Here is a 57,671-nt window from a genome sequence, read left to right as displayed (position 1 = left end):
GTAAGCAAAATTTTACAATAAAATATTTTTTGAAAGTCAACACTGTATTTTTAATTATATGTCTAAGTGTATGCGTATTTCGTTTAAACGCACAGGGACAACCTGGTGGAGTAGAAAAAAACATACAAAAAAAGTTTTCTGCTAAGAGCAAAAAGACGTATTTACAAGTAAATGATGTCAACTTAGTTCAGTTCGATCACCAGTTAACCCCGGCAGAAATCCGGAAATTGCGACCAAAAAAGCGACTTGCAGCCGGCTATTTTATCGCAGATAAGGCAAATATTTCTGCTTTCTCCCAGCGTGTTATTTATCAGACTGAAGCAAACGGCTTGTGGAAAGCAAGCGATGGCTTAGCCCAGCTGCTAAATAAAAGCAAAACGAATGATTCGCTAACGGTTAGACTGGCAGTAAAAAATAGTCTTCAGCAACCAGAATTTTTCAGGCAGTTAAAAATTAAGTCAATTGATCAGCAAAATGCTATTTATACTATTTACATTACTGCTGATGATTTAATTTCATTGCTTAGCGCAGATGAAATCCTTTATGCTGACATTATTCCCGTTGCTAAACAAGAGGTTGTTATTAACGGATTGGATCTTGGCTTGAATCAGATCACGAATGCGCGGAATTTATTTCCTGGCATCAACGGGGCAGGAATTAATATTTCTTTAAAAGAAGAAATGTACGATATCACTGATCTTGATCTTTTAGGAAGAACCATTCCCGGAGCAATTACCACAGGTGCGGCAACCAGCCATGCCACCAGTATGGCTACATTGGCATTAGGAAATGGTAACTCTTTTATCCGTGGACTCGGCGCTGCGCCGAATGCGAAGCTGGCCTTTTCTAGTTTTGATAATTTAATGCCAGATCAGCCTGCCGCTTTAAACCGCCTTCAAATCCGCGTGCAAAATCATTCTTATGGAACAGGAATAGATAATAACTATGGTATTGAAGCTGCAGCTTACGATAAACAGGTTTTTGAAACAGATACCTTAATTCATGTCTTCTCTGCAGGTAACAGTGGTTCATTAACACCCGCCAGCGGCTTTTATCAAGGCATAACTGCACGGGCCAATTTAACCGGAAACTTTAAACAGGCCAAGAACCTGCTGGTAATAGGTGGGATTAACCGCGAAAATATTTCAGAAAATCAAAGCAGTAAAGGGCCGGCTTATGACGGGCGTGTAAAACCTGAACTTGTAGCCATAGGCGAAGATGGTACATCAGGTTCTGCTGCAATTAGCAGTGGAGCCATTGCTCTGCTCGAACAATTTTATCTTCAAAAGTTTGCGAAAGCACCATCCGCTGCATTAATTCGGGCTACTTTAATTAATTCAGCAGATGATTTGGGAACCCCACAGGTAGATTACGTATTTGGTTATGGGAAACTAAACGTGGCCCAATCTTTGAAAACCCTCGATGAAAATCGGGTTGCATTATATCCTGCAACAAAGGGGCAAGATCTAACTATTCCGCTAACTATTCCTTCAAATGTTGCCGAAGTTAAACTCACTATCACCTGGAATGATCCCGCGGCAGCGGTAAATGCTGCACAAAGCCTCGTTAATGGTTTAGATTTAAGCCTTGAAAGTCCTTCGGGAGAAATTATGCTGCCTTGGGTGTTAAGCAACGCATCAAATTTGGATTCGATTGCTCAACCAGCCACAAGAAAGGCAGATTTGATTAATAATATTCAACAGATAAGTATTGAAAATCCGGTGGCTGGGAATTTTCGCGTCCATGTTAACGGGCAACGCATTACGCAAGGTAGTCAACAGAATTTTGCCTTAGCCTATCGTTTCAAGTATAAAAATACCTTTTCGTTTATCACTCCTGGAAAAGATGTATACTTTTTTGCGAGCGAGGATAACTATATCAGGTGGGAAAATACCTATCCGGAAAAGACAGGTAAACTCTCTGTTAGCTATGATGAAGGCCTGAGCTGGAAAGTAATTGATGCCAATGTAGATTTAGCAAAAGGGTTTTACAACTGGGGTGCACCAAATTTATTTTCGAAAGCCATTGTAAAAATGGAGGTAGGTACTGCAATAATAACCAGTCAAAGTTTTACCATTTCATCTCCCAGAACATTAACGGTAGGCTATGTGTGTAATGACGGGCTGGTTTTAAGCTGGAATCCGCAAGTTGGAGCAAAGGATTACACTATTTACAGCATTATCAATAACGTGTTATCGCCGGTTTCGACTGTTGCAGACACACTGGTGAAATTGAATTTGAGTAATACCGCCAGTAAATACTTTGCTGTTGCAGCAAATGGTGCGGGTTTTTCCGGTTTAAAAAGTTATACAATTGATTATACCCAGCAAGGTGTTGCCTGTTATGTAAGGAGTTTGATCGCTTCTGCCACAGCCGATAAAATAAAGCTCGACCTCAATATTGGAACTACTTTGGATATCAAAAATATTATCTGGGAGAAACAGACTGGCGTAAATACCTACACGGTTTTGCAACAAACCAAGCCAGATAATAACGTACTCGATTATACCATTTTCGATGATAAACCTAAACCGGGAATCCAGTTTTATCGGGTAACTTTTGAAACGGCAAATGGAAATGTAGTCAGTGATCTTGCTTCTGCAACCTTCCTTAAAGAGAATGACTTTTCTTTCTATCCCAATCCGGTAACCGATTATCTGACCATTTTAAGTGGATCTTTCGAAGATTACAACCTTTCTATATTTAATATATTGGGTCAAAAAGTTTTTGAAGAGAAAGCTACCAGCTCCAACCGATTTGGTTTAATGGCACTTGCCACTGGTGTTTATGTAGGGGTGATTGTTAAAAGCGGTGCACAGGTTAAGAAATTCAAGCTAATTAAAAACTAATCAACTTAATATTCGAGTTGCTATCCTCATGAGGATTTAAGGTAATCTTGACATTGAAGTCTTTCCATAATTTTAAAGAAATAGGGTGGTTGGCGCCTTTATTATTTGAAGGAAATTAATATCTTGTGGCAACTAAATTAACAGCCATGCTCTACTGAATATCTCGATTGCAGTTGCTACACTTTTTTGGATTCAATTATATTCTTCACAATGTGTGCTGCTCAAGATTGTTTACTACTCATGTTGTTGTTTCATTATTTTAAGAACGTTATTGAAATAAGTTAATGAAAAAAGGCGCAATTTTAACTGCTATCATTCTATTCACCATTGGCTCGCTTTACGCCCTAATCCGTTACATTAGCATGCAAGGCTTTGCGTTTGCCTGGGCACTAAACTGTTTGTTAATGTTCAGCGGACTTCTTTTTTTTGAAGCACTTAAGAGTCCGCTGAATGGCTCATATTTCAAGGAGCAACCCTGGGAAGGAAAAGGCAAAATATATGAATCAGTTGGTGTAAATCTTTTTAGAAAACTATTGGTTTTGATTGGTTGGGAAAAATTGATTAGGAAAGGTAACCCGGTAGAGAAGAATATCAAAACTTTAAAGCATCTCCATCATCAAACAAAACAATCTGAATTATCACATTTAATCCTCTTAATTATAGTTTTTGGTTTCAATATTTTTGTGGCTTTAAAATTTGGGTTTTTAGCCTCTATATGGCTGTTGATTCTCAATATTTTAATGCACCTGTATCCAATCTTTCTTCAGCGGTACAATCGCCCACGAATAGAAAGAGCTATAAATGTCAGTCAGTGGAGATCGGCAAGCCAGTAAAATATTTGTAAATCAATTTAATATATACTATTCGCTAAGCTATTCTACGATACCCTTCAAAGTCGTTTAATCAGTTCGATTGCTTATTGGTGCTGAGCATTTTTGAGGCACTTAAATTCGTAGCTTGGGTTTGAAGATATTATCTCGGCTAAGCAGGGCACCACAGGTTTAAAAGTACAGAGCTTTTAAACTAGCCAGTCATCCAGGGAGAACAGTTTGTAAGCTGTTCTCTAATTTTTTCGCCTGCTTAAGGCTCCGCCTTTGCCAATTTCTTTGTATTTTCAAAAAATGATTATGATGAAAAAAATAATACTCTTTTCTGGTTGTGCATTGCTTTCGCTGGCCTCTTGCAGACAGGCAAGCGAACAAAATACTACCTCACCAGATTCTTTGGCTGTAAAAGCGATTAACGACTCCAGTCTCACCCGATACCTTTCTGTTATTGCGGCCGATAGTTTGGAAGGTAGAAAGCCTTTTACCAATGGCGAAACCAAAACCATTAACTACCTGAAAAACGAATTTGAAAAATTAGGCCTTGAGCCAGGGAATGGTAAAAGTTATTTTCAGGAAGTGCCCATGGTAGAAATTAAATCGGTGCCAGAAAATCAAATGGTTATTAAAGGGAAGTCTTCATTACTCAATTTAACTTATTTAACAGATTTCGTAGCCGGATCAAGAAGGTTACAAGAGCAGGTGAGCATTTCAAATTCTCCTTTGGTTTTTGCAGGCTTTGGCATTGTTGCACCAGAATATGGCTGGGATGATTATAAAGATTTGAATGTGAAAGGGAAAACCGTAGTAGTGATGATCAACGATCCCGGCTTTGCTGATTCTACCTTATTTAAAGGTAAAAACATGACTTATTATGGCCGATGGACTTATAAATTTGAAGAAGCATCCCGGCAGGGCGCAGCAGGTATATTGATTATTCATGATACCGAACCTGCCGCTTACCCCTGGAGTGTGGTACGAAGTGGCTGGTCTAAATCCAAACTTAACCTTCAATCTGAAGATAACGGAATGAACAGAACCGTGGTAGAAGGCTGGCTTAGTTTAGATAAGGCAAAAGCACTTTTTAAACTTGCGGGGCAAAACGATGGCTTAATGGAAACTGCCAAAAAGAAAGGATTTAAAGCGGTTGATTTGGAATTAACTACATCATTGACCATTAAAAATAAAATCAAAAAATCATTATCTTATAACGTGCTGGCGAAGGTTTCTGGTACTAAACATAAAGACGAAGCCATTATTTATTCTGCTCACTGGGATCATTTAGGTATAGGAGAGAAAGTGCAGGGAGATTCGATTTACAACGGCGCGGTAGATAATGCTACTGGTGTGGCATCTTTACTGGAACTGGCCACTGCCTTTAAAAAGTTGCCAAAACAGCCGGAGCGCACCATCTTATTTGTTTCTTACACAGCAGAAGAGCAGGGGTTGCTTGGGTCTGAGTATTATGCCAAACATCCGGTATTTCCATTGGCTAAAACGGTTGCCAACATTAATATGGATATGATGGGAATTGCCGGCAAAACGAAAGATATTGTGGTATATGGTTTTGGCCAGTCAGCGTTAGAAGATTACGCCGCAACATCTGCCAAAAAACAGGGGAGGGTTATCGTTCCGGATCCCGTTCCATCTTCCGGTCTTTATTATCGGTCTGATCATTTTAACCTGGCGAAGGTTGGCGTACCTTCTTTATTTACAGGTTCTGGCGTAGATAACGTAAAAAACGGCAGAGATTGGGGCTTAAAGCAGGTAGCAGATTTTACCAAATTCAGGTATCATTCTCCTCAGGATAATTTCGATGCCAACACCTGGGATTTATCTGGTATTGTGGAAGATGTAAGACTGGTTTTTGATTTAGGCTATCGTTTAAGTAATGAAGCATCTTTCCCTAAATGGAAAGAAGGCTCTGAATTTAAAGCAATTAGAGAAAAGAAATAAATAAGCGCGTCCCGGCTTTACAGTCGGGACGCGCTTATAAAAAAAGTTGAAGTATTTTAACGCGGAGCGCTAAGACTAGAAGTGAAATTGTACGCCTAATTTTGGAGCTAAAGTACTTGCTTCTAAACCAAATGAGTTAATGGTAGTTTCATTACCGGTAATCTCGTTAGTTACTTTACGGTTATTGTAACCTAAACCATTAACAGAAACTTCGATACCAATTTTCTTTGTTGGGAAGAAAGCAAAACCTGGTGCTAAATTAACACCGATATCTGTAGTTTTTGCAATTTTAGCACCTGTATCGCCATTGTTATCTACAAATTTATCGTTTCCAAATTCCATTGGTACAGATAACTGACCGAAGAATTTAAACTGATCTGATAAGTTAACATAGTAACGACCGAAAGGTGCCACTCTGAAAGCCTGATTTAAGTTGTTATCACTAACTTCTTTGTTTGATGTATAACCAACACCTGTACCAATTGCAAAGTTATCACTCACGAAATAACCAACATTTGGTACGATGTTAAAACTAACATCAGATTTTGCTGCACCTTCTACTTTAGTAGAATTGAAACCAACACTACCACCTAACATAATTTTTCCTTTTTCAGTTTGTGCATTTGCACTATAAACTAAACCCGCAACTGCTACTAATGATAATAATAATTTTTTCATCGTTATATTATTTATTTGTTTAAAAATATAGCCGGTTTTACTTTTTTAATGTCTGACTATATTTGCTTAAAAGTCAATATCGATGCCAATAAAATATTATATCGTCATCAAAAAATCAGTTTCAAACCAACTGCTTAATTGATAACGAGATATGAAATTGGTGTTAATTCATTATTATTTTTGTGTGACTAAAAGTTAATCGATTGATTAATTTTTGAGTTGCTAATAGTTGACAATCTGACTTTTTTGGCATAAATGTCAGATTTTTCAACTGTTAATATGTCAGCGCTAATGGGAATATTATCTAAACTCTGCTGGCAGAAACCAGCTTATCAATTTTCTTTTTAATAATGCTTATTGTCATTTCATCATTCAGATTTCCAGATTCGTCAAATTTATTTTGAGCTTGTGCAACCAAAACTTCTGGCTGTAAAACAGGATTCATATTTAAAAACGTAAAAACCGGAAGAAACGCAGTTTGCATTCTTACTGTACCCCAAAGGCCCTGTGTAGCACCTAAAACGGCAACAGGTTTATGCATTAACGGGCTATCTTTACCACGGCTGGCCCAGTCTATTGCATTTTTTAATCCGCCAGGAATAGAATAGTTATATTCAGGTGAAGCAATTATAAAGGCATCAGCAGTAGCTAATAATTCTCTAAATTTCGTAACACTTGCAGGCCGTTCTGTTACCGTTGGTGTATCATGATCTTCGTTATAAACAGGAATATCATCATACCTTACAATTTCGAAATGAACATCATCCGGTAGTAAACTGCCGGCAACTTTTAACAACATTTCGTTATAAGAACCTTTTCGAAGACTTCCGCAGAGGCCGATAATTGTTTTATTCTTTTCCATATTTGATAAACGGATGGTTAGCATAAAAGTTTTTCTTTATTGGCTATAGGGTCGGGGCATAAAATCTATAATGGCTACCTTTGCTTTAGAAAATTAATTCCTTATGACTAAAAACACAATCGTTTCTCCTATTATTGAAAAAACCGTTTTCCCAATTCTTTTTGCGCTCAGTTTTTCACATTTGTTAAATGATACCATTCAATCATTAATTCCGGCCATCTATCCCATTATTAAAACGAATTACCGTTTAAGCTTTTCGCAAATAGGATTAATTACGCTCACCTTTCAAATGGCCGCATCTTTACTGCAACCATTTGTAGGTTTATATACCGATAAGAAGCCACAACCATATTCTCTGGCTATAGGAATGGCGTTTACGCTTACCGGCTTAATTACATTATCGCAGTCTGCCCATTTCTATACCATGTTAATTTCTGTTGCTTTTATTGGCATCGGCTCTTCCATATTCCACCCTGAAGCATCAAGAATGGCACATGCTGCATCTGGCGGAAAGCGTGGTTTAGCACAATCGGTCTTCCAATTGGGAGGAAACGCAGGGAGTTCACTAGGTCCGTTATTAGCCGCCTGGATTATTGTACCTTATGGGCAATTTAGTGTAATCTGGTTTTCTGCAATTGCATTGCTGGCCATTGTAATTCTAACTTATGTAGGCAACTGGTATAAACGGTTTGTACTTGCCAGAAGTAAGAAAGAAGCTATTCAAAGTGAGGTAAGCCCATTTTCAAAAAATAAGGTTATTTTCTCTGTAGTGATTTTACTGCTTTTAATTTTTTCGAAATATTTTTACATGGCAAGTTTAACCAATTACTTTACATTTTATCTGATCAATAAATTTCAGGTTTCGGTTCAAACCTCGCAAATTTATCTATTTGTGTTTTTGTTTTCGGTGGCTGCGGGAACTTTGCTGGGTGGGCCAATTGGCGATAAAATTGGGAGGAAATACGTAATCTGGACATCTATTTTAGGAACAGCACCCTTTGCTTTGCTGCTGCCTCACGCTAATTTATTCTGGATAGGGGTATTAATCGTTCCTATCGGGATGATTTTAGCTTCAGCATTTTCTGCTATCTTAGTTTACGCGCAGGAGTTGATTCCAGGTAAAGTTGGTCTGGTGGCCGGTTTATTCTTCGGCTTCGCTTTTGGAATGGGAGGGATAGGATCTGCCCTGTTAGGGAAACTTGCCGATTCTAAAGGGATTGAATATGTCTTTAGTATTTGTGCCTTTCTTCCTTTAATTGGTTTGCTTACTGGTTTTCTGCCAAATATAGAAACCAAGAAAAAATAGGTATTTAAATGAAGGTGAATGTTGTTCGTTGTTCGATTATCGTTTCTCGAAGTCCGTTTGCCGCATATGAGCAAATCCATCTATCTTTTTTAGGTGTCTCACGAACCATAAAATGCAAAAGGCCTGCTCATGATTTATGAACAGGCCTTTTGCATTTTTTATCATGAAGAGTTTTTCGTTTCCAGTCTTTTAACTTTTAACCTTTAACTTTCAACCTCCTTACGCTTGTTCAGCCAATACTTTAGTAACTAAATCTGCAGCTTCCTTTAACGCAATTGCAGAGTAAACTTTAAGTCCGGACTCATCGATTAATTTCTTGGCTTCTTCTGCGTTTGTACCTTGTAAACGGCAGATGATTGGCACAGGGATATTTCCGATTTCCTGGTAAGCATCAATTACACCTTGAGCAACACGATCGCAACGAACAATACCACCAAAAATGTTAATTAAAATAGCTTTAACGTTAGGGTCTTTCAAAATGATATTGAAAGCCGCTTTAACCGTTGTTGCATTTGCTGTTCCACCAACATCTAAGAAGTTAGCGGGTTCACCACCAGCTAATTTAATAATATCCATAGTAGCCATTGCTAAACCAGCACCATTAACCATACAACCTACGTTACCATCAAGGTTCACAAAGTTAAGGTTAGAAGCACTAGCTTCAACTTCTGTTGGATCTTCTTCTGCAGTATCACGCATTGCTGCATAATCCGGGTGACGGTATAATGCATTCTCGTCGATATCTACTTTAGCATCTACAGCAATCACTTTATCATCAGATGTTTTTAATACCGGGTTAATTTCAAACATAGAAGAATCGGTAGTATCGTAAGCTTTATATAAAGCAGTTACAAATTTAACCATCTCTTTGTGTGCACCACCACTTAAACCTAATTTAAATGCAATTTTGCGTGCCTGAAAACCTTGTAAACCAACTTTAGGATCAATTTCTTCTTTGAAAATTAAGTGTGGCGTATGTTCAGCAACTTCTTCGATATCCATACCACCTTCAGTACTGTACATGATAATATTGCGACCTTTTGCACGATCTAACAATACTGAAATGTAGAATTCTTTGGTTTCTGAAGCACCTGGATAATAAACATCCTGAGCAACTAAAATCTTGCTTACCAATTTACCTTCTGGTCCGGTTTGAGGGGTAACCAATTGCATACCAATAATATCGGTAGCACGTTGCTTAACTTCTTCCAGGTTTTTAGCTAATTTAACACCGCCACCTTTACCGCGACCACCAGCGTGGATTTGCGCCTTAATTACCACCCAATCAGAGTTATAATCGATCTTTAATTGCTTGGCAGCTTCAACAGCTTGCTCCGGAGTATCGGCAACAATTCCTTCTTGAACGTTAACACCGAAACTTTTTAATATTTGTTTACCCTGGTATTCGTGAATATTCATTTGCTACAAAATTTGCCCAAAGCTACAATTCTAAAGCCTTTAAACAAATAGTATTTGCCGATTTTTTACAGAAAATGAACGTTTTATGTGAATAGGGGAAAAGAGAATTGTAGCAGCGATGATTATTTTACTGAAACATAAATTATACTTCATTTAGTTTTAAAACAAATGAATGTATAACTGGCGCCTTACAACACTTTCTCCGCTAACTTTTGAATGTCATTTTTAAATTTCTGATCGAAAACAGCTTTTAGCTTTTCGGTTTTTAAATCATAAATAAAATATTCAATTTCATTTTTGCTTTCGGATTCTTCATTAGGAAAACCTTTTATCAAATTGATCAATATCAGATTATGTTTGCTGTCTAACTTCCAGCTCATTAGCCTGTAATTTTTAGGGATTATGCTCTTGAAAGATTTTCCATATAATGATGAAAGATAAAGCTTTCGAGAGTCTTTTGGTGTTAATTTTTTATCTCCATCATCATCCAAATCAGTTACATCGTAGTAAATAAATTGATCAGATAACGAAGGCGGGTTGTCCGGACCTTTTTCTGAATCACCAATTTGATAATTATTAATCAAAACCTTTTCGCTTGTTAACAAATCCCTGGTGCCTGAGATCACGTTATAAAATACTAAGTTCCAGTAATTGCTTTCTACCTCCCTTTTATAACTTTCTAAATCTTGCGCTAATCGCAAAGGATACAATAGCACATCCGTATTTTTTACAGGGGTTGGCGACTCATATTGTACTTTCGCATACTTATTATTACTTGTGGCGCTTTTAAAGGTTTCTTTAGTATTTGAATTTGTTTTTTCGTCCTTTATACAGGAGGATGCTGTGATTAAAAAGAGGCCGAATAATGCTATTGTATTTTTCATTTTGTTAGTTTAATTTTTTAATTGCGTTTTAAAAGGCATTCCTGGCATTACATCCACCTGGAATGCATAAATTGATGTCTTAACTTCCGGCGAAAGGAGTGCCGAAAATGCCAACGGCCAGCTCTGCCCAGGTTAAAAATAATAGCAGTAAAATTACCACCAGAAGTATGGTTCTTGATAAGCCGGTTTTCACATACCTGATCACCAATTCTATCGCTAAGCCAGTGCCTAGCAGCAGCACTGCGGCTATTACGAAATCTGAAAGTGTCCAGTTTACTTCTTTTGTAAACTGCATGGCAATCAAAGGGATGCTTAAAATGAAAGCAGTGGTAATCAGAATAATCCTGATTCTTAGTTTTGATGAATTAAGTGTTTGTTGATTTGTCATGATGTATTAAATTTAATAATTTTTAGTAAGTATTCACTTGAACGGATTATTTTGATTGTTTAATTTTGAAGTACGCGGCTGCTTTCCAATCCTGAAGATTCCAGGATGCCCAGCCTGCTTCCTCATAGCGTTCTTTAAAATAGCCGATGCGTTTATCCAGTTGATTGCCATAAAAATCTGCAGTTTGAGGCTTTGCAGTCTCCCTATCATCATTTATTTTCGGGGAAGTATAGTGGAGTTTCGACCTGTGTTTATCCAGCACAGGTAGTGTTTTATCAGACAGAGAAAGCAGGTAATCGGCATCTAACGAAATTTCTTCACTCTTTGACAGGTTATATTTTGCGATTGCTACATCCCAGTTGATCACACTGAAAGCCAGAAGCAAAATAAACCATACACTTCCATTAATTTTAAAGAGATAAAACAGTGTTTTTTGTTTAGCCACTTTTGCGTAAACCGTAGCTAAACCGATTATGCAAAGCAGTGAAAATACTAAAACGCCGATTCGCTTGTGGGTAAGGCCGTAAAACTCGATATAATATCCATCTTTGATTAAAACGGAGATAATGAGAATAACATTCTGAATCATCCAGGTAAAGGCAAGTGTTTTGAGTGTTTTGCTTTTGCTGTAAAAATTTAAGTTCCCACGGAAGAAATAGAGGATAACCGCCATTGCCATAATGATGCTGAAGATCAGTGAGTTGGTGCCTTCATGTAGCGCGCCCGAAAAACCGCCCGCTGGTTTATAGCCAAACCAAAGCGTTGAAATGTCAATCACGTTTAATAACAAGAGCAGGAGATTAAGCGCCACAAATGAAATGACGCCGGTAATATATTCGGTTTTGAGTGCCATTTTTCTCGTCAGCAAACTCCCGGCAAAGGTTTCTATTACCAGGTACCACAGCGTTTTCTGCTTTGCTCCCAATTTCACTCTGTTTAATTGTTCAGTCGCTTTTAATTCTGCGTTTTGAACAGTTTTATTGAGAAATGCTAACAACAAACCACTGGTTAACACTATGCCAAGGCAAAAGTGGAAGAAACGCGCAACATCTAAATCTTTAAAAAAGAAGTGAAGAACACCTTCAAAGAAATTGAAAATGCTGGTTAAAATGGTTTCAACGTAGTGCGCAAACAATGCGTTGGCAGCAGCGTAAAGAACAGTGAAAAAGATTACGGCAATAACCGGAATAAAAATGTATTTGATTAACCTGAAAACGGGTTTCATGTTAAAGTTGCCTACGCTTATTTTACTGAGGTTCGTTATGGCATTAAAGGGCGTGGTGATCATTTGGAGAATTGCGGCCAGCAAGGCCGCAAAAACCGATCTGATTTGCTGGTTATGACTAATCCCGATAAATACCAGCAGGCTAATATAATAGGCAGCGATTGATAAATCAGTATTGTTAACGACCACCAAAACAGCCGAAAAAAGATGTGCTAAGCCGTAAATTTTAAATTTTTTGCTTTTTGATACTTCAGGATTTAGATAAGTTACTGTTAAAATAAAGATGCTGTAAATCAATAAGTTAATCGCCAGTCTTTCTTCCCAAAACAGAAAGCTGAACAGCAAGCCGCCAAATAGGCTGGCTAGAAGTAAGTGGTTAGATTTATTTTTCATAACTGTTTAATTATTTTTTAATGAATGACGATGGATAGGTAAAAGATGCTTAGCGGAATATTGAGTAATACACAAATGATGGTTGCAACGATCTTTTTCCAGTGTAAGGTTTGAGTGAAAAGTGCTATAATCAATGCCAGTAGAATAAGGACATTCGCAAAAACGGCGAACAGGATATAACTGATGCCTATCGAAATCAAAGAATCTTGTTTGCTTATGAGGTAAGCAAGCAAAAGAAATGTTCCGGCGGCAGCCGAATAAATCGCTGCCTTTTTACCAATTTGGATAATTTGTGGTTCCATATTTTTGATTTTGAAAGTGCTTTGAATTTCAAAGTAAATAGATAAAAAAAATTGTTTATAGTTTCTTAATCATTTTTTCCAGCGCATCTAAATGCGCTTTAAAGGCTTGTTTTCCAATAGGAGTGATGGCATAAGTGGTACTGGTTTTACGACCAATAAAACCTTTATGAACTTTAATAAACGCTGCTTGTTCGAGGGTGTTCAGGTGCGAAGCCAGGTTGCCATCGGTAAGTTCCAGCATCTGTTTCAAATCGTTGAAGCCAATTTCGGTGTTCACTACAAGCATAGACATTACGCCTAACCTAATTCTGCTATCAAAAATTTTATTTAAATCTGCTATCGGGTTCTTCATCTTACTCGCCTCTCTCGTATTTAAAATACATTACTAACCCGTAAATAATATGAAGTACACCAAAGCCAAATGCCCAGAACCATAAGTCATAGCCTGCGTAAAACATGCAGATTACGCCAAGTATCACCTCCAGATAACCCAAATAACGGATGTCGCTAAAGGTAAATTTACTGGCATTAATTAGCGCCAGACCATAAAAAATTAAACAGGTTGGTGCAATAATGCTGTAAGTGTTTGGATGATTGATCAGCAATGCAATAATAAATAAGCCACCGGCGATTAATGGTGTCATCAAATTCACAAACAGGGCCTTAGATGTTTTATCCCAGATGGGAAGATTATCCTGCTGACTTTTTCTGTACGAAAAAAGCACGCCTCCTGCTAAAGCAACAAACAATACAATTAAACCAAGTTTAATCAGGTTAAACTCCAGATCAATTTCGCCTTGTACACCATAGGCATACCCTCTTTTGCCAATAAATTTTTCAATTTCTTGATTTGCAAAATAAGCACCAATTAATGCTATACCACCAGCGAAAACGCCAGATAGGCCACTCAAAGAAATAAACCTGGTTGATCTATCCATCATTTGTCTGATGTCTTTTAAGGCGTTCAATTGTTCTTCTGATGTAGTCATTTTGAAAGTGCTTTGTTTTTCAAAGTTAAATAAGAAAATGAGATTAGCAAATTTTATTTTATAAAAAAGGAAAGGGAGATAGGAGTTTTTAGTTTAGGGTTGGGAGTGCTGGGTACAGAATCAGGCGTGCGTAAAGGAGTTTTTTAGTATTAAGAGTTGAGTAGCAAGTAGCAAGTATCTGGTTTCGGGACAGGCGGCCAATTAGGGTAAAAGGGCTTTTAAATAAATTATGGGGCTAGGCTATTTGGTTTTGATTTCTATTGTATCCAGGGCTGATGACTTAAGACTCATGACTTTTGACTCGCAACTCAAAACGCCCAACTCTGCATCCCAGACTAAAGACTCACGACTTATGACTCGCAACTCAGAATGCCCAACTCTGCATCCCGGACTAAAGACTCACGACTCAAATGACTCACGACTCAAAACGCCCACTCAAAACTTTATCCCCTTCAATAATGTCTTTTTTATTAAATTTGGAACATGCTAAAAGCCACTGGAGTAAAAAAATCGTACGGAAATCTGCAGATCCTTAAGGGGGTGAATTTCGAGGTGCAAAAGGGAGAGATTGTAAGTATAATTGGGCCATCTGGTGCTGGGAAGAGTACTTTGTTGCATATTTTAGGTACGCTTGATAAACCGGATGAAGGTGCTGTGGAATTAAAAGGGTCGGTTATTAGTAAGCTTTCTGGCGATTTACTGAGTACTTTCCGCAATCAAAATATTGGCTTTGTGTTCCAGTTCCATCATTTGTTGCCAGAATTTAGCGCTATAGAGAATGTTTGTATTCCAGCTTTTATCGCAAAAACCAATAAAAAACAAGCAGAAACCAGGGCTTTGGAATTATTGGATTTGTTCGGACTTAAAGACCGGGCGCACCATAAGCCGAATCAATTGTCTGGTGGCGAACAGCAACGCATCGCGATAGCAAGGGCTTTGATTAATAATCCATCTATTATTCTGGCAGATGAGCCCTCTGGAAATCTCGATTCGGAGAACGCATCTGCTTTGCATCAACTCTTTGTGAGTTTGAGAGACAATTTTCATCAAACATTCGTAATTGTTACGCACAACGAACACCTGGCTAAAACAAGTGATCGGGTAGTGACCATGAAAGACGGTTTAATTGTCTAAATTCAGCGTTAACAATTGTTTAGGTGCCGGTTTTAGGGCTTAACATCAAATATTTAAATACAGTTAATACATTGAAAATACTTATTACAGGCGGGAACAATGCAAAGGCATTGAAGCTGATGAAGGCTTTCCCTGGCCATTTTGTTTTACTTGCAGATTACGGTGATGTACCGAGCATAATTACTGAAAATTATGCTTTCGCCACTTTAGGAGTGCTTAATAAAGATAGTATTGCTCATCTTTTACTCAATTATTGCATCACCGAGGCAATTGACAGCCTTATTCCATTGCATGACTACGAAATAACGCCATTAGCAAAATCGGCAGTTTTATTTGGTGAATATGGTATTCAGGTCCTTACACCACAACCAGAATTGATTGAATCTTATCTTTCAATAGAAAAAAATACGTTTGATAATTTTGTTGTATTTATTCACGGAGAATGCATTTTTGCCAGCGGAGGTGAAATTTTTATCCGGCGTGAGGATGAATTAAGTGGTGTATTCGGCTATAATTTGCCTGATGATGAACTAAAACTCTTTACCGTTTAGCAGAATATGGAAATTTCTCAGTTATTGAAAGATAAACAAGCTGTAATATTCGAGTTGGATAATGTTTTGTTTCCCGAAAAAGATTATCTCTTACAAGTATATTACCTGTTTGCGCAATTTATAGAATATGCCGGGCAGAAAGAAGCGCAGCCTGTTTTAGCGTTTATGCGGTCGGAATTTGAGCAATCTGGTTCGGATTTGTTGTTCGAAAAAACAGCTGCTCAGTTCAAAATCGACCAAAAATACCAGTATAATTTCGACTTGTTGCATCAAAATGCCCGGTTGCCTTTAAAGCTGTTGCTTTTTCAGTCGATGCTCAACTTCCTTCAGGAACTCGTAGTTAACCGAATCAAAATCTTTATTGTAACAGCAGGAAATCCGGAGCAGCAACTTAACAAAATCAAACAGACGGAATGGAATGGATTAGAACAATATCTCACTGTTTATTTTGCTGATGAGTTGAAACAATCAAAGGCAGAGATTTTTCAGAATATACTTAGCAGTAATAATTTATCGGCTGAACAGGCACTGGTTGTCGGCGCAAATAATTTTGATGCACAACAATCCAAATCAGGTAATTTGCCGTATATTGAGTCGGTTAAAATTTGCTAATAAAGTATGTTTGGAATAAATTATACGCAGAAAATTTTTCTGGGTTTTTTAATGGTATCATCAGGATTAATTATTTCTTGTAAAAAGAATACTCCTGCGGAAGATAGTCAATCTGGTGTGTCAGAAAAAAATGATTTACAAACGCCAACAAGCAATCGCAGTTTCCTGACGAAAGACTCAATTTTTCTTTATGCAAAACAAACCTATTTCTGGAACATCGGAATGCCAGCTTACGATGATTTTAACCCGCGTAAATACAGCAGTAATGAGCAGGTTCTGGCTGCGCTAAAGGCATTACCCAGCACAGGTGGTAAAGACAAATATTCTTTTATTGATGATGGAAGTGTTGCTGGTCAACTGAGCGGAGTGAGTGGCGATTATGGCTTTTCTGCAAATTACGATAGTGGAGATCTTCTTCGTGTAAAATATGTTTATGGAGGTTCTCCGGCAGGCGTTGCCGGACTTAAAAGAGGAGATGTCATTTCCAGGGTTAACGGCAGGACTACGTTAAGAACCAGCCAGACGGATATTGATAATTTAAACGATGGAATTTTTGGAAGCAACCCAACCATCTCACTCACCATTACGAAAGCGGATCAAAGTATACAGAATCTGGTTGTTGCCAGAGGATCATATAACATTAATCCCATTCTGTTCACCAATACGTATAATGCGGGGAATAAAAAGGTGGGTTATATTGTGTTCAACAGCTTTACAACGAATTCGGTTCCTTTGCTAGATGCTGCTTTTAGCAAGTTTGCTACAGATGGCGTGACTGAGTTGGTGGTAGATTTGCGTTACAATGGTGGTGGTTCTGTTGCAACATCTGAAGCGTTTACCAATTTGATTGCACCTTCTGCTCAAAACGGGAAAATAATGTACACGACCTACTGGACTAAAACCATGCAAGATCATCAGGCAACCATATTGCAGAATCAAAAGTTTTATGATACAAATTCGAGCGGCATCAAAATGTTATATTCGATGTTCGATTATGATTATAAGCCGATTGCAGCTTCTGGGAATCAGAAATTCTTTAAAAAGAGGGGATCGCTTAATGGCTTAACAAGAGTGTATTTCCTGGTAACCGGCAGTACAGCTTCAGCCAGTGAATTGCTGATCAACAATTTGAAGCCGGTGATGGATGTGAAATTAATCGGCCGGAAAACCTATGGCAAACCAGTTGGTTTCTTTTCCATTCGCATAGATAAAAGCGATTTGTATATTCCTCAGTTTCAAACTAAAAATTCTGCTGACTTTGGTGATTACTTTGATGGCATGGCCGTTGATAAAGACCTTGCAGATGATTTAACTTCGGATTTTGGTAATCCAGCTGAAAGCCTGCTTGCGCAAGCCCTTAACTACTCTTCTACAGGAAGATTCACCTCATTTACGAAAGAAAATGCATTAAGCAGTACCAGTGGCATTTCCAGGGAGCAAATTGACCAGGTAAATGAGAAATTAAATCACGAATTTAAAGGAATGATCGAAACCAGAAAGCCTATTCTCAAATAAACAATATTAAGATCATTGATTCAAAGCCGGCAATAATTATTCCCGGCTTTTTTTATCAAATATTTACATTAAAAGCATTTTAAAGCTTGTTTTTTCTGCTAAAAATTGATAAGCTTGTTTAACAATACTAGTTAGAAGCAGATTATGTCAATAGAGATTATAGCGAAAGAACACATAGAATTTTTAAATATCATCAATGCAAAAGAAGACCAGACGATAACGCTAAAAACAAAACTTGGTGAGGCCCAACGTCTTGGAAACGAATTTAAATCAAAAGCAGTAATTACGTTTAATACCACAATAGGTCCGAAACGTGTTGATACAACCGTTTGGGCGGTAACAGAAAATTACGTTCAACTTAAAAATAATATCCATATCCCACTTAAAAGCCTAATCGACATCGAATTTTAGGTTAATTTTTTAAGGAAATAAATCATCCCGCATTTATTAACCTTAACCTAAAATGAATGAGTACGATCCATAAAATCGCCTTAACCTTTATCAAATCAATTGGGCCGGTAAATGCTAAAAACCTACTGGCTTATTGCGGCAGTGCCGAAGCTGTATTTTCCGCCAGTCGCAAACAATTGCTTCAAATTCCTGGAATAGGTGAAAAAACCGTTGATGCAGTTTTGAAAACGAATGCCCTGGAGAGGGCGGAAGCAGAGTTTAAGTTTGTAGAAAAGCATGGCATAGAAGTTTTGTTTTTCTCTGATGAAAACTATCCGCGGCGACTGAAAAATTGCTTTGATTCGCCCATTCTCCTTTATTTCAAAGGTAAGGCAGATCTTAATCATCCACGCATCATTAGTATTGTAGGAACGCGGAATTCGACCGATTACGGTAGAAATTTATGCAAACAGCTCTGCGAAGTACTGGCACCTTACAATGTTTTAATTGTGAGTGGTCTGGCATATGGAATCGATGTTACCGCCCACAAAGAATGTATCGCAAATGAAATAACAACGGTTGGCGTGCTTGGGCATGGCTTAGACCGGCTTTATCCGCAAATTCATAAAACTGTTTCACAGAAAATGGTTTTAAACGGCGGCCTGCTTTCCGAATTTCCAACCCTTACAAATCCTGACCGGCAAAATTTTCCTCAAAGAAACCGGATCATAGCCGGAATTGCAGATGCAACAATAGTAGTAGAGGCATCTATTAAAGGAGGAGCATTGATTACCGCTGAAATTGCCAATTCCTATAATAAAGACGTTTACGCTTTTCCAGGCAGAACGAATGATGTATTTTCTGAAGGATGCAATTTCCTGATCAAAACAAACCGGGCCGGATTAATTAACAATGCAAAGGATTTAATCTATTACCTGGGTTGGGATGATGAGGTTAAAGAGCAGAAAAAGAATGCACAAACCACGCTGAAACTGAACCTTACTGCAAATGAACAGAAAGTAGTTGAGAGTCTCCATGCGGGCCAGCTCGCCATTGATCAGATTTGTATCCATCTGAATATTCCGCAGAGCAAATTGGCCATCGTGTTGCTTACTTTAGAAATGCAGGGCATTATTATTTCCTTACCGGGGAAAGTTTATAAGCTGGCTTAAGGTTGGCCACAGATTCATCATTTTTATCAGGCTTTCGAACCTTAATCTGAGCGTCTGCACCTACCCAATAACGTTCATTTAACAGCTATTCCGAAGATCACTATTGTGTTTTGCCCAATAATCAATCTATAAAGCCCATAATATTTATAGATTATGCAATAAAATTCTATTTAATCTGAAATTTCGGAATAATATTTCAAATAAAATATTAGTGATAAAATACTTAATGCCTTTGCTTAATTTTGCACCATGTGGTATAACAATATTTTAGAAACTATCGGCAACACGCCTTTGGTGAAATTAAATACAATAACGAAAAACGTTCCGGGTACAATTTTAGCCAAAATAGAAACTACTAATCCGGGCAACTCAATCAAAGATCGCATGGCGATTAAAATGATCGAGGATGCGGAGAAAAGCGGGAAGTTAAAACCAGGCGGAACTATTATTGAAGGAACATCTGGAAATACAGGAATGGGTTTAGCTATGGCTGCCATTGTTAAAGGTTACAAATGTATTTTCACCACAACTGATAAACAATCTAAAGAAAAGGTAGATGCTTTACGTGCTTTTGGCGCAGAAGTTATTGTTTGCCCTACAAACGTAGAACCCGAAGATCCACGTTCTTATTATTCGGTTTCTTCTCGTTTAGAGCGCGAAGTACCAAATTCATGGAAGCCCAATCAATATGATAATCTGGCAAATTCCCAGGCGCATTACGAGCAGACTGGTCCGGAGATTTGGGAGCAGACTGAAGGTAAGATTACGCACCTGGTTGTTGGTGTAGGTACAGGAGGAACGATTTCAGGAACAGGTAAATATTTGAAGGAAAAGAATCCTAATATTAAAATCTGGGGAATTGATACTTATGGTTCGGTTTTCAAAAAATATAAAGAAACAGGCATTTTTGATAAGGATGAGATTTATCCATACATCACCGAGGGGATTGGAGAAGATTTTTTACCAGCCAATGTAAACTTTGATGTAATCGATTTATTTGAGAAAGTTACCGATAAAGATGCAGCATTAATGACCCGTGATATTGCCCGTAAGGAAGGTATCTTTGTTGGAAATTCGGCCGGAGCTGCTATTGGCGGTTTAATTCAGTTAAAAGATCAGTTAAAGCCTGAAGATATTGTTGTGGTTATTTTTCATGATCATGGAAGCAGGTACATGGGTAAAATGTATAACGAAGACTGGTTACGTGAACGTGGATTTTTACAGGATGAAAAACTAACGGCAAAATCGATTTTAGCTAAAAAAGAAGCCACTGAAATTGTAACGCTTGATGCCACAAAATCTGTTCTAGAAGCGATCAACACGATTAAATCAATGAATATATCTCAGATTCCGGTTACCCAACAAGGTATGATTGTTGGTAAAATTGCCGAGAGTGAGATTTTATCAGCATTACTGGAGAACCCAGGCTTGAAATCTGCGCAAATATCAGAAATCATGACTGCCACATTCCCATTTGTAGATCTGAATACTTCAATAGATAAAATTTCTTCGCTAATTAACAGAGAAAATTCTGCAGTATTGGTAGAAGATGAATCGGGTAAAATTGAAATTATTACGCAATATGATATTATCAATGCGATATCGGGCTAGGATGGGGGCGCTGGCCGTTTATTGTTAGTTCGTTTATCGTTTATCGTTGTTCGTTTTTGGCCTGTTAGATTGATTTAGTCTTTAGATAATTGGTGCTTTGCTACAGAACGATTGTTCTTGCGAGATTGCTTTTTCAGCCGGTACTGTCTCCCCCGGTCCAGGGAACAATCTGTTTAGCAGGGTAGATTGCGCTCTCGCAACTCCTCGAAATGGCGATAATTTCATAAAAATGCCCGGTTAATTTTAACCGGGCATTTTTGTATCATTAAATTCTAAAGCTTTGGGTTTTGCCCTAAACCTTCTACCTTTAAACCTTCAACCTTAATGGCTTGGTGCATCCGCATTTACACGCTTAATCTGTGCACCCAAAGCACGCAAACGCGTATCAATATCCTGGTAACCACGCTCAATCTGTTCGATGTTATAAATTGTAGATTTACCTTCTGCAGATAGTGCAGCAATGAGTAAAGAAACACCAGCCCTGATATCAGGAGAAGTCATGCTGATTCCACGAAGTTTATATTTTTTATCAATTCCGTTTACTGTTGCACGGTGTGGATCACAAAGGATAATCTGAGCACCCATATCGATTAATTTATCTACGAAGAACAAACGGCTTTCGAACATTTTCTGGTGAATTAACACGTTTCCTTTTGCCTGTGTAGCCACAACTAAAACAATGCTTAGTAAATCAGGAGTGAACCCCGGCCATGGTGAATCGGCAATCGTTAAAATGGAACCATCGATAAAAGTATCAATTTCATAATGCTTCTGAGATGGAACATAAATATCATCGCCTCTGCGCTCCAGCTTAATTCCCAGTTTTTTAAATACTTCAGGAATCACGCCCAGTTCATCATAACAAACGTTTTTAATGGTGATTTCAGATTCTGTCATTGCTGCCATACCGATAAAAGATCCGATTTCGATCATATCTGGCAACATTCTATGTGCTGTTCCGCCTAAAACTTTAACCCCTTCGATACTTAATAAATTTGAACCAATGCCAGTAATTTTTGCGCCCATGCGGTTCAGCATTTTACAAAGTTGCTGCAGGTATGGTTCGCAGGCCGCGTTGTAAATGGTGGTGGTTCCTTTTGCTAAAACAGCAGCCATTACAATATTTGCCGTTCCGGTTACCGATGCTTCATCAAGCAAGATATATGCACCTTGCAAATTCGTGGCATCTACATTGAAAAATGCTTTTTTGCTGTCGTAAACGAATTTTGCACCTAACTTTTCGAAACCAATAAAGTGGGTATCTAACCTTCTGCGGCCGATTTTATCACCTCCCGGTTTAGGAATCGCTGCCTTACCAAAGCGGGCTAAAAGTGGACCAACAATCATAATCGAACCGCGTAATCCTCCGCCTTTGGTTTTGAAAACATCAGACTCGAAAAAATTTAAATCGATATTTTTAGCTTCAAAAGTGTAGGTATCTTTGTCTATTCGTTCCACAACAACACCTAAGTCGCCTAATAATTCAATCAGCTTATTTACATCCTTAATATCTGGAATGTTGCTGATGGTTACCTTTTCTTCCGTAAGCAATACCGCTGATAAAATTTGTAAAGCTTCGTTCTTGGCGCCCTGAGGAGTAATTTCGCCTTTTAATTTAATGCCGCCTGTGATCTCAAATGCGTTCATATATCTTTTTAGTATTTAGTATCACGTATCAGGCAATTGGTTAGGGCAGCGATTTATAATCTTTTACCTTTCACCTTCAGCCTTTTACCTTTCCTTTAATATTTAGGTTTATTGTTGTTGTTACTTCTTCCGCGATTGTTATTATTGTTCGTGTTGTTCTGGCGGTTTTTTCCGTTGTTATTATTGGTGTTGTTGTTTCTGCTGCGGTTGTTATTGTTGTTGTTGTTCTGACGTGGATTTGGTGCCCTGAATTCTACTTTAGCAAGGTTTACGCCCTCATCTAAAGATAACAATCCACCGGAAAGATATTTTAAATCTTTGATAATCGTTTCATCAGATACGTTATCCTTGTTCCAGGTTACATAGGCCATTTTCATAAAGTTTGCAATTCCCTGTACCATCACTTTTCTACGTTCAGGGTCTTGTTCGGCCATGGCTTTTTCAATCAACCCTTCTACCGTTTTACCGTAGTGTTTATAGGTAATTCGTTGTTGAGGGTAGGCTAAAGGTGCTGGTTTAACGTAGGCATTTTCTATCAAAGGCTTTGGGTATGGGCTATCTACATCAATCTGATAGCCAGAAATGATGTGTAAATGATCCCAAAGTTTATGTTTAAAATCTGCAACATCACGCAAGTGTGGCTGCAAAAATCCCATCAGGTCTATTACCGCCTGGGCGTATTTATTTCGTTCTTCAATGGTGGGTAATTCGCAAATATATTTCACCATGTTTTGAACATTGCGGCCATATTCTGATAAAATCAAATGGCTTCGAGTAGTATTATAATCAAAATTCATGTACAGATAATTTAATAGATAAATCTTCCGGCGATACGAATTATGAAATAACCAGGAGGGTTTAGGTTATGAATTCACCGAAATGTCTATTGCCGGACTTTCGTTTTATATATTCAAAGATAGTAAAATATAATAAATAGAATATTTTAATTTGATTTGCTGTTTTTTTGTAAATGTACGTTCAGTAATTCTTTTAATTTTTCAGTCATGCATTTCATTATAAGCCCAATTAAAATCGGAGCTTTTCATTCCAATTGGGTTTATCAATGTGGAACTGCGCTTTCTTACAACTGTCCGCCCTCTCGACTGAACGTAGCGAAATGGAAAGATCTTTGAAGCTAGATTTTATTTTAACGACTGGAAAGATTTCTCCGTTTCGGTCGGAATGACGATTAGTTTTAAACTATCCGTAAAAAAAAATCTGTGTATTCTGTGTACCTGTGGAAATAAACTATATTTCATCGCTGTTCTTCGGATAATCGAAAAATACCATTTCCCCGGTTCCTTTACTTACCATTTCCCAGGAATCAAAAGGAAATGAAATCAATACCATGCCTGCAGTGGGAATATTATAAAGATCGGCATCACTTAATTCATTAGCCAGATAGGTAAAACCAGGATTGTGACCGAACATCACCACGGTGTTCGCATCATCATTAAACCCATTGATTACTTTAAGAAGGGTATCTGCACTGGCTTCGTAGATAGATTCTTCAAATTGGATATGATCTACATTATAGGCTTCAGCGAAAAACTTAGCGGTAGATTTTGCCCGCTTTGCCGGACTGCTTACGATTAAATCAAATTTAAACCCTTTATTAATTAATCGCTCCGCCATCTCTGGTGCATTTTCTTTACCGCGTTTATTAAGCGGCCTGTCGAAGTCTTTTAAATCTAAATTTCCCCAATCAGATTTTCCATGCCGAACCAGTAATAATTGCTTAGCCATTTAAGTTCTCTTTAATTTTGTTTACGATTGTTTGTGGAGCAATTAAGTCCATGCAACTTTCAACACCACACATACACGGTTTGTTTCCATAAATAGAATTTGGGCGGGATGGATGTTCAATTTGTACGCAATTAAGCTCCGATTGGCCATAACCTAAAAAGCCTGCATAAGGATGTGTTGGCCCCCAGACTGAAACTACCGGAACTCCAACCAGTGAAGCCATGTGCATACCGGAAGAATCCATACTCAGCATCAGATCCAGATTAGAGATAATAGCAAGTTCTTCCGAAAGATTAAAATTACCTATTAAATTATGGGTATTGGGAAATGTTGTAGTCCATTCTTCAGCTGTCTGCTGTTCGTTATGACCACCACCAAAAATAAAAATTTCGACACCAGATTTTGATAATGAAGCAATTACCTGCGCCATTTTTTCTAAAGGATAAATTTTGTAGCTATGCTGTGCAAAAGGAGAAATGCCGACTTTTTTCATCCCGGGATCGCTAAATAAACCTTTCGCTTTTTCAGGCAATTTTTGAGGTTCGTGCACCAACTTATGAGTCAACTGAATTTGGAAACCCAGTTTCCGAAAAACATCTACATACCGTTCTACCGTTTGACGCAAAGGCTTGAAAACTTTATTTGTAGAACGGGTTAATGCCTTTTTTTCTGATCGTCCCTTGTCTATCCTTTTAATTTTTAAACCAGTTAAACGAAAGAAAGAAGAAACTGCCCTGCTCCGTAAATTATCATGCAAATCGGCAATTGCGCTGGGTTTATATTTCCGAAGCTCCTGGTAAAGTCTGTATAATCCAACAATACCTTTATGAATTGTTTTCGGTTGGAGACCATGAAAAACTAAGTTCGGAACGTGGTTAAAGAATGGTTTAAATGCCTCGCGACTCACCATAATAATCTCTGTTTGCGGGTTTTGCGCTGCAAACTCTTTTAAAACAGATGCAACCATTGCCACATCGCCCATAGCCGAAAAACGTAAAACGATTATTTTATTTTTAGTAGGCATTGGCTTTTTTTTAGCCCCATCCCAATTCTCCCCGGAAGGGAGGGGGCGCAAAGTGTTTAATTTATTCGCTCTAGAATTTCTGCTTTCAGCTTTGAGCTTTCCGCTTTAGTCTTTCAGCTTATCCTTGCTCTTTTTTATACAACACCGGATTCAAACTCGGATCATTGTACATTTTCATTTGCTTATACACTTTCATGTATTTTTTTCCTGCTTCAATGTCTGCTAAGAGCTCATTAATGCTGGTTGAAAGGTCATCGCGCTGCGATAATAAAATGTTTAATTTAATCTGACATTGCTCACGGTGTTGTGCAGAAGCCGTTTGGCGCTCCGCCTCTTCATTCATGTGGTAAATTTTTAATGCCAAAATGGAGAGCCTGTCTATTGCCCATGCCGGACTTTCCGTGTTGATCTTCGCATCAGGCAAAGGCGATATGCCCTGATATAAATTTAAAAAATAGCCGTCGATGAATTCAACCATATCAGTACGTACCTGGTTTTGTGCATCAATGCGTCTTTTCCAGCTTAAACCTTCAACAGGATCAATGTTCGGGTTACGAACTACATCTTCCATGTGCCATTGTGCTGTGTCAATCCAGTTTTTAACGTATAAAAGATGTTCTAAACTTTCGGCATCGTACGGATTTTCAACAGGATAATCGATATCGTCAAATTGATGGTAATCGGTAATCACCTGAATAAATATGCGGTTGGCAATTTCACTTATCATGGGGCAAAGATATTAAAAGATTATATAGATTTTTCCTTTGGATTGATTACACTATTTAGGGATCTCACTGATTTTTCCTTCGGGATTGATTATACTGATTTAGGAATTAAACAGATTCTTTTTTGATAATTGGTGAACGAATTTATCAGTAATTTGTTTTCCCTAAACCCTAAACCCTAAACCCTAAACCCTAAACCCTAAACCCTAAACCCTAAACCCTAAACCCTAAACCTTTCTACTATCAAAGTATTCCGTAATTTCGGCTAAAGAAAAAGCATTTAAGCATTTATCAGCACTTAAGCCACCCTTTCTGGCCACCAATATGCCGAATCGTGTATCATGAAAACCATCTGTTCTGTGTGCATCGGGGTTAATGGAAAGTAAAACGCCTTTATCTAAAGCGTACCGGTGCCAGCGCCAGTCTAAATCCAGACGTAAGGGGTTCGCATTAATTTCGATTACCACATTATTGGCGGCGCATGCATCAATAATTTTTTGATAATCAATCGGGTAGCCCGCGCGACTTAACAATAATCTTCCTGTTGGATGACCTAAAATAGTGGTATAAGGGTTTTCGATCGCTTTTAATAGACGTGTGGTCGCTTTGGCTTCATCCATCCTCAGATTACTGTGAACAGACGCCACTACGAAATCGAAAGTTTTTAAGATCTCATCCGGATAATCCAGTGAACCATCGCTTAAAATATCACTTTCAATGCCTTTAAAAATTTTAAATGGAGCAAGTTTTTTGTTCAGCTCGTCAATTTCCTGATGCTGGCCAAATACACGTTGCTCATTTAATCCCTTGGCATAAACTGCTGTTTTCGAGTGGTCGCAAATGCCGAAATATTCCAGATTTAATACCTCTTTACAGTAAATGGCCATTTGCTCCAGCGTATGTACGCCATCGCTCCAGGTAGAGTGATTATGCAAACTGCCTTTTAAGTCTTCGTTTTTGATTAACACTGGGAGTTGATCAGCTTTTGCAATCGCAATGATATCTACGTCTTCACGGAGTTCAGGTTCTACAAAAGCCAATCCTGCTTTGTTGTAAATTTCAGTTTCGCTCTTAAAAGGCCCGTTTCCAGCCAGTGGAAGCACTTGGTTTACATGTTCGCTGTTTCCTGTTTGCCTAAACCATTCCAGATAGAAGTCTGCTTTTTCTACCACAAAAATCTTCACCTTTAAGCCAGCTTCGGTAGTAGCAAGGAAGGCTTCTTCTCCGGCAATGAGTGATAGCGGCCCGAAAAAAGTTAAGTTTTCTTGTACGCTTTCTATATTTTCTGCCCCTATTACAAAGTCGAGTTCATCTATTATTTCGCAGGCGCGACGGTATTGCCCCGCAAAACCCAATGAAGAGTGATTATCTACGGTAATTAACCATTCAGAAATCTGTGCAAACAAACTGTTGGCAAAGCCTTCAACCTGCGCATAAAGGAACCGCCCGTTTGCAGCAAGTTTAAATTCTATGGCATTTTTTATTTCTTCCTGTGTTTTCAAACCGAAGCCTTTTGCTTCGATCAGGCGGTTTTCGTTACAGGCATAATACAGTTCGCCAATGCTTTCAATTCCGAGTGTTCGCCAGATAATTAAAATCTTTTTCGGGCCAATGCCTTTAATGCCAAGCATTTCAATAACACCTTCCGGCGTTTGCCCTATAATGTTATTTAGCTCTTTTAGCTCGCCGGTTTGAAGCAGTTCGATGATTTTCGATGCCAGGCCTTTACCAATCCCGTCAATTTTATCAATCTCTTCGATAGGCTGATCTTTCAACGCAAAAGGTAATTTGTCTACTTTAAAATAAGCATTGGCTATCGATTTTATTTTAAAAGGATTCTCTTCGTGCAGTTCCATTAACTGTGATAAAAAGCGCAAAGTGCGGGCGATGGTCTTGTTTTCCATAAAGTGTAAAATTAGAAAATAACTTTAAATTCAGGGGAAAGACAAATTTTCAAACAGAATAATTAATGGGTTATTGTACAGGCCATGAAACCGACTAAAGTTATACTTCTGGTATTAACCCTGGGCTTTATCACTTGTAAATCGAATCGGAAAACGGATGTTGACAGCGATTTTCTGAACAGCAGATATCCCATTATTGAAAACCACTTGTAAGCCGGGGAAATTATTTCCACTTTGCAGTCTTCAATTTGTAGTTATGAAAAAATATTTAGTCATCATGCTGTCAATCTGTTGTACAACGGCATTTGCCCAGACAGTTAAACCCATTTTTATTCAGGATAGCTTAAAACTAATCTCTTCACAATTCAAATTTACCGAAGGTGCATCTGTAGACAAACAGGGAAATGTTTTTTTTACCGATCAACCCAATGATAAGATCTGGAAATACGACATCAATGGTCAGTTGAGCTTGTTTATGGAGAAATCCGGAAGGGCAAACGGAACCTATTTCGATAAGAAAGGCAACCTGATAGTTTGTGCTGATGCGCAAAATGAAATCTGGTCTGTTGACAGAAATAAAAATATTAAGGTTTTATTTTCAGATTTTGAAGGCAAGAAGGTAAACGGCCCTAATGATCTCTGGATTGATGGAAAAGGTGGCTTTTATTTTACTGATCCATATTATCAACGTAATTACTGGACCAGAAAAGCATCGGAACTGGATGGCGAAAAAGTGTATTACCTTCCGAAAGGAAAGAAAACGGCGAAAATTGTTGCTGATAAAATGGTACGGCCAAACGGAATTGTTGGAACACCGGATGGTAAGTATTTGTATGTTGCTGATCGACAGGCGGATGTTACCTATCGCTATGAGATCAATAGCGATGCATCCCTGGGTAATCGGACACTTCTATTTAAACAAGGATCAGACGGGATGACATTAGATACTGCCGGAAACATTTACATTACCGGAAAAGGAGTTGATATCTATAATCCTAAGGGAGAAAAAATTGGCCATATTGATGTTCCGGAAGATTGGTGCGGAAACATTTGCTTTGGTGGCATCAATAGAGATACAATTTTTATCACAGCATCAAAGTCGCTATACTGTATTAAAACTACTGCGAAAGGCGTTGAATAATAGTTTGTTATGGATGGAAAGTTTTTTATTCACACTGAAGGCTGAAAATGAACTGATTTTTTTTCTGTTCACTTTATTCATACTCCCAAAATATTAAAGTGATTATTTAGTTTTGGGTTCCTACTTATAGGGATAGACAACTAAAAAAAGCCCTCTCAGGATTGAAGGGCTTTTTTATTTTTACCCTGTTTCTGAAACTAATTTCGCCTGATGCAATCAGCAAATTCTCACTCAGGCTTCTGATTTTGTGTGAAATGTGTAGAATACTGTGAAGTAAGTTTACAGTTTTTGATCATAATAGGTAGTTAAGGTTGAAATAACTTCTATGGAAGTTAATTTTGAATCAAATTCCCTCACAATGAAATGGTTATCAGTTCTATTCTTCCTTGTATTTGTTTTCGTAAAGTTAAGTGCACAGCAAAAGCCAAAACCCTTGGTTGCGAAGGTGATCTATAACGTTGTTTATAATCAGGAAAAAGGAATCAAGATTTATCCAAAACTAACTGGTCTTAAAAATGCGAATTCAGATTTGTTGGTAAACACCTGTTTTTACCTGGAAAACGGGAAAGAGTTGAAGAATTTTTATAATCTTTATTGCTGCGAGAGCGGAAAAATACTGGCAGCAAATCAGCAGTCTGTTTCCGGAAATCCGTATTCTTCCGATCAGTTATTTATATTTATCCCCTATGCACAGCTAAATTTGAGCCGGCGGAAAGTGCATAAAGTAAAGTTTGCATTAAATGCATCTATAGAAAATCAGGTACCATCATCGAGCAAATTTTACCATAGCATCATTAATATGCTTTAGCCTAAATCTTATAGAAATTTGCGCAGGCTGTAAGCGAACGGGTAACTACAGGATGGCTTAAATCATTACTTTGTGCATATTTGATTGCTATAACATTGTAAGGTAGCTTTAACCAGGTATTATTTGTTTCAGTTCGCTGCCGCGTGAAATCTTCTTATGAGAAAAAAAATCTTATTCCTCATCATTATTGCTGCATTTGGATGGTCTTTCAAAGCTAAAATAGATCGTATTAAAATTCAGGAAATCAAATTAGAAACGCCGTTTAACATGCCGGCGGTTAAGTATCCGGATTTTTCCGAAACCAGGCGCTGCTATTCTGGCCTTTGCTCATCGTCTGGCTTAAAACACAATTAACGATTAAACGCTAATGAATAATAAAAAGATATTTCTGTTCAGTGCTTTCGCCATGTTGTTTTCGAACGCATTGTTTGCACAGCAAACCAGCTATAAATTTGATTTTGGTACTGGCAAAACGGCGAAAGGTTACATCAACATCCTTCCGGGAAGCCGGTTTGAAGATGGGAAAAAATATGGTTTCGATTTCAATTCAAAAGTAGAAGGAACAGAACATGCCGGAAAAAATGTCTTAACCAGCGATGGCGTAAAAAGTGAAAAACCATTTTACTTTTCAGCAGCTGTACCAGAAGGGAATTACGAGGTTACAGTTACTTTGGGAGATGAAAAAGAAGCGACTTCAACTACGGTAAAAGCAGAATCGCGAAGGTTAATGTTGGAGAACATAAAAACGAAAGCAGGTCAGTTTTTAACTAAAACATTCATTGTCAATATTAAAGACAGGAACATTACCGGCGGACAAGTGGTTTCACTTAAGCCCCGCGAATTAACCAAACTGGATTGGGATGATAAGCTCACCCTTGAATTTGATGGTAAAACTGTTTTAGCAGCTTTAGAAATTAAGAAAGTAGAAAACCAGATCACAGTTTTTTTGGCTGGAAATTCTACTGTAGTTAATCAGGAAGAGGAGCCCTGGGCATCGTGGGGACAGATGATTCCAAGGTTTTTTAAACCTGGCGTGGCCATTGCCAATCATGCCGAATCTGGTTTAACGTTGGGCTCTTTTTTAGGCAGTAAACGGTTAACGAAAGTATTAAGTGTAATGAAGCCGGGTGATTATCTTTTTGTAGAATTCGGACATAACGACCAAAAAGACAAGGGACCTAATGATGGTGCTTATAAATCGTATACAGAAAGGCTAAAAACTTTTATCACCGAAACCAGGAAAAAGGGAGGCATTCCGGTTATCGTCACTTCAACCAGCAGAAGATCCTTTGATTCGACTGGTAAAATTCAGAATACGCTGGGCGATTTTCCTGATGCGGCCAGAAAGGTTGCCAAAGAGGAAAATATAGCTTTAATCGATCTGAATGTGATGACTGCGCAGTTGTTTAATGCATTAGGAGAGGAGCAAAGCAAGAAAGCCCTTGTGCATTACCCTGCAAACAGCTACCCGGGTCAGGATAAACCTCTGGCTGACAATACTCACTTTAACCCTTATGGTGCGTATGAAATTGCTCAATGTGTGATCCTGGGGATTAAAAACCAAAAATTGGGTTTAATAAAGTATCTGGTAGATGATCTGCCAGTTTTTGATCCATCTGAGCCAGATGATCTTTCGGTTTGGAAGTGGCCGGAAAGTCCGGGGAGCAGTTTGGTTAAGCCTGATGGGAATTGAGTTTTGAGTTGGAAGTTCAGCGTTTGGAGTTAAGAGTTGAGCGTTTTGAACTACAAAGCAATCTTTTTGTATAGCTTCATCTTATTGATCCGAAAAATCGATATCGCAAACTGAAGCTTGGGTGGATGAAGGGTTGAAGCAATCTTTAAAGATTTTCATCGTTGAAAAGATTACTTCAACGGCTGAAAAAGCCTTCACCAACGAAGGAGAGGTGAGGTTAGTGGGTTTTGACAAGGTGTTTTTGTTTTAAGTCGTAACGGTATGCTACGACTTGAAACGGTAAATTACTGCTTAAGTAATTTATTAAGTTCGCTTGGTTTAATGGTTAAAATTGTTCCATGCCTTAATCCCTTTGGCAAAGAAATCTGATCAGAAACATCTTTCCAGTTTTTCAAATCTGATGATAAGATTGCGCCATATTTGTGATCGCGGTATTTATCAAAATAAACCAACCAATCTTTTCCAATTTTTGCAGTTGTAGGTCCTTCCGCCCAGTAATTGCCCGTAATGGGTTCGCTGGCTTTCGAGTAGGGGCCAGTGAGTTGATCTGCATACGCGATTTTGATATTTTTCTGTGCAGGTTCGCGGGTTTCATCCTTCAAAAACATTACAAATCTTCCTCGGTCTTTAACAATGGAAGCATCGATTACGTTAAATCCAGGCTCATAAAGCAGTTTCGTATCAGAAAAAGTCTTAAAATCCTTTGTAGTTACATAATAAATCCGGTGGTTATAGCCATCTTCCTTTTCTGATGCTGTTTCATTAAATTTTCCTGTAATGGTGGATGCCCAATAAATCATATAATTTTTGGTTTTACCATCATAGGTAATTTCTGGTGCCCAGGTATTCCTCGCGCCATCTTCCTTCGCCATTACCGGAATAAATTGCTGTTCGCTCCAGTTAATTAAATCTTTAGAACTGGCATAGCCAATGCCTTTATCTTTCCAGCTTACCGTCCAAACCATGTGAAACAAGCCATCAGCACCACGAATAATACAAGGATCTCTCATGAGTTTATCCTTGCTTACTACAGGCTTCAAAAATGAAGAATCATTTTTTAGAGCGGTCCATTTGTAGGCATCAATACTGTAGGCGAGGTGCAAACCATCCTGGCCATTATTTTTGAAATAGGCGAAGAGGTAAACATCTTTTTTAGATTGCCCCAGAACATCAAAAAAAACTATCAGGAGTAATATTGCCGTATAAAATATTTTTTTCATGTACTATGTTTATTCAACCACCAATACAAAACCGCCGTAAGGTTTCATGGTAATTTTTGTTTTTGCATCAGTATCAAGGTTGCTTTGAACAAACGAAAGGTCTTCTTTTCCATCAATAATCAGCTTTGCTTTTTTACCAAATTTTGAACTATCGAAAGAAACCTCTTTTATGCTGTTTTCGCCGTTGATGCCAGCGATATACCATTTATCACCTGCTTTTCTTGCCATTACTACAAATTTACCAGGATAACCGTCGATTAGTTTGGTATCGGTCCAGCTTGCCGGAAACTCCTGTAAGAACGTTTTAACAAATGCAGGAACTTTAGCCATTCCCTCCGGCGTTTCTGCAAGATGTTGTACACCTGAATGGAAAATGATAGGGAGCGCCAATTCAAAAGTACTGGTGGTTTTTAAATTGATGTTTGGAAGCTTGTTTAATGACATTGGCGTAAAATCCATTGGATCGAACACATTTCTGGTGAACGGAATAGTAGTTGCATGGGCAGGCTCCTCATTGGCATTTTCTTGCTCAAAAGTGATAAATTCCATTCCCTTGATCGATTCCATCGTTACGAGATTTGGATAGGTTCGTTGCCAGCCACGTGGCAATGTTGCGCCATGGCAATTTACACTCAAGCCAGATTTAGCAGCATCTTCAAAAATTTCCAGGTAATACCTAATCATCGACTGACCGTCGCCACCAAAGAAGTCTACCTTAATACCTTTAATTCCCATTTTCTGAAGCATTGCAAACTCCTGCAACCGACTTTCCCTTACATTCAGCTTATTTTTCGGGGTGTATTTAACGGTATTCCACGCACCTGCAGAGTTGTACCAGAGGATTAAGCCAACATTTTTAGACTTTGCATAATCTGCCAGTTCCTGCATTTTTGGAAAACCAATCGTAATATCCCAGTTGACATCAATCAGGCAAAATTCCCATTTCATATCGGCAGCAAAATCAATATACTTTTTCTGCACATCGTATTTAATTGAGTTATCTTTTAAAATAATCCAGCTCCAGGAGGCTTTACCTAACTGAAACTGATCTGGATTGATGTTGCTTTTTGCAGGGTAAGCCAAATCTGTACCCAGCGTAGATTCTGTTACCGTTTTCAAACTCCCGATGGCAATAATGCGCCAGGGTGTATACCAGGGGAGGGTAGATTCGGGATTTACATTCTGGCCCGTAAAAGCCTCCCGCTGATCTGGAAAGCCAATTTTATAATTGCCATCCGGAGCGTTTTGCTTCAAACGGGTGGCGCAATAATTGCCATCTAAACCTGTTTCGGAAACCAATAACCAGGTATCTTTGTAATGGAATAATGCCGGATAAACCCAGCCTGCACTGGTTGGTGCAGCGGTACCGGCATTAATTTCTTTCTTGTAATATTCCTCGTAGGATGGATTTGTGCTTTCCCAACCTGTTTTAGCAACAGACATGGGCTGCATCCAGGCTTTTGAAGCTTTGAAGAAATGAAATGAGGTTTTCTCTTCAGTTAATTTGCTAACTTTTGTATCGCGGTCTGGAAAATAATAGCGGAAGGCAATTCCATCATTTGAAACCTGAAAAATAACATCTAGTTTCTTTTTTGATCCATTTTCAAGATGAATAACTCTTTTATTCGCAACGTAGTGATTAACCAATCGTTTCGCATTTTTCAACGTGTAAGTGTCTTTGACTGCCTCATTTTTCGAAACCGATAAAACAGAAAGGTTTTTCGAAAAGTCGGCATCACTCCGGATTAATCCTAATGCTGACGAGTTGAGTACTTCGGTTCCGTTTCTGCTCACACCGTAAAATAGTTGCTTACCCTTTAAAACAACGTTTACTTTAAGCGTTTCATCCGGGCTGCTAATTTCGTATTTCGTTTGAGCATTTACCGTTTGCAGAACGGCAAGGAACAATAGGGGAATGGTTAGGATTTCGTATTTCATATTGACTTATTTTAACTCAAGAACCACAACAGACTGTGCAGGAAGTTCAACTTTAAGTGAATTTCCGGATTTTTTAGCACCGTTAAACTTTGCATTCTGAACTTTATTGGCAGCGGTAAAAGTGTTTACATCCGTTAAGTTCGCAGAGGTTAAAATCTGTCCGGTTACCGTTTTCCACTTTAATTCGCCAAGATCGGTGTTTAATGAAATTTTGTTTTTTGGATCAAGGTTAACTAATGAAATGTGGATTGCACCTGTAGAATCTTGCGAAGCAGAAACATTTAGCGCCGGAATTTTTTTATCACCCAAAGTATAATCAGGGCTGGTGAAGTTAATAGGCAAATATTTTGCATCCATATGTGCTTTGTACAAATCAAACACATGATAAGTTGGGGTAAGCAACATCTTGTCTTTTTCGGTTAAGATGAGCGCTTGCAACACATTAATTGTTTGCGCCAGGTTGGCCATTCTTACCCGGTCAGAATGATTGTTAAAAATATTTAGGGTTGTGCCGGCAATCAAAGCATCGCGTAAGCTATTTTGCTGATAAAGAAAGCCCGGATTGGTGCCTGGCTCTACATCTGTCCAGATTCCCCATTCATCTACAATAAGTGCAACCTTCTTTTTCGGATCATATTTATCCATAATTTCCGAATGTTTAGTTACAATTTCTTCCATGCGTAAACAGTTTTTCATGGTGTTGAAATACTGCTCTTCATCAAACTTGGTTGCCGATCCTTTTGCGTCCCATTTTCCGGTAGGCAAAGTATAATAGTGCAACGTAAGGCCCCACATTCTGCCTGCACCAATATTTTTCATGCAGGTTTCTGTCCACTTGTAATCTTCGGCATTGGCACCACTGGCAATTCTTTTTAAAGGCGCACCAGCATAATCCCTGGCATAGGTGGCATATCTTCTGTATAAATCGCTGTAATAATCTGCCGTCATGTTTCCGCCACAACCCCAGCTTTCGTTTCCAACTCCCCAAAAAGTTACTTTCCAGGGCTTTTCCATTCCGTTTTGCTTGCGGATTGCCGTCATCGGACTAACCCCATCGAAGTTTAAATATTCTACCCACTTTGCCATTTCTTCAACCGTTCCACTTCCTACGTTTCCGGCAATGTAAGGCTCACAATCAAGCATTTTACACAAATCAAGAAACTCATGTGTGCCAAAACTATTGTCTTCCACTACGCCCCCCCAATTGGTATTCACCATTTTCGGGCGCTGATTCCTTGGTCCGATACCGTCTCTCCAATGGTATTCGTCTGCAAAACAACCACCTGGCCAGCGCAGGTTCGGTACTTTTATTTTCTTCAAAGCGGCTACAACATCTAACCTGATTCTGCCTTTATTCGGGATGGTTGAATTTTCATCAACCCAGAACCCATCATAAATACAGCGACCTAAATGTTCGGAAAAGTGCCCGTAAATGTGTTTACTCACCATTTGATCGCCGGCTGGTTTAATGCTTAGTGAAGTCTCCTTTTGCGCATTGGCGAAAATACCACTACAAAGCAGGGCTAAAGAGAGGAGTGTTTTTTTCATTATCGTTTGGTTAAAATGATTAGTTGAATGGAATTTTAAATACGCTGAACGAGTAAGGCTTTAAGCTTGCCGTAAGTTTCTTGCCATTTATTTTTACCACAGATTTCTTCGGACTTACGGCTTCAGGATTGGCAAAAGAATTGAGTTGATTCAGGTTGGCATCGGCCAGTTCCTCAACGGTACCTTTATTTTTCAATTTCGTTTTTCCTTCGAGATCGAAATCAACCACCTTTGGCTGATCAGAACTGTTTGAAATTTTAATGATCAGTTCCTTTTTCCCGGCATCTAAAACAGAAGAAGCATATAATCCATCCTGACCGATGATATTTTTGCCATCCAAAGTGATGGAGACTACATCTGTACCTTTATTGGTTGAGAAAAGCTTTTGCACATAATAATCCGGTGTTCCGTAAGATTGAAGATTATCTACCCAAATCATATCGGGTGCCCATTGCCATGCATCGATATGGGCAAAAAGAGGTGCGTAGGATGCCATTTGAACTACATCTGCATTTCTTTCTAAACCCGTCATCAAAGAAGCAGATGCCAATGCACTCTGCCAGTTATTGCGGTTGCTGCCTACATAGTTTTTATCGGCATGCACCGCATATTCACCAACAAATACCTTTGTATCATTTCTTGGATAATTATCATAACGGCCGGCGTTTTTCAAAAACCAATCTGCCGGACGGTAATAATGTTCATCAATAAAATCGGCTTTAGTTTCTCTTAAAGAAGTATTTAGTAAGTTAAAACGATCGCCTTCCGGATCTGTTCCTGAACTATTAATGAGTTTGATATCAGGATATTTTGCTTTAATTGCTTTGGTAAAAATGGCAAGACGTTCCAGGTATTGTGGCCCCCAGTTTTCGTTACCAACTCCCATCATCTTTAAATTAAATGGTTTTGGGTGTCCCAGATCTGCCCTCATTTTTCCCCATTTAGTGCTAACATCGCCATTTGCAAATTCGATGAGGTCTAAAGCGTCCTGTACATAAGGATCGAGCTCATCTAAAGAAGCCACCTCTCCAGAATTGAACTGACAAGCCATGCCGCAATTTAAAATGGGTAAGGCATCAGAACCAATGTCTTCTGCCAGCTGAAAGTATTCGAAAAAGCCTAAGCCAAAACTCTGGAAATAATCCGGAGCAGCACGGTGGGCAAATTCAGTGTTCCAGCGGTTGATAATCATTTTCCGGTCTTCGATTGGGCCGATGGTATTTTTCCATTGGTAACGGTTGGCTAAGTCGGTTCCTTCTACAATACACCCACCCGGAAAGCGGATAAACCCTGGCTTCATATCGGCTAAAAGCTGTACCATGTCTGCCCGTAAACCTTGTGGGCGGTTTTGCCAGGTATCGCCAGGAAATAATGAAATCATATCTAAATCAATCTTGCCCTTGCCTTCGAATACAATTGCGAATTTTGCTTTTGGATCGGTCTCTGTTGCCGTAAAACCCGCTGATTGTTTACTCCATTCTTCGCCGGTTTTTTCTGGTGATAAATTGCCTTCACCAATTACCTGATCGCTTGCATTTAACAGTTGCAAGTGTAATTTTACGCCCGGAGCAAGTTGGCGATACATTACTGAAAAATTGTATTTTAATCCTTTCTTAACACCAATGCCTTTAAACCCTTCGTTAATAATGCTGAAAACGCCATTTTCGTTATTTATTTGCAAATAACGCGGATTTGAAGCATTAATATCTTTTCTATTTACCACAAGGATTTCCCCTTCGTTCGCTTTTTTGCGTTGAATAGTCCAGCCCATGAGCGGTTTAGTAAACTCGAAAGAACGGTTTTTAATTAGTTCTGCGTAAATGCCGCCATCAGCACCAAAATTGATATCCTCAAAAAATACACCCCACATATTAGGCTGCACTTTCGCAATAGGTTGATCTATTTTTACCTTGATAACTTTAGGGGTTTGCGCCTGCAAAGCAAATGGAATGGTGATTACACTTAGCGAAGCGGAAACGCATGTATAAAGTATGCCTTTTAATGTTGTGTTTGATTTCATTAAGTTCAATATTTGGTCGGTTACTAAATGTAAAAGTAAAAGATTTCGGATAATAAACGTCATATATACGATTATTTTTTAAAAAACTTGATTCTATCATGTTATCATGTATAAAGCGGCCTTTGTGTTGCTGATTGGAACAGGAACAACATTGGTTAATTGTAAATTTGAGTAACTTTTTTATGTAGGTTTGGAAATAAGCCCGGGTTATTACTTTCCTGGGATCACTGTAGCATCTTAACATTAAATTAAGCAGGATACCACAGGATGCGACTTATAAATTTACTCTCTAAATTGTGCGGTGATCGATGTTTCGCACAGCCTGGAGCAACAACAATCATCCACTAACCAATTAGCATTATGAGACTCTTTTACCTCACTTCCCTCGTGTTGATCATTTGTTTATGCACTACTGTAAGTGCGCAAAAGCCGGAATTAAGCAACACGCTATGGTACAGACAGCCTGCTAAAAACTGGGATGAAGCTTTACCAATTGGGAATGGCAGATTGGGTGCGATGATTTTCGGGCGGGTAGAAAGTGAGCTGATTCAGCTAAACGAAGAAACATTATGGACGGGCGGACCAGCTGATCCGAATCCAAATCCCGATGCGCCAAAATACCTGCCTGAAGTACGGAAACAGCTTTATGCTGGTAATAATCGTGAAGCCGTAAAGCTGATGCAAAAAATGCAGGGGCCAAATACGAACATGTATCAGCCGCTGGCGAACCTGAATCTAAAGCAAAAAATTAATGGAACGGTAAGTAATTATAGCAGAACCTTAAATATTGCAGATGCCATTGCCACTACCTCATTTACGGTAAGCGACGTTATTTATAAACGTGAAATATTTGCCTCTTTTCCCAGCCAGGTAATCGTGATGCGTTTAACGGCAAGTAAGAAAAATGCATTAAATGTAAGTTTTGGCCTTGACGATGAGCTTGAGCACCAGGTAAAGACCGATGGTAACAATCAAATAATCCTAAGCGGGAAGGCCAGAATTACTTCTGATGAACGCAGCAACATCAAACCTTTTATTTATTCTGATAGCCTCCATCATAACGGTATGCGTTACCAGGCGAGGTTAAAAGTGATCCGCACGGATGGAAAACTAAGTACAGATAGCCTATTAAATGTTAAAGGTGCTACCGAAATTCTGTTGATGATTTCCGGAGCGACAAGTTATAACGGCTTTGATCAATATCCGGATAAGGATGGAATTGATGAAAAGGCGAAGGCACTGACTTTCCTAAATAAAGCAGCATCTAAACCTTACGAAGCAATCAGAAAATCACATATTGAAGATTATCAAAAATATTTCAACCGACTGTCTATTAATATTAATAACACGGGTAATTTACTGGCAGATGTGCCAACAGATGAAAGGCTTAAAAGTTACAAAGCAGGAAAACCAGATTTTGGCTTAGAAGAACTTTATTTTCAGTTTGGCCGGTATTTATTAATTTCCTGCTCACGGCCGGGTGGGATTCCGGCCAACTTACAGGGCATCTGGAATGCCTCAATCAGGCCGCCCTGGCGAAGTAATTTCACCACGAATATCAATCTCCAGATGAATTACTGGCCTGCCGAGGTTACCAATCTTTCTGAATTAACGGAGCCCCTAATTACCCAAATTAAGCACATGGCGGTAAATGGTGAAAAAACAGCGAAAAACTATTACGGTGCAAAAGGCTGGGTTCTGCACCACAATTCTGATATCTGGGCACAAACCAATCCGGTGGGCGAAGGTGGCGGAGATCCGAAGTGGGCAAACTGGTCGCTGGGAAGTCCGTGGATTTCGCAGCACTTATACGAACATTATCTGTTTACGGGAGATAAAAAATACCTGAAAGAAACGGCTTATCCGCTAATGAAAGGTGCTGCACTTTTCTGTCTGGATTGGTTGGTGGAAAAAGATGGATACCTCGTTACTGCGCCTTCTACTTCACCAGAAAACAGCTATTTATTGCCAGATGGGAGTAAGGAAGTGGTAACAATCGGCTCTACAATGGATCTTTCCATTATCCGCGATTTATTCAATAATTTGATTGATGCTGCTAAAATCTTAGGAACCGATCAGGATTTTGCAACACTTTTAAAAGCGAAACGCGATAAACTCCGTCCGCTACAAATTGGGAAAAAAGGTAACCTGCAAGAGTGGTATGGCGATTTTGAAGATGAAGACCCTCAACACCGCCATGTTTCGCATTTATTTGGCTTACATCCGGGGAGAGAAATTTCACCTTTGATTGATACCATTTATTCCAACGCAGCAAAGAAGACACTTTTGATACGTGGTGATGAAGGTACAGGATGGAGTAAGGCCTGGAAAATTAATTTTTGGGCAAGGCTGCTGGATGGAGATCATGCCTATAAAATGTACCAGGAATTGTTGAAGAATTCCACATTAAATAATCTTTTTGATACTCATCCGCCATTCCAGATTGACGGTAATTTTGGCGCTGCGGCAGGTGTTGCAGAAATGCTGTTGCAAAGTCACTTAAATCAGTTGCAGTTATTGCCTGCATTACCGGCAGCATGGAAAGAAGGCAGTATAAAAGGTTTGGTTGCCCGGGGCGGCTTCGTGGTAGATCTTTATTGGGCAAACGGCCGGTTAAGCAAAGCATCTATTTTATCTAAAAACGGTGGCACATTAAACCTTCTTACTAACATTGGCATCAAAGCAACTGGTGCTGAACAAGTAAAACGAGGGGTGAATTTTAGCAATACAATAGCAACGACAGCGGGGAAAGTCTACGAAATTTCAGTTACATCTGATCAATAATATACGATGAGTATTAAAAAAGCATTCCTGATTGTCGGCCTGGCCTGCTATGCGATAGCCAGCCATGCACAACAAAAAACGGCTGATCCAAAAAGCGTTAAGCTGTTTTTTGAGAAAGCCTATTTACAAACCGACAGAACCTATTACAGCGCCGGGGAAAACATCTGGTTTAGCGCTTATCTGGTGAATGCGAAAGGTTCAAGCCTAACCTCTTCCAGCAGTAATTTGTACGTAGAACTGATTAATCCAGCTTCGGCAATTCTCGATAAAAAGATCATCAGGCTGGAAAACGGACTTGGAAAAGGCGATTTCAAGCTGGATTCTATTCCCTCAGGATGGTATAACATTCGTGCCTACACCAATTGGATGCGCAATTTTGGAAATGATTTTGTTTTCCAGAAAAGCATTTACATTACCAATCAACCCAATGGAAATGCAACTTCTGCCACCCGGAGTGCAGCGAAAAAACCTGCCGGCCCTGCCAGTAATCTAAAATCTATTACATTTTTCCCTGAGGGCGGATCTTTGGTAAGTGGTTTAACCAGTTTGGTCGCTTTTAAAACCAATGATAACCTGGGAAATGGTTTAGCGGCACGAGGCAGTGTCATTTCATCCAAAGGGGATACGATCACATCATTTCAGAGCACGGAGGCCGGGATGGGGATTTTCGCTTTCAGCCCTAAAGCCAATGAAAGCTACCGGGTGGAAGCCCGTTTCGGCAAAGAGAAAGTAGCGGCTCAACTTCCGCAAATTTTAGCTAAAGGATTGGTTTTGCACATCACCAACGATTCGCTGAATCTTAAAGCAACCATCAGCGCAAGTGAAAGTGCTTTTAGCGAAATGACTGGAAAATCGCTTACCGTAACCATCAAACATGCCGGTGATCACATTTACACTGGCGCAGTGAAGCTCGGGAAACCCATGATTTCAGTTTCAATTCCAAAAAAGGATTTTCCCGAAGGCATCGCTGTGGTTACGGTAACGGACGATGCCGGGCGGCCGCATTGCGAAAGACTGGTTTATATTCACAATAACACTGGAAATATTTTCACCATCACACCAAATAAAACTGCTTATCAAACACGCGAGAAAGTAGTTTTAAATATTAAGGCTACAGACCTTTTTGGTCAGCCGGCTAAAACATCATTATCGCTGGCGGCCGTTGATGGGTTAATCCCCGATGATGGAACCAATATCGTTTCATATTTAATGCTTCAATCGGAAATAAAAGGTGAAATTAAAAATGCAGGTCAATATTTTGATGTTAAAAATCCATCTCGCTTCAAACAGCTTGATTTGCTTTTATTAACGCAGGGCTGGCGGGATTACCTCTGGAAAAAGCTTGCCGATACCACTATAAAAATCTCCTTCCTGCCTGAACCTGGTTTAACCATTGCAGGATCGGTAAGGGAAAAATTGGCCAATAAACCGTTACCAGATATGAATATCACTTTGTTTGGTTCAGGTTTCAACGGACAGAAGTTATATTCCACTAAAACCGATCAGCATGGAAATTATTTTCTTGATGGATTAAAATGGTACGGAAACCAGCCCATTAAAATATCTTCTCATGATGGAAACGGCAAAAAAGGGGGCTGGCTGCAAATAGATTCAGTGGCGAAGCCGATTTCTATCCAGTTTAAAAACGGGCTTCAGGATTTTGCAAGCAACATAGATGCAGAAATTACTAAACGAATGCATTACAATCGCAGCTATAAATTTGGCGATTCCATCACTTTGGATGATATTCAGGTGAAAGCTGATCAAAATAAAAAAGTAGTATTATTCGATGAAACCATGGTCACTTATGGAGATGCTGAGCAGGTGTTCGATATTACGCCGGCAGATTACTCATTTAAAGGTTTGGAACATTTTATCCTGACTAAAGTAAGAGGTGCCTACCCTACAGATGATACCGATTCAATTGGAAACGAGGGCGTAACTTTCTTATCAAACGGAAAAAAAATCAGACCTCGTATCAGAATCAATAGAAAAGAAGAACTGATTGGAGAGCGTTTAGATTATTACAGCCTGCGGATGGATCAGATTAATCAGGTAAGGGTGCAGCACCTGCTCAATAATGCCAGTCAGGATATTTATGTAATCAGCCTCAATGTGAAAGATGATGCCTTAAGAGGTACGAATTTGAATTTACTGAACATCAACCTCAATGGTTATTACACCGCCAGAGATTTTTATTCTCCAAATTACAGCAAGCCTGCAACCGCGAATAAAGATCTGCGAACCACTATTTTCTGGTCGCCGGCCATAAAAACAAATGAAAATGGTACCGCTACCGTAACTTTTTATAACGGAGATAATAAGGGTAAAGTGGTAGTAAAAGCCGATGGTATTTTTGAAAAAGGCGTGGCCGCTTCAGCTAAAATAAATTATACAGTTCAATAAATTCCTTATTAACGATCCAATTACAAACCAATGCGTATCAAATTACCATCCTTAATTTTGCTTTTTACGCTCTGTTTTTCCGTGCATTTATATGCCCAAAGGCAAATGGAAAAGCTGGGGCGTGGGGTAGTTGCCGTTCGGAAAGGCACAGATTCCGTTTTTGTAAGCTGGCGCATTTCAGGAACTGAACCGGATGATATTGCCTTTAATCTCTACCGCAAAACCGGAAGTGGAGTACCGAAAAAACTTAATTCAGCACCTTTAACCAAAGGAACCAATTTTGTGGATGCAGGCGCGAATATGAATGTCGCAAATAGCTATTTCGTGAAATCGATCGTTGGCAACAGGGAACAGGGCGCCAGTACCGCTTTTCTATTGGCAGCGCAAACCCCAGTTCAGCAATATTTAACAATCCCGTTGAAAACGCCTTCGGGTTATACCCCTAATGATGCATCAGTTGGTGATTTGGATGGCGATGGTGAATATGAGATCATTTTGCATCAAACCGGTCGCGGGCGAGATAATTCTTCCAGCGGCATTACCGATCCACCCATTTTTCAGGCTTATAAAATTGATGGAACTTTCCTCTGGGAGATTAATCTCGGTAAAAATATCAGGGAAGGAGCCCATTATACGCAGTTTATGGTTTACGATTTGGATGGCGACGGGATTGCAGAATTTGCCTGCAAAACCGCTGATGGCACAGTAGACGGGAAGGGAAAAGTAATTGGTGATTCAACGAAAGATTACCGCAATAAAAATGGTAAAATATTAGATGGGCCGGAGTTCTTTACCATATTCAGCGGAAAAACAGGTGAGGCTTTAGCTACTACAGATTACATCCCCGGAAGAGGAAATATCGGTGCATGGGGCGGCAGGGGTGGCAACGGAAAAAATGATGATTCTGGAAATCGTGTAGATCGTTTCACAGCTTGCATTGCCTATTTAGATGGTATTCACCCAAGTGTGGTGATGTGCCGCGGCTATTACGGTCGGACGGTGCTGGCCGCCTGGGACTGGCGAAACGGGAAGCTGACCTCTCGTTGGGTTTTCGATACCAAAGATGGGAGAAATCCTTATTCAGGCATGGGCAATCATAATTTAAGCGTGGCTGATGTAGATGGCGATGGAAAAGACGAAATTATTTTCGGATCCATGTGCGTGGATGATAACGGAAAAGGCTTATATACGACTGGTTTACGGCATGGTGATGCCCTTCATGTTTCTGATCTCGACCCTGAACGACCAGGTTTAGAGGTTTTTGGCGTACATGAGATTGAAGAAGGAACAAAAGGTCCAGGAGCTGCATTGTACGAGGCTAAGACAGGAGAAATTCTCTGGCATGGATCGGAAGATGAAGATGTGGGCAGGGGCGTAGCCGATAACATCGATAATACCAGGGTTGGTGCACAAATGTGGTGGTCTGGTTCAAACGGATTGTACGATATGAAAGGAAATAGAATTGGTGAGCAACCGCATTCCACTAATTTTCTAATTTATTGGGACGGTGATCTCTCCCGCGAACTTTTAGATGGAAACCACATCGATAAATACAACGGCGGCAGATTGCTCACGGCAAACGGGGCTATCGCCAATAACTGGACCAAATCTACGCCTGCTTTAAGCGCCGATATTTTTGGCGATTGGCGCGAAGAGCTGATTTTAAGGTCTTATGATAATCAAAGTTTGAGAATTTACACCACCACCATTCCAACTGATTACCGAAATTATACGCTGATGCACGATCCGCAATACCGGTTGAGCATCGCCTGGCAAAATGTTGGGTATAACCAGCCACCACATACCGGTTTTTATTTTGGATATGGAATGAAAAAGGCACCCAAACCCAATATTTTACTTGTTGAACCCAAAAAATAATCATGATTAGAAACTTTAAAATAACCTTCTTCTTTGCCTTGCTTTTGATGCAGGTTCTTGCCTTTGCGCAACAATCAAAACAGGTGCGGATAATCGATAATTTCGATAGCGACTGGTCCTTTATCCAGCAGGATGTACCAGATGCAGAGAAAACAGCCTTTGACACTTCGAAATGGCAGAAACTGAATGTTCCACACGATTGGAGTATTGAGGGAACCTATGATAAAACAAACCTTACCGCTCGCGGAGGGGGATATTTGCCATCCGGAATTGGCTGGTACCGAAAAGTTTTTCATGCGGATGAAAGTTTGGCAGACAAAAAAGTAACGATAGAATTTGATGGCGTAATGGCCAATAGCGATGTTTGGATAAATGGTTTCCACCTCGGTAAACGGCCATATGGTTACATTAGTTTCATTTACGATTTAAGTAAACACCTGAATTTTGGGAAAGGAAAAACCAATGTTATCGCGGTGAAAGCAGACAATACGGTGCAACCTGCCTCACGTTATTATACCGGCGCTGGCATTTACCGGCATGTGCGCCTGGTGGCGACAGATTTTGTTCATCTGGATGACTGGGGCGTATTTATCTCTACACCTGATGCCACTTCGCAGAAAGCGATTGTTAAGGTGGAAACATCAATTTCAAATGAATCTGCCAAAGATAGCCAGGTTACATTGGAAACATCGGTGATGGATGCCAGCGGAAAAGTGATCAAAACGGTACAGACAAAGCAGAACGTCGGAGCTAAAAATGCAGCTAAAATAGCGCAAAAGATAGATGTTGCGAATCCTAAACTTTGGAATGTAGAAACGCCAATCCTCTACAAAACAGTTACAAAAATAATTATTGGAGGTAAAGTGATCGATGATCAGATCAATACTTTTGGGATCAGGGGTTTCAAATTTGAAGCAGCGACTGGCTTTTGGTTAAATGGTAAAAATTTCAAACTAAAAGGTGCTTGTTTGCATCACGATGGTGGAGCGGTTGGCGCTGCGGTTCCATTAAGCGTTTGGGAATTTCGCCTCAGCAAGCTAAAAGAAGCGGGTGTAAATGCCATCCGGACGGCTCACAACCCTGTCGCTCCGGAGTTGTTGGATCTTTGTGATCAGATGGGTTTTCTGGTGATGGACGAAACTTTCGATACCTGGACATCAGCTAAAAATAACGGAGAAAAGGGATATAACCGTTTCTGGAAAGAATGGTGGGAGCGCGATACAAGAGATATGGTTTTGAGAGATCGAAATCATCCTTCAATCATAATTTATAGTGTAGGGAATGAAATTCATGATGATTTAAATAGTCCGGAAGGTTTCAAAAAATATAAAGATCAGCAGGATCTCATTCATTTGCTTGATCCGAGCCGACCGGTAACGATGGCACTTTTTCGCCCTGCAAATTCAAAAGTCTATACCAATGGTTTTGCAGAAACAATGGACGTTGTTGGGCAGAATTATCGCGAAAATGAATTAGTGGCCCTGCACAACCAGAAGCCAGATTTAAAGGTAATTGGTACAGAAAACACACATGTTATTCAACAATATCTGGCGCTTCGGGATAACCCTTTTATGGCTGGTCAGTTTTTATGGACGGGTTTTGATTATCTGGGTGAGGCAGATTGGCCTGAGATAACTAACGGGCAAGGTTTATTTGATCGCATTGGAAGCTGGAAACAGCAGAGCTTGCAACGCCAGAGCTGGTGGTCTGAAAAGCCAACGGTCCATATCGTTAGAAAAGAAGGAAATGCAGGTGCCGGAGAATGGATCAACAACTGGACACCAACAGATTTTGATACTTATGATGATGCGAAAGTTGCCGTTTACAGCAATTGTGATGATGTAGAATTGTTTTTAAATGGAAAATCTTTAGGCGGCAAACCCAAACCAGCGGACGACTCGCCAAGGTTATGGGAGGTAACTTTCGAAAAAGGGACGATCAAAGCGGTAGGTAAAAACAAAGGTAAAGAAGTGGGTTCAGAAGAACTAAAAACCGCCGGGCCGCCAGCTAAAATTGTGCTTACCGTTGATAAAAATAAAATCGGCAACCGCTGGGATGATGTAGCTTTCGTAACTGCAAAAGTATATGATGAGCAAGGGAATATTTGTCCGAATGCCGACAACCTGATTAAGTTTAGCCTTTCAGGAAACGGAGTAATCGACGCTGTAGACAATGGAGATGTTGCCAGTCATGAAACTTATAAAGCGAAACAGCGACATGCATACCGGGGTGTTGTGATGGCTTACATTAAAGGGAATGAAGCCGGAAATATCGAAGTAAAAGCGGCTGCAGATGGTTTGGAAAGTGGATCAGTAAAGTTTGAAGTGATTGGGAAATAAAGCGATTGTCATCCTGAACTTATTCAAGGAACGAGATAGGAAGAAAAGTGCTGAACTAACTTGAGCATGGTGAGTGATCAAGCTTCGTGCCGATAGAAATAGTTAACAGTAAATCAGTATAATCATGTTATCATCCCCTTTAGGGTAAAAAAGTAAAAATGAAATTAACGAAAATAAAAATACTGGTTGCGGCTTTATTAATGTTTGGCGCAACTGCTTTCATCAATCAAAGTAAACCTTCATTGCATACCATCGGCGATTCAACCGTTCGCAATTCGAACAAGGAAACCTGGGGTTGGGGAACACCTATCGCTGCACTGTTTGATACAACCAAAATTCGGGTCGAAAACAATGCCATGGCGGGTAGAAGTACCAGAACTTATTTATCTGAAGGAAGATGGGATAAGGTTTTAGAGACTTTAAAGCCAGGCGATTTTGTCACGATGCAATTCGGCCACAACGACGGCAGCGTGCCAGATACCACAAAAGCAGGTAGAAGAGGCGTTTTAAAAGGAACAGGAGAAGAAACAAAAGTATTAACCTGGCCAGATGGAAAAGTAGAAACGGTCCATACTTATGGCTGGTATCTCCGCAAATTTGTTCGCGAAGCAAAGGCTAAAGGAGCTACGCCAATAGTGTTGTCTATGATTCCGAGAAATGAATTCAGAAACGGAAAGGTGCTTCGTGCAGACCAGGATTTTGGTAAATGGGCCGCTGAAGTGGCACAACAGGAAAATGCTTATTTTGTCGACCTGAATAAAATTACGGCTGATAAGTACGATGCAATGGGACCAGAAAAAGTAAAAGCGTTTTTCCCGGGGGATCATACCCACACCAATTTAGAGGGTGCAAAAGTAAATGCGCAATCTGTTGTAGATGGGGTAAAGGAGTTAAAGGGCTGTAAACTGAGAAATTATTTGCTTTAAATTGTTAAACGTTATTAAACCTCGTAGGTTTTTAAAACCTAAGAGGTTGGAGAAATTTATCCTATAAATATTATTCTATGAAATCTAATCAAACCTGTTTCAGCATCATTTTACTTGGTGCATTCTTCCTGTTTTCATCTTGCATACTCTTTAAACAAAAAGAAAAACCAACCCTCTTCTTAATCGGCGATTCTACCGTTAAAAATGGAAAGGGAAAAGGCGACGGTTCTTTGTGGGGCTGGGGAAGTTTTATCGGCGATTTCTTCAACACAGATAAAATTAACATTGAAAATGATGCACTGGGTGGAACCAGCAGCAGAACTTTTCAAACCAATGGCTTATGGGATGCTGTTCTGGTGAAAATTAAAAAAGGCGATTTTGTGATGATGCAGTTTGGCCACAATGATAGCAGCCCGCTGGATGATACGGCCCGCGCCCGTGGTACCATTGGAGGAATTGGAATGGAAAGTAAAGATACTTTTAACCCGATTAAGAAAAAGCAGGAGGTGGTTTATACGTACGGCCGGTATATGCGTAAATTTATTAACGATGTGAAGGCTAAAGGTGCTATTCCGGTAATTTGTTCCTCCATTCCACGCAATCCTGTAAAAGACGGGGAAGTGGTTTTAGTGGATGACCGCTACGCAGGCTGGGCGCAGGAAGTGGCCAAAGCAGAAAAAGCAGACTTTGTTCCGCTGAATCAATTGATTAAAGATAAGTATTCGGTGTTACCGGCAAGCGACGTGCAAAACTATTTTACTGAAAAAGATCATACCCATACGAATGAGGTAGGGGCGAAAATGAATGCCGCAATGGTTGTTAAGGGTTTGAAAGCAATAAAGTCGAGTAAACTTAAAGGTTATTTGAAGTAATAAATCGTCATCGCGCTTGGCTTGCCTCGGCTGGCCGCAGAAGGGCTTTTACTTTTTTGCTTGATCAAAAAAGTAACAAAACCGAGCATTTCTGCGAGCTCATGAATGCAAATAAAAACATAAACAGCAAATGAATAAAATCAAGGCTTGGATCTGATGTTGGATAAGCCATTCGAAAACCTGATTTCGGCAGCACAAGTACCGATGAAGAATCGGCAAATGTGCGCTGCCTTGGTGGGGTGAGGGGGTAAAGTTGGTGGGGGTGGTTTTCAACTGCTTCTCCTTCCATCATCTCCCAGGCCGGATAGCATGGCGTAGATAGCGTTGTGCCCTCAAAAAGTCGTCCTTGCGAGGCACGAAGCAATCTATTTAGTAATATCATCACGCGTCTTCCTGAACCTGGCGTCATCTGAATTCATTTCAGAACAGGACCTATCTCTTATGCGAAAAGTCTTCATTGTTAACTGAAGGCTTATTAATCATTTGACCGCTGCGCTGGCTTGCCTCGGCTGGCCGCCGAAGGGCTTTTCTCTTTTCCTTGATGAAAAGAGACAAAAATCAAGGCTTGGATCTGATGTTGGATAAGCCATTCGAAAACCTGTTTCGGCAGCACAAGTACCGATGAAGAATCGGCAAATGTGCGCTGCCTTGGTTCGGTGGGTGTTTAAAGTTAGTGGGAACGGTTTTCAACTGCTTCTCCTTCCATCATCTCCTAGGCCGGATAGCATGGCGTAGATAGCGAGGGTGCCATCAGTAAATCGTCATTCTGAATTTATTTCAGAACCTATGTTGTAAAATAAAAGATGCTCGCGGGTTTAAAATAAAATCGTCGTTGCGAAATGAAGCAATCTATTCGTAATATCATCGCGCGTCTTCCTGAACTTGATTCAGGATCTATCTTTTATGCGTAAAATCGTCATTACGAACGGAAGCGGAGCTTGAGCGATCACGTGAAGCAATCTTTTTATAGTTTCAGTTAACAGTTGGATGGCGGCAGTTAACAGTTGAGCACTTTCCGTTAACAGTTGGATGGCGGCAGTTGACAGTTGAGCACTTTCAGTTAACAGTTGAATAGCGGCAGTTAACAGTTGAGAACTTTCCGTTAAGAGTTGAGCACTTTCAGTTAACAGTTGGATAGCGGCAGTTAACAGTTGAGAACTTTCAGTTAAGAGTCGCAAATATTTTACAGTGGCTATAAAGCTGGTTTAAACGATTTTGAGCTACTGATTCTTTTCGAGCAGGACACTACAGGTTGCCCAGGTACATTTTTAACGCTATAATAGTGGCTTTAACCAAATATGAGGAATGCTTTAGCATTCAATTCGTTTAAAAATATGTATATAAAAATATCATCGTTTACCAGGTGGGTTACTTCTGCACTTTGCCTGCTAATCCTCTTTTCTGCCCATGCCTCTGCCCAAACTATTTCCTTAAAAGGTAAATGGCGATTTAAAATTGATGCCAAGGATGAAGGTGTACAGGCAAAATGGTATTCATCGGCTTTGCCCGAAACCGTTAATCTGCCTGGCTCCATGGCTGAAAATCTTAAAGGCGATGACATTACGCTGAAAACAAAATGGACAGGAAGTATATACGATAGCTCTTATTTCTATCATCCCCGTTTGGAGAAATACCGCAAACCCGGAAATCTAAAAATCCCATTTTGGTTAACCCCTGCCAAACACTATACCGGGGCAGCATGGTATCAAAAAGATGTCGAAATTCCTGCAGACTGGAAGAATCAGCGAGTAATTTTATCTTTAGAATATCCCCATTCAGAAACGCGGGTATGGATTGATGAGGTAGAAATCGGTTCAGCTTTTACTTTCGTTGTGGCGCAGAATTTCGAATTACCAGCAAACCTCAAACCTGGAAAACATACCATTACACTCCTGATTGATAACCGGATTAAAGCCATCAATGTGGGTCAGGATTCGCATAGTTTAACCGATCATACCCAGGGAAACTGGAATGGTGTAGTTGGGAAAATGTTTCTTCAGGCAGGCTCACCGTTTTATTTTGAAGATATTCAGGTTTATCCCGATTTGAAGAAAAAATCTGCCACAGTAAAAATTGAGCTGAAAGGGCTTGCCAGTGTATCTTCTACAGGGAAAATCACCTTATCAGCGAAAAGCTTTAATACGAAAAACAGCATTCAGGTGAAGCCGGTAACTGTTCCTTACGAAATTAAAAATGGTACAGGCACGTTAGAAATTAATTTGCCTATGGGCGATAAAATTGCCACCTGGGATGAATTTGACCCGGCTCTATATCGTTTAACGGCCTCTTTGTTTTCGAAGGATGGCAAAAAAGATCAGAAAGACATTCAATTCGGCATGCGGGAATTTAAAGCTGTCGGACGAAGTTTCGAAATCAACGGTCGCCCGGTGTTTTTGCGCGGAACGGTGAACAACTGTGAATTTCCATTAACCGGTTATCCGGCTATGGATGTTGCCGCATGGGAAAGGATTTTTAAAATTTCGAAAGCGCATGGTTTAAACCACATGCGTTTTCACTCGTGGTGCCCGCCGGAAGCGGCGTTTATTGCTGCAGATTTGGTTGGCTTTTACTTACAACCGGAAGGACCAAGCTGGGCCAATCATGGTTCATCAATCGGTGAAGGGAAACCAATTGATCAGTTTATCTATGATGAAACCAACCGCATGACCAAAAGCTACGGCAACTATGCCTCTTTTTGCATGATGGCTTATGGGAACGAACCTCGCGGTAAACAGGTGGAGTATTTAACCAAATTTAATAATTACTGGAAGGCAAAAGATTCGAGAAGGCTTTATACCGGCGCTTCGGTTGGGGGCAGCTGGCCTGTAATTCCCAACAACGAATTTATGGTGCGGGCAGGTGCAAGGGGTTTAGACTGGGGCAAACAACCAGAAAGTTTCTCTACCTATGCCAGGCAAATTGAGCAATTTACAGTCCCTTTTGTGGCGCATGAAATGGGGCAATATTGCGTTTTTCCCAATTTTGAGGAAATGAAGAAATATACCGGTGTTTACCGGGCGAAGAATTTCGAAATGTTTCAGGAAGATCTGGCTGATCACGATATGGCAGATCAGGCAAAAGATTTTTTAATGGCATCAGGGAAACTACAGGCCTTGTGTTATAAAAATGAGATTGAGAAAGCCCTAAGAACACCGAATTACAATGGTTTTCAGTTACTGTCGTTAAATGATTACCCAGGGCAAGGAACTGCTTTAGTTGGGGTATTGGATGCCTTTTGGGATGAGAAAGGTTACATTACTGCAAAAGAGTTTAAACGATTCTCCAACAGTACAGTGCCTTTGCTCAAGGTTCCGAAATTTGTTTACACCAATAATGAAAGTCTCAATGCTTCGGTAGAAGTGGCACATTTTGGCAAGGCCCCGATTCCAAATGCAACCATTTTATGGGTAATTAAAGATGCTTCGGGTACTGTTTTAAGTAAGGGTAAGTTCGATCAAAAGTCTTTACCGGTGGCCAATTGTATTCAGATAGGCGATATCCAATTTGGACTAAGTGCTATTCAAAAAGCTACCCAGCTCAATCTGGAGGTATCAATTGAAGGAACTGAGTTTGCAAATGACTGGAATTTTTGGGTTTATCCGGCTGAACTTCCAAAAGCTAAATCAAATTTTTATTACACCGAAATTTTAGATGATCAGGCGAAAAAGGTTTTAGAAGAGGGCGGAAATGTATTTTTAAATGCTGCCGGAAAAGTGGTAAAAGGGAAAGAAGTGGTGCAAACATTTTTGCCTGTTTTCTGGAATACTTCCTGGTTTAAGATGCGTCCGCCACATACTTTAGGCATCCTTTGCGATCCGAAGAATCCAGCCCTGGCTAACTTCCCGACAGAAGGCCATAGCGATATGCAGTGGTGGGAAATTGTAAATAAAGCGCAAACCATGAATCTGGAAGACTTTCCACCTGGTTTCAGGCCAATTATCCAGCCCATTGATACCTGGTTTTTGAATCGCAGGCTGGCTTTGGTTTTGGAAGCCAGAGTGGGCAAAGGAAAATTAATCGTTTCCAGCGCTAACCTTTCTCCGGATTTGAAAGCATCGCCGGCGGTACAGCAGCTTTATTTCAGCCTGCAACAATATATGATGTCTGAAAACTTTAAACCTAAATATGAAGTGGCCTTTAATACCGTGAAAGACATTTTTGAAAGTCCATCGAAAATCCAATTCAATACCTTTACCAAAGATAGTCCGGATGAATTAAAGCCTAAACCAAAAACCAATTAATCGCACTTACATAACCATATATTTGCAATGAAAAAATTTATAATCTGCGCTACCTTAGTTACCAGTTTGTTTTCCCAAGCGCTTTTAGCACAAAAACTGCCTAAAAAGAAAGCGGTTTTGAAAGTACTAAAATCTACCAATGCTTATTTTATGAACAAATGGCCGGATGCCGGAAAGTCTATCGTAACCAATAGGGAAAGGCCAAGCAACATCTGGACAAGGGCTGTTTATTATGAAGGATTAATGAGTTTATATCAAATTCATCCTGATAAGGAATATTATGATTATGCCGTACAATGGGGCGAAAAACACAATTGGGGATTGAGGAACGGCATCAGAACCCGTAACGGTGATGACCAGGCCTGCGGACAAACCTACATCGATTTATATAATATCGACAAAAAACCAGAGCGGATCAGGGATATCAAAGCTTCGATGGATCTGATGATCTTATCTGATAAAGTGAATGACTGGACCTGGATTGACGCACTCCAGATGGCGATGCCGGTATTTGCGAAGCTGGGTAAAGTATACAACGACACCACTTACTATAGTTACATGTACAAAATGTACCTGCACAGCAAAAATGTAGAAGGCGGGGGTTTGTATAATGCAAAAGACGGACTTTGGTGGAGAGATAAAGATTTTGTGCCACCTTACAAAGAGCCAAATGGCGAAGATTGTTACTGGTCGCGTGGAAACGGATGGGTAGTTGCGGCATTTGTTCGCGTATTAGAGACCATGCCTAAAGATGCAATAGGTTATGATGAATATTTAAAAACGTACCATGAAATGATTAAGGCTTTGGTACCCTTGCAACGGGCTGATGGATTTTGGAATGTAAGTTTGCACGATCCAGATCACTTCGGTGGAAAGGAAACTTCCGGAACGGCTTTGTTTGTTTACGGCATGGCCTGGGGTGTAAATCAGGGTATTTTAGATAAAGCCACTTACCTGCCTGTCATCGCGAAAGCATGGAAAGGCATGACAAAAGATGCAGTTCATAAAAATGGATTCTTAGGCTATCTGCAAGGAACCGGAAAAGAGCCAAAAGACGGACAGCCGGTCAGTTATACCAGCATGCCTGATTTTGAAGACTATGGTCTAGGTTGCTTTTTACTAGCTGGAACCGAAGTTTATAAACTGAAATAATAAAGGTGATTTCAATCGGAATAAATCATAATGATAAATAAAATTTTGGCTTATGTGTTGATCTTATGGTCATCAACCGCCTTTTCTCAAACCATAGGCGATTATAAGTCTGGTTTTAAGAGGCAGGGGAATGCCATTTCTTTTACCACTACAAAAGGTGAGGTAAAGCTGGATTTATGCACACCGGAAATGTTTAGATTAAGGGCAACCTGGAACGGTAAATTTGAGCCCAACGAAAACCTGATGGTAATTAAATACGGTTGGGAAAACGTAAAGGCCTCTATAGAGGAAAAGAAAGACCAATTTTTATTAAGCACGGCTAAGCTGCTAATCAAAATAAATAAGGCGCCTTTTAAAGTTGATGTTTATGATCTGAATGGAAAGTTGCTTACTTCCGAAAAAAACGGTTCAATTTCTAAAGAAAATACAAAGGTTGGCATCACCAAAAAACTACAGCCCGATGAACACTTTTTCGGCTTTGGCGAGCGGATGGATTTCCTGGATCGCAGATTCAAAAAAGTAACATTAAATGTGGGCCGTGGCAAGGGTTTACCGCACGCCGTTGGTGCATACAATATCCTGGAAGCCAATTACTGCCCGGTTCCATTTTTTATGAGCACGAAAGGTTATGGCATTTTTCTGCATAATTCTTTTGCCACAGAGTGGGATATGGGGCTGACGAATAGGGATCAATACAGTTTCAAAGCGATAGATGGGGAACTGGATTATTACTTTATTTATGGGCCAGCTTTTCCCGCGATTTTAAATTCATATACCTCAATTACAGGTAAATCGCCTATGTTGCCGCAGTTTGCGCTGGGTTTGCATGCGGGTACATATAGTGGCGGTACGTGGGGGCACGAAGAAAAAACATCAGATCAATATGTAGTTGAGCTCGCCAGGAAATACCGGACATTAGGCATTCCGGTCGACTTACTTTGGTTAGATTCTACCTGGAGATTATTTGGTGAGATTGGCGGTAAAGGTGCTACTTCGTTCGAGTGGAGGGAAACGTTTAAAGATCCGAAAGGGATGTTCGACAGCATTTATGCTATGAATTATAAAATGGTTGGTTTGCACCTTCGTCCGAGGTTTGATAATGCGAAAAAATTAAACCTTTTAGATCAGGCGCAAGCCAAAGGCTATACTTACCCTGAAAATGGAAAACCCGGCGAATTTGTTAACTTCTTTGATGAAAAGGCGACGCAATGGTGGTGGGATAACGGCGTAATGCGTGTAGCCAAACTGGGGGCGAAATTCCTGAAAACCGATGAAGGAAGTGCTTTCGGTGCATTGGCAAATGAAAGCGAAAAGGTAGGCCCAACGGGGAAACAAGCCGAACGTTTGCACAATCTTTTTCCTGTAGCCTATGCAAAAGCGCCGTTTTTGGAGTTTGAAAAATTTAATGGTTTCAGGGGGTTAAATCAAACCCGGGAAGGTTATTCCGGCATTCAACGCTATCCTTACATTTTTGCCGGCGACTGGCCAAGTGAATGGCAGTATTTCGCACCGGTAATTAAAGCCGGTTTAAACATTGGTTTATCTGGCGTTGGCTCATGGGCACATTGCATGGGCGGTTTTGAACATCAGGCAGATCCGGAATTGTATATCCGCTGGGTGCAATTCGGCATGTTTAGCCCGATTGCCCTGGTTTTTGGAATGGATCATCCGGGTTATAAAGAACCCTGGAATTACGGCGAAGATGCTTTACGGAACTTCAGGAAATATGATCTTTTGCGCTATCGGCTAATGCCATACCTCTACACCAGCATGCATCAGCAATATGAAGCCGGTTTGCCCATGATGAGGGCCTTGGTTTTAAACCATCAGGAAGATGAAAACGTTTACGAAATAGCAGATCAATATATGTTCGGAGACAACTTGATGGTGGCTCCGGTAACCACTAAAGGTGCGATCACCCGTTCGGTTTATTTGCCCGAAGGCGTATGGTTCAATTACTGGACAGGTGAAAAATATGACGGGAAAACTTATCGCCATGTGGTAGCCCCGCTGGATACTATTCCGCTTTTTGTAAAAGCAGGAAGTATTATTCCGATGCAGCCAGAAATGATTTACAGTGGTGAAAAGCCCGTTGATGTGATTACATTGGATGTTTATCCATTTGGGGAGTCTAAATATGATCTTTACGAGGATGATAATTTGAGTTCAAAATACAAGACAGGTGATTTTTCCATTACAAAAATCACTTCATCATTAAGCAGTAACGGTTTAGTTTTAAAAATAGCGAAACCAGCAGGAGCATTTAAGCCAGCGATTCACCGATATTTAGCCAAAATTCATTGGTATAAAGAAGGAAGCCCGGTGGCAGTTTCGGAAAATAATAATAAATTAAAAGCGGCACAAAACGCAGCAGAATTAGACAAGAATGCCGGATGGTATTACGATGCAAAAAGCAAAATACTTTGGGTTAAAACAGCAGGAAACAATACGGGTAATATTGGTTTTAGTATCAATTAGCGTGTAAAATAAGAAGGTCGTTGCAATGGGTTTTAAAAGAAATCGTCATCGTAAGTTTGTATAAATAGGTTTTGAGAATTGCTGACAGGATATAATTTTGTTCAGCATAAAAGATCCAGCA

At 39.7% G+C, this 57,671-nt stretch carries 44 protein-coding genes; 24 read left to right on the top strand and 20 right to left on the bottom strand.

The window, feature by feature from the left end; genetic code table 11:
• The first annotated feature begins 29 nt into the window (after nucleotides 1-29).
• The 3 genes from GJU39_RS03505 to GJU39_RS03495 all read left to right on the top strand — a co-directional run bounded on the left by GJU39_RS03505 (nucleotide 30) and on the right by GJU39_RS03495 (nucleotide 5,629).
• On the top strand, nucleotides 30-2,849 hold the full coding sequence (locus GJU39_RS03505; RefSeq protein WP_154279311.1) for a S8 family peptidase: 2,820 nt from the start codon (nucleotides 30-32) through the stop codon (nucleotides 2,847-2,849).
• 284 nt (nucleotides 2,850-3,133) lie between these two features.
• Nucleotides 3,134-3,682 carry a glycosyl-4,4'-diaponeurosporenoate acyltransferase CrtO family protein gene (locus GJU39_RS03500; RefSeq protein ID WP_154279310.1) on the top strand — a complete coding sequence of 183 codons (549 nt, stop codon included), beginning with the start codon at nucleotides 3,134-3,136 and terminating at the stop codon, nucleotides 3,680-3,682.
• Between the two features lie 294 nt (nucleotides 3,683-3,976).
• Nucleotides 3,977-5,629 (top strand): M28 family metallopeptidase, encoded by a 1,653-nt coding sequence (locus GJU39_RS03495; protein ID WP_245227680.1) that lies wholly within the window; start codon nucleotides 3,977-3,979, stop codon nucleotides 5,627-5,629.
• Nucleotides 5,630-5,704: 75 nt separating this feature from the next.
• On the opposite strand, the gene GJU39_RS03490 is transcribed toward GJU39_RS03495, so the two are convergent.
• Nucleotides 5,705-6,307, bottom strand: coding sequence for an outer membrane beta-barrel protein (locus GJU39_RS03490; protein ID WP_154279309.1), 603 nt, complete (start codon nucleotides 6,305-6,307; stop codon nucleotides 5,705-5,707).
• A gap of 304 nt (nucleotides 6,308-6,611) precedes the next feature.
• A complete protein-coding gene (locus GJU39_RS03485; protein ID WP_154279308.1) occupies nucleotides 6,612-7,169 on the bottom strand; it encodes an NADPH-dependent FMN reductase in 558 nt (185 codons plus the stop codon).
• A gap of 103 nt (nucleotides 7,170-7,272) precedes the next feature.
• On the opposite strand from GJU39_RS03485, the gene GJU39_RS03480 reads away from it, so the two are divergent.
• Nucleotides 7,273-8,475, top strand: coding sequence for an MFS transporter (locus GJU39_RS03480; RefSeq protein ID WP_154279307.1), 1,203 nt, complete (start codon nucleotides 7,273-7,275; stop codon nucleotides 8,473-8,475).
• 219 nt (nucleotides 8,476-8,694) lie between these two features.
• Here GJU39_RS03480 and sucC read toward each other — a convergent pair whose 3' ends face one another.
• The 7 genes from sucC to GJU39_RS03445 all read right to left on the bottom strand — a co-directional run bounded on the left by sucC (nucleotide 8,695) and on the right by GJU39_RS03445 (nucleotide 14,075).
• Nucleotides 8,695-9,894 carry an ADP-forming succinate--CoA ligase subunit beta gene (sucC, locus tag GJU39_RS03475; RefSeq protein WP_154279306.1) on the bottom strand — a complete coding sequence of 400 codons (1,200 nt, stop codon included), beginning with the start codon at nucleotides 9,892-9,894 and terminating at the stop codon, nucleotides 8,695-8,697.
• Nucleotides 9,895-10,082: 188 nt separating this feature from the next.
• Nucleotides 10,083-10,778 carry a hypothetical protein gene (locus tag GJU39_RS03470; protein WP_154279305.1) on the bottom strand — a complete coding sequence of 232 codons (696 nt, stop codon included), beginning with the start codon at nucleotides 10,776-10,778 and terminating at the stop codon, nucleotides 10,083-10,085.
• A 79-nt stretch (nucleotides 10,779-10,857) separates the two neighbouring features.
• On the bottom strand, nucleotides 10,858-11,166 hold the full coding sequence (locus GJU39_RS03465) for a hypothetical protein (RefSeq protein WP_154279304.1): 309 nt from the start codon (nucleotides 11,164-11,166) through the stop codon (nucleotides 10,858-10,860).
• Between the two features lie 46 nt (nucleotides 11,167-11,212).
• A complete protein-coding gene (locus GJU39_RS03460) occupies nucleotides 11,213-12,784 on the bottom strand; it encodes a DUF4153 domain-containing protein (RefSeq protein ID WP_154279303.1) in 1,572 nt (523 codons plus the stop codon).
• 17 nt (nucleotides 12,785-12,801) lie between these two features.
• Nucleotides 12,802-13,086, bottom strand: coding sequence for a hypothetical protein (locus GJU39_RS23775; RefSeq protein ID WP_245227679.1), 285 nt, complete (start codon nucleotides 13,084-13,086; stop codon nucleotides 12,802-12,804).
• Nucleotides 13,087-13,141: 55 nt separating this feature from the next.
• Nucleotides 13,142-13,438: a winged helix-turn-helix domain-containing protein gene (locus tag GJU39_RS03450; protein WP_154279301.1), complete on the bottom strand. Its 297-nt coding sequence runs from the start codon at nucleotides 13,436-13,438 to the stop codon at nucleotides 13,142-13,144.
• Nucleotide 13,439: 1 nt separating this feature from the next.
• Nucleotides 13,440-14,075: a hypothetical protein gene (locus GJU39_RS03445; RefSeq protein WP_154279300.1), complete on the bottom strand. Its 636-nt coding sequence runs from the start codon at nucleotides 14,073-14,075 to the stop codon at nucleotides 13,440-13,442.
• A gap of 483 nt (nucleotides 14,076-14,558) precedes the next feature.
• Between GJU39_RS03445 and GJU39_RS03440 the strand changes: the two genes are divergently transcribed.
• From GJU39_RS03440 to GJU39_RS03410, 7 genes are all read left to right on the top strand, one after another.
• Entirely contained in the window at nucleotides 14,559-15,209 is a 651-nt protein-coding gene (locus GJU39_RS03440; protein ID WP_154279299.1) for an ABC transporter ATP-binding protein, read from the top strand.
• Nucleotides 15,210-15,280: 71 nt separating this feature from the next.
• Nucleotides 15,281-15,760 (top strand): ATP-grasp domain-containing protein, encoded by a 480-nt coding sequence (locus GJU39_RS03435; RefSeq protein WP_154279298.1) that lies wholly within the window; start codon nucleotides 15,281-15,283, stop codon nucleotides 15,758-15,760.
• A gap of 6 nt (nucleotides 15,761-15,766) precedes the next feature.
• Nucleotides 15,767-16,372: an HAD family hydrolase gene (locus GJU39_RS03430; RefSeq protein WP_154279297.1), complete on the top strand. Its 606-nt coding sequence runs from the start codon at nucleotides 15,767-15,769 to the stop codon at nucleotides 16,370-16,372.
• Between the two features lie 6 nt (nucleotides 16,373-16,378).
• Nucleotides 16,379-17,887, top strand: coding sequence for a S41 family peptidase (locus tag GJU39_RS03425; protein ID WP_154279296.1), 1,509 nt, complete (start codon nucleotides 16,379-16,381; stop codon nucleotides 17,885-17,887).
• A gap of 144 nt (nucleotides 17,888-18,031) precedes the next feature.
• The gene (locus tag GJU39_RS03420; RefSeq protein ID WP_154279295.1) at nucleotides 18,032-18,298 is read left to right on the top strand and encodes a hypothetical protein; all 267 of its coding nucleotides are present in this window, start codon (nucleotides 18,032-18,034) and stop codon (nucleotides 18,296-18,298) included.
• Nucleotides 18,299-18,354: 56 nt separating this feature from the next.
• Nucleotides 18,355-19,449 (top strand): DNA-processing protein DprA, encoded by a 1,095-nt coding sequence (gene dprA / locus GJU39_RS03415; RefSeq protein ID WP_154279294.1) that lies wholly within the window; start codon nucleotides 18,355-18,357, stop codon nucleotides 19,447-19,449.
• A gap of 249 nt (nucleotides 19,450-19,698) precedes the next feature.
• Complete coding sequence (locus GJU39_RS03410) at nucleotides 19,699-21,060, top strand: pyridoxal-phosphate dependent enzyme (protein WP_154279293.1); 1,362 nt, start codon at nucleotides 19,699-19,701, stop codon at nucleotides 21,058-21,060.
• A 321-nt stretch (nucleotides 21,061-21,381) separates the two neighbouring features.
• Here GJU39_RS03410 and murA read toward each other — a convergent pair whose 3' ends face one another.
• The 6 genes from murA to GJU39_RS03380 all read right to left on the bottom strand — a co-directional run bounded on the left by murA (nucleotide 21,382) and on the right by GJU39_RS03380 (nucleotide 28,106).
• A complete protein-coding gene (gene murA / locus GJU39_RS03405; RefSeq protein ID WP_154279292.1) occupies nucleotides 21,382-22,707 on the bottom strand; it encodes a UDP-N-acetylglucosamine 1-carboxyvinyltransferase in 1,326 nt (441 codons plus the stop codon).
• 95 nt (nucleotides 22,708-22,802) lie between these two features.
• On the bottom strand, nucleotides 22,803-23,504 hold the full coding sequence (locus GJU39_RS03400) for a DUF4290 domain-containing protein (protein WP_154279291.1): 702 nt from the start codon (nucleotides 23,502-23,504) through the stop codon (nucleotides 22,803-22,805).
• Between the two features lie 451 nt (nucleotides 23,505-23,955).
• On the bottom strand, nucleotides 23,956-24,453 hold the full coding sequence (locus GJU39_RS03395; protein ID WP_154279290.1) for a SixA phosphatase family protein: 498 nt from the start codon (nucleotides 24,451-24,453) through the stop codon (nucleotides 23,956-23,958).
• Nucleotides 24,446-25,477, bottom strand: a complete 1,032-nt coding sequence (locus GJU39_RS03390; RefSeq protein ID WP_154279289.1) for a glycosyltransferase family 9 protein — start codon at nucleotides 25,475-25,477, stop codon at nucleotides 24,446-24,448. The genes GJU39_RS03395 and GJU39_RS03390 overlap by 8 nt, the downstream gene beginning before the upstream one ends.
• 118 nt (nucleotides 25,478-25,595) lie before the next feature.
• Nucleotides 25,596-26,204 carry a DUF4254 domain-containing protein gene (locus tag GJU39_RS03385; protein ID WP_154279288.1) on the bottom strand — a complete coding sequence of 203 codons (609 nt, stop codon included), beginning with the start codon at nucleotides 26,202-26,204 and terminating at the stop codon, nucleotides 25,596-25,598.
• A 225-nt stretch (nucleotides 26,205-26,429) separates the two neighbouring features.
• Nucleotides 26,430-28,106 (bottom strand): DNA polymerase/3'-5' exonuclease PolX, encoded by a 1,677-nt coding sequence (locus GJU39_RS03380; RefSeq protein ID WP_154279287.1) that lies wholly within the window; start codon nucleotides 28,104-28,106, stop codon nucleotides 26,430-26,432.
• A 256-nt stretch (nucleotides 28,107-28,362) separates the two neighbouring features.
• Between GJU39_RS03380 and GJU39_RS03375 the strand changes: the two genes are divergently transcribed.
• From GJU39_RS03375 to GJU39_RS03360, 4 genes are all read left to right on the top strand, one after another.
• Complete coding sequence (locus tag GJU39_RS03375) at nucleotides 28,363-29,247, top strand: SMP-30/gluconolactonase/LRE family protein (protein ID WP_154279286.1); 885 nt, start codon at nucleotides 28,363-28,365, stop codon at nucleotides 29,245-29,247.
• A gap of 358 nt (nucleotides 29,248-29,605) precedes the next feature.
• Nucleotides 29,606-30,055, top strand: a complete 450-nt coding sequence (locus tag GJU39_RS03370; protein WP_154279285.1) for a hypothetical protein — start codon at nucleotides 29,606-29,608, stop codon at nucleotides 30,053-30,055.
• A 156-nt stretch (nucleotides 30,056-30,211) separates the two neighbouring features.
• Nucleotides 30,212-30,409 carry a hypothetical protein gene (locus tag GJU39_RS03365; RefSeq protein ID WP_154279284.1) on the top strand — a complete coding sequence of 66 codons (198 nt, stop codon included), beginning with the start codon at nucleotides 30,212-30,214 and terminating at the stop codon, nucleotides 30,407-30,409.
• Between the two features lie 13 nt (nucleotides 30,410-30,422).
• Complete coding sequence (locus GJU39_RS03360) at nucleotides 30,423-31,748, top strand: rhamnogalacturonan acetylesterase (RefSeq protein ID WP_154279283.1); 1,326 nt, start codon at nucleotides 30,423-30,425, stop codon at nucleotides 31,746-31,748.
• 284 nt (nucleotides 31,749-32,032) lie between these two features.
• On the opposite strand, the gene GJU39_RS03355 is transcribed toward GJU39_RS03360, so the two are convergent.
• The 4 genes from GJU39_RS03355 to GJU39_RS03340 are packed head-to-tail and all read right to left on the bottom strand — an operon-like array spanning nucleotide 32,033 to nucleotide 38,474.
• Entirely contained in the window at nucleotides 32,033-32,968 is a 936-nt protein-coding gene (locus GJU39_RS03355; protein ID WP_154279282.1) for a glycoside hydrolase family 43 protein, read from the bottom strand.
• Between the two features lie 9 nt (nucleotides 32,969-32,977).
• Nucleotides 32,978-34,906, bottom strand: coding sequence for a glycoside hydrolase family 97 protein (locus GJU39_RS03350; protein ID WP_154279281.1), 1,929 nt, complete (start codon nucleotides 34,904-34,906; stop codon nucleotides 32,978-32,980).
• 6 nt (nucleotides 34,907-34,912) lie between these two features.
• Nucleotides 34,913-36,454: an alpha-N-arabinofuranosidase gene (locus GJU39_RS03345; RefSeq protein ID WP_154279280.1), complete on the bottom strand. Its 1,542-nt coding sequence runs from the start codon at nucleotides 36,452-36,454 to the stop codon at nucleotides 34,913-34,915.
• A gap of 19 nt (nucleotides 36,455-36,473) precedes the next feature.
• Nucleotides 36,474-38,474, bottom strand: a complete 2,001-nt coding sequence (locus GJU39_RS03340; RefSeq protein ID WP_154279279.1) for an alpha-L-arabinofuranosidase C-terminal domain-containing protein — start codon at nucleotides 38,472-38,474, stop codon at nucleotides 36,474-36,476.
• 360 nt (nucleotides 38,475-38,834) lie between these two features.
• Between GJU39_RS03340 and GJU39_RS03335 the strand changes: the two genes are divergently transcribed.
• The 6 genes from GJU39_RS03335 to GJU39_RS03310 all read left to right on the top strand — a co-directional run bounded on the left by GJU39_RS03335 (nucleotide 38,835) and on the right by GJU39_RS03310 (nucleotide 49,679).
• The gene (locus GJU39_RS03335; RefSeq protein WP_154279278.1) at nucleotides 38,835-41,258 is read left to right on the top strand and encodes a glycoside hydrolase family 95 protein; all 2,424 of its coding nucleotides are present in this window, start codon (nucleotides 38,835-38,837) and stop codon (nucleotides 41,256-41,258) included.
• A gap of 6 nt (nucleotides 41,259-41,264) precedes the next feature.
• The gene (locus GJU39_RS03330) at nucleotides 41,265-43,664 is read left to right on the top strand and encodes an alpha-2-macroglobulin family protein (RefSeq protein WP_154279277.1); all 2,400 of its coding nucleotides are present in this window, start codon (nucleotides 41,265-41,267) and stop codon (nucleotides 43,662-43,664) included.
• Between the two features lie 105 nt (nucleotides 43,665-43,769).
• Nucleotides 43,770-45,542: a rhamnogalacturonan lyase gene (locus tag GJU39_RS03325; protein WP_245227677.1), complete on the top strand. Its 1,773-nt coding sequence runs from the start codon at nucleotides 43,770-43,772 to the stop codon at nucleotides 45,540-45,542.
• 2 nt (nucleotides 45,543-45,544) lie between these two features.
• Entirely contained in the window at nucleotides 45,545-47,881 is a 2,337-nt protein-coding gene (locus tag GJU39_RS03320) for a glycoside hydrolase family 2 TIM barrel-domain containing protein (protein WP_154279275.1), read from the top strand.
• Between the two features lie 158 nt (nucleotides 47,882-48,039).
• Entirely contained in the window at nucleotides 48,040-48,807 is a 768-nt protein-coding gene (locus tag GJU39_RS03315; protein ID WP_154279274.1) for a rhamnogalacturonan acetylesterase, read from the top strand.
• Nucleotides 48,808-48,884: 77 nt separating this feature from the next.
• Nucleotides 48,885-49,679, top strand: a complete 795-nt coding sequence (locus tag GJU39_RS03310; RefSeq protein ID WP_154279273.1) for a rhamnogalacturonan acetylesterase — start codon at nucleotides 48,885-48,887, stop codon at nucleotides 49,677-49,679.
• A gap of 64 nt (nucleotides 49,680-49,743) precedes the next feature.
• On the opposite strand, the gene GJU39_RS23505 is transcribed toward GJU39_RS03310, so the two are convergent.
• Entirely contained in the window at nucleotides 49,744-50,088 is a 345-nt protein-coding gene (locus tag GJU39_RS23505; protein ID WP_209437584.1) for a hypothetical protein, read from the bottom strand.
• A gap of 925 nt (nucleotides 50,089-51,013) precedes the next feature.
• Here GJU39_RS23505 and GJU39_RS03305 point away from each other — a divergent pair.
• Genes GJU39_RS03305 through GJU39_RS03295 form a run of 3 tightly spaced genes read left to right on the top strand, consistent with a single transcriptional unit; the run spans nucleotide 51,014 to nucleotide 57,550 of the window.
• On the top strand, nucleotides 51,014-53,920 hold the full coding sequence (locus tag GJU39_RS03305; protein WP_154279272.1) for an exo-beta-1,4-galactosidase: 2,907 nt from the start codon (nucleotides 51,014-51,016) through the stop codon (nucleotides 53,918-53,920).
• Between the two features lie 27 nt (nucleotides 53,921-53,947).
• On the top strand, nucleotides 53,948-55,072 hold the full coding sequence (locus GJU39_RS03300) for a glycoside hydrolase family 88/105 protein (RefSeq protein ID WP_154279271.1): 1,125 nt from the start codon (nucleotides 53,948-53,950) through the stop codon (nucleotides 55,070-55,072).
• A 30-nt stretch (nucleotides 55,073-55,102) separates the two neighbouring features.
• Complete coding sequence (locus GJU39_RS03295) at nucleotides 55,103-57,550, top strand: glycoside hydrolase family 31 protein (RefSeq protein ID WP_154279270.1); 2,448 nt, start codon at nucleotides 55,103-55,105, stop codon at nucleotides 57,548-57,550.
• Nucleotides 57,551-57,671 lie beyond the last annotated feature (121 nt).

This window comes from Pedobacter petrophilus (genome assembly GCF_009674725.1).
Classification (GTDB): domain Bacteria; phylum Bacteroidota; class Bacteroidia; order Sphingobacteriales; family Sphingobacteriaceae; genus Pedobacter; species Pedobacter petrophilus.
Note: the sequence above shows the minus strand (reverse complement) of the source record. Positions and strands in the feature narration are given on the sequence as shown.

Excerpts from the sequence above, each read along its gene's own strand:
- GJU39_RS03500 (WP_154279310.1), top strand. The coding sequence starts at position 3,134 with ATGAAAAAAGGCGCAATTTTAACTGCTATCATTCTATTCACCATTGGC.
- GJU39_RS03495 (WP_245227680.1), top strand. The coding sequence starts at position 3,977 with ATGATGAAAAAAATAATACTCTTTTCTGGTTGTGCATTGCTTTCGCTG.
- GJU39_RS03490 (WP_154279309.1), bottom strand. The coding sequence starts at position 6,307 with ATGAAAAAATTATTATTATCATTAGTAGCAGTTGCGGGTTTAGTTTAT.
- GJU39_RS03485 (WP_154279308.1), bottom strand. The coding sequence starts at position 7,169 with ATGGAAAAGAATAAAACAATTATCGGCCTCTGCGGAAGTCTTCGAAAA.
- GJU39_RS03480 (WP_154279307.1), top strand. The coding sequence starts at position 7,273 with ATGACTAAAAACACAATCGTTTCTCCTATTATTGAAAAAACCGTTTTC.
- sucC (WP_154279306.1), bottom strand. The coding sequence starts at position 9,894 with ATGAATATTCACGAATACCAGGGTAAACAAATATTAAAAAGTTTCGGT.
- GJU39_RS03470 (WP_154279305.1), bottom strand. The coding sequence starts at position 10,778 with ATGAAAAATACAATAGCATTATTCGGCCTCTTTTTAATCACAGCATCC.
- GJU39_RS03465 (WP_154279304.1), bottom strand. The coding sequence starts at position 11,166 with ATGACAAATCAACAAACACTTAATTCATCAAAACTAAGAATCAGGATT.
- GJU39_RS03460 (WP_154279303.1), bottom strand. The coding sequence starts at position 12,784 with ATGAAAAATAAATCTAACCACTTACTTCTAGCCAGCCTATTTGGCGGC.
- GJU39_RS23775 (WP_245227679.1), bottom strand. The coding sequence starts at position 13,086 with ATGGAACCACAAATTATCCAAATTGGTAAAAAGGCAGCGATTTATTCG.
- GJU39_RS03450 (WP_154279301.1), bottom strand. The coding sequence starts at position 13,438 with ATGAAGAACCCGATAGCAGATTTAAATAAAATTTTTGATAGCAGAATT.
- GJU39_RS03445 (WP_154279300.1), bottom strand. The coding sequence starts at position 14,075 with ATGACTACATCAGAAGAACAATTGAACGCCTTAAAAGACATCAGACAA.
- GJU39_RS03440 (WP_154279299.1), top strand. The coding sequence starts at position 14,559 with ATGCTAAAAGCCACTGGAGTAAAAAAATCGTACGGAAATCTGCAGATC.
- GJU39_RS03430 (WP_154279297.1), top strand. The coding sequence starts at position 15,767 with ATGGAAATTTCTCAGTTATTGAAAGATAAACAAGCTGTAATATTCGAG.
- GJU39_RS03425 (WP_154279296.1), top strand. The coding sequence starts at position 16,379 with ATGTTTGGAATAAATTATACGCAGAAAATTTTTCTGGGTTTTTTAATG.
- GJU39_RS03420 (WP_154279295.1), top strand. The coding sequence starts at position 18,032 with ATGTCAATAGAGATTATAGCGAAAGAACACATAGAATTTTTAAATATC.
- dprA (WP_154279294.1), top strand. The coding sequence starts at position 18,355 with ATGAGTACGATCCATAAAATCGCCTTAACCTTTATCAAATCAATTGGG.
- GJU39_RS03410 (WP_154279293.1), top strand. The coding sequence starts at position 19,699 with ATGTGGTATAACAATATTTTAGAAACTATCGGCAACACGCCTTTGGTG.
- murA (WP_154279292.1), bottom strand. The coding sequence starts at position 22,707 with ATGAACGCATTTGAGATCACAGGCGGCATTAAATTAAAAGGCGAAATT.
- GJU39_RS03400 (WP_154279291.1), bottom strand. The coding sequence starts at position 23,504 with ATGAATTTTGATTATAATACTACTCGAAGCCATTTGATTTTATCAGAA.
- GJU39_RS03395 (WP_154279290.1), bottom strand. The coding sequence starts at position 24,453 with ATGGCTAAGCAATTATTACTGGTTCGGCATGGAAAATCTGATTGGGGA.
- GJU39_RS03390 (WP_154279289.1), bottom strand. The coding sequence starts at position 25,477 with ATGCCTACTAAAAATAAAATAATCGTTTTACGTTTTTCGGCTATGGGC.
- GJU39_RS03385 (WP_154279288.1), bottom strand. The coding sequence starts at position 26,204 with ATGATAAGTGAAATTGCCAACCGCATATTTATTCAGGTGATTACCGAT.
- GJU39_RS03380 (WP_154279287.1), bottom strand. The coding sequence starts at position 28,106 with ATGGAAAACAAGACCATCGCCCGCACTTTGCGCTTTTTATCACAGTTA.
- GJU39_RS03375 (WP_154279286.1), top strand. The coding sequence starts at position 28,363 with ATGAAAAAATATTTAGTCATCATGCTGTCAATCTGTTGTACAACGGCA.
- GJU39_RS03370 (WP_154279285.1), top strand. The coding sequence starts at position 29,606 with ATGAAATGGTTATCAGTTCTATTCTTCCTTGTATTTGTTTTCGTAAAG.
- GJU39_RS03365 (WP_154279284.1), top strand. The coding sequence starts at position 30,212 with ATGAGAAAAAAAATCTTATTCCTCATCATTATTGCTGCATTTGGATGG.
- GJU39_RS03360 (WP_154279283.1), top strand. The coding sequence starts at position 30,423 with ATGAATAATAAAAAGATATTTCTGTTCAGTGCTTTCGCCATGTTGTTT.
- GJU39_RS03355 (WP_154279282.1), bottom strand. The coding sequence starts at position 32,968 with ATGAAAAAAATATTTTATACGGCAATATTACTCCTGATAGTTTTTTTT.
- GJU39_RS03350 (WP_154279281.1), bottom strand. The coding sequence starts at position 34,906 with ATGAAATACGAAATCCTAACCATTCCCCTATTGTTCCTTGCCGTTCTG.
- GJU39_RS03345 (WP_154279280.1), bottom strand. The coding sequence starts at position 36,454 with ATGAAAAAAACACTCCTCTCTTTAGCCCTGCTTTGTAGTGGTATTTTC.
- GJU39_RS03340 (WP_154279279.1), bottom strand. The coding sequence starts at position 38,474 with ATGAAATCAAACACAACATTAAAAGGCATACTTTATACATGCGTTTCC.
- GJU39_RS03335 (WP_154279278.1), top strand. The coding sequence starts at position 38,835 with ATGAGACTCTTTTACCTCACTTCCCTCGTGTTGATCATTTGTTTATGC.
- GJU39_RS03330 (WP_154279277.1), top strand. The coding sequence starts at position 41,265 with ATGAGTATTAAAAAAGCATTCCTGATTGTCGGCCTGGCCTGCTATGCG.
- GJU39_RS03325 (WP_245227677.1), top strand. The coding sequence starts at position 43,770 with ATGGAAAAGCTGGGGCGTGGGGTAGTTGCCGTTCGGAAAGGCACAGAT.
- GJU39_RS03320 (WP_154279275.1), top strand. The coding sequence starts at position 45,545 with ATGATTAGAAACTTTAAAATAACCTTCTTCTTTGCCTTGCTTTTGATG.
- GJU39_RS03315 (WP_154279274.1), top strand. The coding sequence starts at position 48,040 with ATGAAATTAACGAAAATAAAAATACTGGTTGCGGCTTTATTAATGTTT.
- GJU39_RS03310 (WP_154279273.1), top strand. The coding sequence starts at position 48,885 with ATGAAATCTAATCAAACCTGTTTCAGCATCATTTTACTTGGTGCATTC.
- GJU39_RS23505 (WP_209437584.1), bottom strand. The coding sequence starts at position 50,088 with ATGACGCCAGGTTCAGGAAGACGCGTGATGATATTACTAAATAGATTG.
- GJU39_RS03305 (WP_154279272.1), top strand. The coding sequence starts at position 51,014 with ATGTATATAAAAATATCATCGTTTACCAGGTGGGTTACTTCTGCACTT.
- GJU39_RS03300 (WP_154279271.1), top strand. The coding sequence starts at position 53,948 with ATGAAAAAATTTATAATCTGCGCTACCTTAGTTACCAGTTTGTTTTCC.
- GJU39_RS03295 (WP_154279270.1), top strand. The coding sequence starts at position 55,103 with ATGATAAATAAAATTTTGGCTTATGTGTTGATCTTATGGTCATCAACC.